Here is a 57,671-nt window from a genome sequence, read left to right as displayed (position 1 = left end):
CAATACACCGGCAACAGTGCTGGCTGTTACCAGAACGCCCATGAGGCCAAGGAAAAGCTGGGTTGTTTCGCTCATGGGTGATTACCATTCTGAGGCTGAATATCGAGAAGGCTTTGGCGGGCGCGGGTCAAGAAATCCCTGCGATCTTCGCCCATATTGAGTTTAACCGGCGCACCGAAAATGACGCGGCAAAGCAGCGGCACAGGCAGCATTGCGCCCTTTGGCAGCACACGTGACATATTTTCAATCCAGCATGGCACCAGTTCGACATCGGGCCGCGCCAGCGCAAGATTGTAGATGCCGGAGCGAAAACGCAGCAGCGCTTCATCACTCATGTTGCGTGTGCCTTCCGGAAAGATGATGAGCGAATGACCATCGGCCAGCGCTTTCAGCATCACTTCCATCGGGTCTTGCGTGCGTTCCACCCAATTGCGTTCCACAAGCACGGTTCGCAGCAGCACTTCTGCCATGAACTGGCGCACGGCATTGCCGCGCCAGTAATCGGCACCAGCGACAGCACGGGTCCGGGCGCGTTCTTCCTGGTTAAGACAGGAGGAAAGCAGAATGAAATCACCATGGCTGGTGTGGTTGGCAAAATATATGCGCTGGTTGCGCGAGGGTCCGGTGCCGTTCCAGATGGGCCGCACGCCGGTGATCCCGCGTGAGAGGATCGCGAGTAACGAGCCGAAAATCGATTGCACCTGATGACGGATCAGCTCCCGCATGTCAAAGCCCCTGACCATGTGGCACGAAGGCCAGAAGAAAGAACAGCGCGATAGCCAGTATCAGAAAAAACCGCATCCGCATGATGATGCGCCTAGAACCGGCGATGCGCTCAGAAAGCAAACGGGTGGGGCCGATAGCTTCTCGCAAACCCATTTTCTCAAGAACCTTATCAAGTTCGATCAGCCCTGCCTCTTCAACAGGATTTGCAGCAACCAGTCGGAAAAGTGCGGCATCAAAAAGCAGATGCGCTGCAATTCCAAGAGCGCTCAGTGTGCTCAAAAGCAGAACCGGCCACACCAGCCAGAAGGTGAGATCATGGACAGCACGCAAGAACGGCGCGATAGCCAATATCAATACGGCCAGTGCAATGCCGAGATAGGCGTTGCGCTGCAAACTTGCCGCGATGCTTGATGCCTGCGCGCTCATTGATGCACCTCAGCCGAGTGGAGATGCACCGGCCAGCCTTTTGCGCGGATCAGCGCTTCGGCTTCGCGTTGATTGTTCACGCGGCCTGTGTTGATAAGCCAGTGGGCTGCAACGGTGGCGCTGCGTTGAAAGCCCAACGCGCAACAAATGAGTACCGGACCGTGATGGCGTGCAACTTCGACCGCATCCGATGCGAGCCGAAGCTTTTCTGCTGGAAGCTTGATGAGATCAATCGTGCCGTAGCTTTTCCAATCAATAGAGTGCGCGTGTGGCACCATTTCGGATGCGAGATCAATAACGGTCGAAAAAAAATGCAGGTCTTTAGCCTTGGGGAAGCGTCCGAGAAAAACATTGTTGCCAAGTTCGACATGGGCTGGAAATTTGCGCGTCCACAAGCGGATATTCAGCCGGGCAAAGAAGCGGTAAGGCCAGAGCAAAAGGCGGCTGGCAAAACTGACCGAGCCGTTAGTTTGTTTCTCAAAAATGCCAGAACCCGCACCGAAATAGCCGAGCGCCACGATTGCAAGTGCGGTTGCAGGCCAGAGCCAGAAAATGGCATAGCCAGTTATGCAGAGGCCATGGACGCCCAGCGCAAGAAAAACTGACGCCCCCGCAAGATAATACAAGCCGATACGCCGGGATTTCGGGTCTAATGTGAGCTGAAAATCTGCCAAAGGCGATGGCGTATTGCGTGGGAAAAGCCACAGAGCAAACAGCCCGAGCAAAGCGCCTGCCGGAATATCAACCGCATGATGCTGATAGGTGGTCAGCACCGATAATCCGATCAGCAGACACCAGATATGCCATATCACGCGCAGGCCAAAGTTCATCACGCCGCGCATCTGATCCCAGATGATAATCAGCAGGGCAATATGCAGTGAAGGTGCCTGATTGAACGGCTTATCAAATCCGCCCAGCACATTGAACATAAAGCCCGGAAGCCCGGACGTTTCAGGCTTAACAAAAGTGGCGGTCAGCGGAAAGGCAACAAAACACAGAACAGCGATGATCTGTGCTGTGAGATAACGTTTTGCCAGTCTGTCTACCTGTTCCGGGCTGTCATTGATGAACAGCGCAATTGCGTAAAACAGATTGACCGACCAGTAGGGAATGATGCTCCACGCGATAAAGGGAATATGGCCTTCCCAGTTGAAAGCGAGGTTTGGCACATCATGATAGAGTGATGCAAGCCAGTTGGCGGTGCCATAGGTCAGATAGAAAAAGGGGCCGAGAAACAACAGCCAGAGGATTGAACGGCGGATGACAGCCCGCCGAGAGAAACCATCATGGTCTGCCAGTCGTGTGATCACGCTGCATTGTCTCCGGTGCGTTCGGCGATCGAGACAGTGAAAATGCCCCATTGATCAATGCGCTGTTCGATCTTGCGATAGCCTGCCTCTTCAACAAGCTGATCCATTTCTCCCTGCGTGCGGCGACGCATGACCCAAGCCTGTCCGCCGCGATGTGACGTCAGCGCACGCGCGATCATTTCAAGCTGCGGATGCCATGGCTGGTTGGTGTAAATGAGCAGTGAGCCCGGCTTCTGCACACGGGCGAGGCCCGAAAGCGAACGGTTGATCAGCGCATTATCCGCAAACAGCTCATAAAGCCCCGAAACAATTGCAAGATCTGGTTGCGGCGTGATGCTTGCAAGGCTTTCGTCGTCAAAAGCGTCGCCTTCTTCCATATGAGCGATGGCCTCAAGTCCGCGCTCTTTGATGAGCTTGCGTCCGGCAAGCACATTGATCGGTGAATAATCGCGCAGATGAATGCTGTTCGGCAATTCGCCAGCACGCACCACGGCATCAATCACATAGCGGCCATGACCGCAGGCAATGTCGAGGATGTTGGTCGAGCGACCTTCGTTTTCGAGCCGCCGGATCGCATGTCGGATCAGTTCTTCAAGATGCACTTTGCGTTGGCGAATGCCGCGCCAGCCGATTGCTTCCAGAAACTGTTTATCGATGAGTTTGCCGCCGGGGCCTATGCCACGCGCTTCGTTTTCATAGACATAATCGAGCGTGGAACCGGAATCAAAGCCGGTGCGACGACCAACACTCAGGCCATTCGATAAAAGCGAGCCAAAGCTGATGGAGGCACGCGTTGATGCCCAGTAAAGCCCGCGTGGTGAAAGCAGCGGCAGCGGGCTGGATAGTTTGTCTGCCTCGTCGCGGGTGTGGCCTGCAATATGCGCATCCGTCAGATCAGCGCGCTGTGGCGCCACTGCAAAACGCGCTTCGATAAAATCATGGATCAGCGTGAGCGCTGGTTTGCGGTCGCGCTCGCCGAGCGTGTCATGGTAAAAACCTTTGAGCACATGGCGCTCTTTCACGCGGCTGCCGAGGTTTTCAAAAAAGCGATGCTGCGGCGTTGGCCGCACGACAAAATCGCTGCCAGAAATGAGAAGCTGTGTCGGAACTGTAATCGCCCGCGCATCGTCCACCACGCGCTTCGCCGCCTCATTAAGCTGAAGCAGAATATGCGAGGCGATGGGCCGGGTAATCAGCGGATCGTTGCGATAGGATTCAATGCGCTCCCGATCATGGGTCAAAAACTGCGGTTTGACGTAGGAATTGACGAAGAACATGCCTTTGAGTTTCTGCCAGAGCGCGATGCCCTCTTTGGCGAAAGGCACATAAAGCTTGATGTCGAAGGCTGGCGACGCCATGACAAGCGCACGGATATTAGGCGCATAGTCATGCACCCATATGGCTGCAAGAACCGCGCCGACGCTCTGCGCAATCAACGCCACATCTTCGTTTCTTACGCCGGTTTCATTACGAATATAGGAAACGAAACTATCGAGATCGCGGACCGACGCACCGAAGGACGGTGAAAAGCCGCGGACGCCCGGCGAGTTTCCGTGGCCGCGTGCATCCCAGGCATAGAAGGCGTAATCATCAAGGCCAAGCTCATCAACGAGATGTTTCACTCGTCCGCTATGCTCGTGCCCGCGATGCAGCAGCACAATCACGCCTTTGGGCTTTTCAGACAGCGCAGGCCAGAAACGATAAAACAGCGAAGTGCCGTCATGGGTGACGAAATGGGATTCCTGCGCCTCACGATGTGATGCGGCCTCATGCCCCGTCAGTCCTGCACGCTGGTTCATTCCCACTCCTCTCAGTAAGTCCTCTAACTTATTCTCCTCAATAATTATTGAGTAGAATAGAATATTTGAATAAACGAGCTAAAGCTGGTCTCAAATAGCTGATTTCTAATTAATCGTCATTTCCGAAGGTTTCTTATGTCTGTCTACCAATTGAAATCCCGCTTTCAGAACGTGTTGCGACCGCTTGTAGTGCGGCTTGCAGAGCAGAGTGTGACGGCCAATCAGGTCACGATTGCAGCTGCACTGGTTTCAATTGTTCTTGGTGCTTTTCTTGGCCTGAACTGGAATGCGTTCTGGTTTGCACTGGTGCCAGTCTGGCTATTTCTGCGCATGGCGCTCAATGCGGTTGATGGAATGCTGGCACGCGAGCATGGTCAAAAATCCACGCTCGGTGCCTATCTCAACGAGATTGGCGACGTGATTTCTGATGCCGCGCTCTATGCACCTTTTGCGATCATCGCGCCGTTTTCTGCATTCTGGATTTTCGCGATTATCTTTATCGCCACGCTGACTGAATTTGTCGGCGTGACGGCAGCCTCACTCGGATCTAGCCGCCGTTATGATGGGCCGATGGGCAAGAGCGACCGCGCTGTAGTTTTCGGCGTGCTTGGCGCGTGGGTCGCTATTGATGGGGCTTTACCAGATTGGGCATTCTGGGTGCAGCCGGTTCTTTGTCTGCTTTTGATTATGACGGTCGTCAAGCGCATCCGCAACGGGATCACGCAACAGCTCTAATACCGCTTTGTATTATAATCTAACACCGCTTCCGTCACGAGGCGACACAACGGTTCGTATTCGGAAATTTATCGTGAAACGCTGCTGATGAGCTACAGCGCCATTCCTTGCCGTAACGCAACGCAACGTTTCCGCTTCGCTCTATCAAATCAGCACCAGAGCAAGCCTACTTACTTAAGACGAGATCTTTAGATGGAACAAAGGCTGCTCACACCAGTGTATCTATCACGTTCTGGGTGAATTATTATGCAGCCGCGGTCGAAACGGAACTATGTGCATCAACTGACCATTGATGCACATAGAAAATATTGAATATAATTAAGCCGCCAACGATTCAGCTTCAGGTGTTGGAACTTCAGAAATAGTTTTGAGAACCTGCGAAGCTATCTGATACGGGCAACCCTGTGAATTTGGGCGACGGTCCTCCAGATAGCCTCGATAATCGTTCTTAACAAAGGAGTGAGGAACACGGATAGATGCGCCTCGATCTGCAACGCCGTAGGAAAACTTATTCCACGGAGCTGTTTCGTGTTTGCCGGTAAGTCGCATATGATTATCCGGACCATAAACCTCAATATGCTCATTAAGGTTTTTTTCGAACTGCTTCATTAAGGCTTCAAAATAATCTTTGCCGCCAACTTCACGCATGTGTTGCGTTGAGAAGTTGCAATGCATACCCGAACCATTCCAATCCGTATCACCGAGCGGCTTGCAGTGGTATTCAATATCGATGCCATACTTCTCGGTCAGACGCTGTAACAAATAACGAGCCATCCACATCTGATCAGCCGCATTTTTCGAGCCCTTGCCAAAAATCTGAAACTCCCACTGGCCCTTAGCGACTTCGGCATTGATGCCTTCATGATTAATCCCAGCGGCCAGGCAAAGATCTAAATGCTCTTCGACGATCTGGCGCGCGATTGGTCCAACGCTGTTGGATCCTACACCACAATAGTATGGCCCTTGTGGAGCAGGATAACCTTGTTCAGGAAATCCAAGAGGGCGACCGTTCTGGTAGAAAAAATATTCCTGCTCGAAGCCGAACCATGCGTCTTCATCTTCGAGGATCGTCGCGCGGCTGTTGGAAACGTGCGGTGTAACGCCATCTGGCATCATGACTTCGCACATGACAAGGACACCATTCGACCGTGCTGGATCGGGATAAACAGCGACAGGCTTTAGCACACAATCAGAGCTGCGCCCCTCTGCCTGCATGGTCGACGAGCCATCAAAACCCCAAAACGGCAATTGTTCAAGCGTTGGAAACGCATCATATTCCTTGACCTGTGTTTTGCCACGCAAGCCAGGTGTCGGAGTAAAGCCGTCGAGCCATATGTATTCGAGCTTATATTTGGTCATCGTCCAGTCTCTTTATATCAAATCATTAACTGTCTAACGACGGCTTTGGAGGCTGCCGTTATATCTGAAACAGACAAAGCAAATGTCGTGCCAGTTTCACACTTCTCTGATGAGCACGAGCTGGTTTAGTAAATTAGCCGCTGAAGATGGCTTCAAATTGGGTAAGGGCAAGCAAGAATAGCTAAACGCCAATTACGCAATGATCCCATGTCAGCCTTCCGCTGCCTAGAAAATAGGCAGCAAGCTAAATTTAAGGCACTCGCAGTATTTAAGAGCATGCACTCTGATTTGAAACTGACGGCATTTCTAATTTGTTTATAGCGCTTACTTTTCATAATGGATCGCAACCACACAAATTGAAGTATTTTTGCACTCTGGGATTCCAACGAGATTAACCAGCTTTCCATTCCGATGTTAAAGCCCGGTGGCAATTTTCTCTTAAACCTTACGTAACAATGCCTTTTCGACAGGGGTGAAATCTGCGCTGTACCTGACTTCTGACGAACCTTCAGCGCTGGCGGGTCTTTTCAGCTTGCTGACAGGTGCAGGCTGATCTCAGACGAAAGGCCTGAAAGATATTGGCGCCGAAATACGTAATCAGCGCCGTTTTCTTCTATTTATCGGGATGATGCATAGCTTCTGGCAAGTTCGATAAATGCACGAAGCTTGGCCGGTACATACCTGCGTCCGTGATAGTAGAAACACAATCCATCGTGAGGTGGAGTCCATTCATTTAGGATCTGAATGAGTTTACCCGTTTTCAGGTGTGGTTCTACCGCGAATTCAGAGAGATATGCAGGTCCCGCACCTGCAAGAGCAGCTTCGAGCATCAGGCCGCTTTCATCAAGAACCAATTGACCGGGAAGATCGACGCGCAGTTCCTCGCCCTGATTTTCGAACTCCCACGGGTAATAGCGACCACTGACCATTCTGGCGCGAATGCAATGGTGCTTCATCAGATCAAGCGGGTGCAGCGGTATGCCGTGACCTTCTAAATAATCGGGAGAAGCAACAACAACCGAGCGTATTTTTGGCCTATTCGGCTTACATCCAAAGGCCGAAAATGCTTAATAGCGGAAATGACACAACCGACATCCGACCAGATCGAACAACTTGCTGTTTCGTTTGAGCGCTTTACCCGTCGCTTCAAGGTCACTGAGGCTGCGGCAGCGATGCAATATTCGCTCAACGCCCTCGACATTCAGGCGCTCATTTTTATCGATGAGCATCCCGCCTGTAATTTGGGCGATGTTGCCCGGCATCTTCAGGTGGCACTCACAACAATGTCGTCTTCTATCGACCGGTTGGTGCGTCGGGAGATAATTGAACGGCAGCGGCCCGAGACGAACCGCAGGTCGGTTGCCTTATCGCTGACCGATAAGGGGCATCAAGCCGTCGCAGGCTATATTGATGGATATCGCGCCTCTTGCAAAGCAATGCTTGAGGCACTCGATCCGGCTGACCAGGCTATTTTTTTGCGGCTGACGCAGCAAATCGCAAAATACGATATTTGAATAATACGAAATTCGTAGTACGTCTCTGCAATCTAAAACAATCAGGGACATTCTGATGATTCATACCTCGCCTATCGCTCTCATCACCGGAGCAAACAAGGGGATCGGCCACGCAATTGCAAGGCAACTAGGTCAAGCGGGATATATCGTTTGGCTGGGTTGCCGGGACATTTCACGCGGTGAGATTGCAGCTCGCACACTGCGTGGCGATGGGATTGATGCTCGTCTCCTTCAACTTGACGTTACAGACGGTGCCAGTGTTTCCAACGCCGTCAAAACGGTCGAGAGCGAGAGCGGTTGTCTGGATGTATTGGTCAACAATGCCGGTCTCATGTTCGTCTCACCTTCTTCACTTGCTGAGGAGTCAATTGATGAGATGCAGCAAATGTTCGATACGAACGTGTTAGGGGTGATGCGCGTTACTCAAGCCTTTTTGCCGTTGTTACGCAAATCCAGGGCGGCTCGGATCGTCATGATGAGCAGTGGCCTTAGTTCCTTGACAGATGCACTCGACATGCGGAGCGAAACCTGGTCGGTCGGTTTTGGCGGGTACTGCGCCTCCAAGACGGCACTGAATATGTTGACTGTCAAGCTCGCGAAGGTGTTGGATCGGGAAGGAATTAAAGTGAATGCAGTGGACCCTGGCCTAACGTCGACTGACATGACCGGAAACGGACCCGGGCATTCGCCCGAAGAGGGTGCCCGCGCTGCGGTAGCTCTTGCAACAACACATGCATATGGGCCCACCGCAGGATTCTATGCTTACACTTCATCGGACGAGATCGTGCTGAAACGTTGGTGATACGTGTCCTTCACTTTCAGAGGTGGAAGGGGCTAATCCCGCACCTCTGTTTCCCTTGTAACATCAAACGCAATCTTTGATTGCATTTGTAAAGAAATGCACTTTTGAAGTAATGTTGAGGTTTTCAATCACGGTCAAATTTCAATTTTTCTTTGCTCGTTCTGCTTCCTGTACAGAACTGTTTTGAAGGGGAAGATGTCATTTTCAGTTTCAAGGATATGGTAGAGTTTAATCGCCTGTACACCAATGGCGGTGGCGATATGTCTCTCACCCATTCCGGGTCCACCAACCAAAAGCGATATTATGTGCATCATTGAGAATGTCAGCGCGATGAAGCTGTTGAATCAAGGCCTCGTTTATCTCGCTACTGACGAAATTAAAGCTGTTCAGATCGCGATAAGATGGAAAGCGCGCCGTTTTGAGTTGATAGACAACTGGCCTGACTGACGCAGACCGGCGCTTTAAATATTTATTCTAACGCACATCTTAGTCCGAAACCGATTCACACTTTTCAATCTCTGCTCTAATCGTGGGTGGAATGAGAGGTTTGCAGTCGAATAAACCATGATGCAAATGAAGATATGTAAACTTCATCTAAACATGGAGACCATAGTCAATCTTCACCCTACGATACCAATCAGGCGGAGAATATCAGCCGCACCTAATAGGTTATCCGAACAATAACCGTGTCGGTGTAAACACCTGCAGGTGGCGTTGCCTGTGGCAAAACCAGCCCGTAAACGGGAATTGACGTTGTGGTTCCCGTGCCCGCAGAACTATAGGTTTGTCCCGCCGCATCTCCCCATGGCTGAAGATGCTGGCTATCTTTGTACAGTCCATAGATTACACTATTGGCTCCGTTTTTCATAAGTCGCGCGGTTGGTGAAACACCACCTGTTTCTAAAGCGACTGCATAATTCGTAGTTTGTGTGCAGGAGAGACGAACCGTTCCTTGCGCAGCGGCATTATTTTTCAGTAGTCCACGTGTACCAAAATTGATGTTATCGGGTGCAAGAACATTGCACTTCGGGCTAACTGTCGCTTGAACAGTAAAGTTCGCAGTCGTAGACAATGTAGCACCAAGAGAACTGCAACCGAGCAAACTTCCCAAAGAACCATAGCGTATCTGAGTGCCCGCAGTTCCACTAAAGGTGCTGACATACTGACCTGGCGTGATGTTTTGTTGCCCCGGCACAGATGCATAAATTGGCCAGCTTTGTGATACAGTGCCCACTTGTGCCGTCATGCGAAATAAGGGCGCATCACCAAACAAAAGCCCCCCTGTATACCCTCCCCACGGAACCTGCCTGTTTGCGTCTGAATATATTTGATATCGGAGGCTGCCACCTGGTCCAGTCAATAAGCGCGTACCAGTTGATGCACCACCTGACCCATTACCAACACCGGGGCAAATAGCTATACCAAGAAGCAAATTACCCAGGTCAAGCGCGGTTACCGAACAGGTCACAGTCAACAACCCCTGCGTATTGGTTGCAGTACTCCCCAATGTATCAACTATACCAAAATTGATAGGACTTGATATAGTAGCTGTGCAACTCAATGCGTCAGAGTTATTGGTAGAAAACATCAACGATGGCATCCCGAGCAGAGCGACTATACAGATTTTCATGATAATTTTCATCGGCATACCACGTTCTCCAAAGTGACCTGGCTTCCTTTGACCGCATGAAACGGAAAGTCTGCGCGACAAGTCACGCTACCGTCAACGCTATCCGGGAGTTCAATTTCAACACTGTTGCTGTTAGTTAAGCCGCGGACATAAGTCTGCCCATCATAGCCAACGACAAATGGCTCATCTGCTCCCGCAAGTCGACCTTCTGCCCCAACAGGTATAGCCGAACCATCTGAACGGACAAATGTTACCAGTGCTGTCGCTTTATCGGGCTTAATACCAAAGCGAACGACAACACCTCCTTTTTCCGCTGGTGTCACTTCCGCTCGTGTCGCGGGGATATCAATATCAACTGGAAGGTTGCTTGGATCGATCTCAATAAGATTTGTTTGCAATGACAGCAGATCGGGAACAAGGAGCTTCCCATTTCTCCCTGTCTTACCAGCAGATCGGTTGTGAACCGTTACAGGAACATCTGGTGCGCCAGCATCGACGACAGCGAAAGCATCATAAATTCGATCTGACAGAAATACTCCGCCGGCGGCGGAAGCGATAGCACCTGAGACTTCCAATGTACCGCCACTCCCGGAATCATATTGACGGCCTGTCGCCTCCACACGTGCAACAGGGGTACGCACTGTGACACCAGCCTGCCTCTCATTGAAATATCCTTCTGAGTCCTGAAGCCGCCATCCAACGCTCCACGGGTCAGGTCCAAGTGGATAACTGTAATCTGTGAGAAGCCGCGTGCCTTGATCCGTCGTTTCTACACCAGAGGAGACGGAGCCCCCGCCTAGTGGCATCGAGAGGCCGACAAACATTCCAAAGGAACCAGATTGGGCAACATCCATATAACCATTCGCATAAAGCGTGCTTTTCCCGACAAACGGACGGCTATACGACAGACCTAAGATACTTGAACTTTGCCCATCAAAATCCTTGAGATGGGCAAAGTTCAGATTAAGCGAAGAACCGTCACGAAATATCGGCGGCGAAAGCGTTACCTGATCGACAGAGCGAGGGTTTTGAATGGTTGTCAACTCGGAAAGGTTCTTGATCCTTGATGTAATAGAAGCAATATCATTGTAGTCACCTATGGTTCTTTGGGTACTGGCAAAAAATCGCCAGTCATAAAACGACACTTCCAACGAACCGCCCACACGATATCCGATAACACTATCTGCATGACTTGCAGCAGCATTCACCGATACGATACCAAATGAGCCGACATTAAAGAGCGCAGCCGCGCCTCCCGAAATTAGGCCAGCACCGCCCTCCGCATGGGCTTCAAGCGTCAGGCGCTGCGTAAGCCCATAACGTATACTGCCAGAACCGACAAAGCGATCATCATAATTATCCGTTCTCAACCCAAAATCACGGCGCGCAAATCCGCCCTCGAAACTAAAGTCGATCAGGCCTTTCGCCAGCATGCGCGATGAAACGAAAAAAGGCATTTCTTTTACTGTTTCACGGCCAAACTGATCTTTAACAATGACCTGAACAGTGCCAGGGCCACTGACAAATGGGACGCCTGTCACCTGAAATGGGCCTGTACCCACTTCTCCTGTGAACCGTCGCAGATTGTTTGCATAGACTTCAACCGTTGATGGGACCGCCGCACTGCCAGTCAACTCCGGCATCGGCATAGTTACTAAGTCTGGACGGAGATTAAAACTTCTGCGGATCTGCATGCCACCAAGCCGGACAGGACGTGTCCATGACAGACCTCCGGTAATGATATCACCCGCTGCATAAGTCATTAAGCGTTCCGGATCAGAATAACTCCAACTCGTCGCCAACCGTCTAGAAGCGTAGGTCTCATTGGGGGCCGACGTGACAATAAAGCCACTTTCCAGAAGACCAAATGCAGAGAACATCCGCGCGTCAAACGAGGCAGAAAGTCCCTGATATTGGGGCGAACCAAACCGATTATCACCAGAGAAATTTCCAAAAACTGAATAGTTGAGAAGGCCACCAAAATCGCGCTTAAGCTTTAATGCTTCGGTATTCTCCGAAATATCACCAATTTTCCGTGCAACACGCGCATCATCTGCTGCATCGAAATAGATTGACTGAGTGGCATCGTCCACGCGATAGGTTACGTCTTTTAGATCATCCAGCGCGACATAGTTATCGGATTGTTTGGCACCCTCACCAGCCTGAAGTCCAACACCGTTCAACTGATCGGCAGGCATAGAAAGCTGACCATCCAGCGCTCTACGAACAGCTGCGACCATCTCAGTGGAAGCACCATTCACATAAACCTCAAGATAGAGATCTTGAGCTGAAGTCTCGGCGCTAGCATCGCCTTGAGTTATCTCTGGGGGCGCCGATGCAACAGGCAACGCCCAGAATGAAGTAAACAAGCAAATGAAACTAGCCACCCGAACTAATCGAGACACTGGCACGGATTGGTCCCTTGTCATCTTCTGCTGTCAAAGTGAATTTACGCCCCGGAACGGCAAGACCCGCAGGAATGGCGAAAACCCATTTTTTTGTGCGACCACCCAAAACATAGCCAGCAAGGCCATCAATGCGTGCAACTCCTTTACCGTTATGATCTTTCAGAAGAAGCTGACTAACTTTGAGACGGTCCGCCCCACTATTCTGTGCTGACAATATCAATTGTCGCCCATTAGATGATGCGGTCCATTTGACTTTCGAACCGGATACCGACGTGTCGTTAAAGAAAACCGGAATTGACTGCCTGACAAGAAAACGAACGCCACTTTGCGTTGCATTTGAAGCCGTTGGAAGCTCATCTACTAATAATCTGTAGGTCTCCTGCCCCTTTATACCCTTTGTCGTCCGCACAACCCTGACTGCTTGCTGCGCACCCGGAGCCAATTTCACCATTGGTGGGCTTGCAACAACATCTTTGGTCGGAAGATATACGTCTTCACCGGTTTTTTGGTCCCACTTAAAGACGCGCAATTGAACAGTAATTGGTGCTTTACCATCATTACGGATAGTCACGAGACCCGCACCAACGGGTGCCGTTAAATTCAGTCCGACGGGGGTGACATGCAGGTTAGCTGCAAAACTAACTTTGACACACACAACAGAACATAGCAGCGCTACAAAGAATGCCTGGATAAACCATTTCATAATATACATCCGTCAATACATGTTGGTCCGAAGTAAACAGCGTCGAAGATTGAAACATGCGGTAGGAATTACAATCTCTCGACGCGCTAACTTGAACACAACGCGACGCGTCTTAATACGTCAATGTGACTTGAACTGTATCCTGATAAACACCAGCCGAAGGCGTATCCTGAGGCGGAACACGACCATAAACATTCAGCTGTTGTGATGTCCCAGTGCCCGACCCGGAGTAACCGTTCGTCGTCGTTCCCCAGAGTAGAGTATGCTGCGCATCGCGATAGAGCGAATATTGTACTGTATCCGTACCACCCGACTTCGTCATAAGCCGCAGCGCTTCTGTGGAACCCGTTCCCAAACCTTTATCCAAAGTAAGCGTAAAATCAGCACCCTTCGTACAAGTTACAGTAATTTGGCCCGTCTGCGCTTTTTCTGTAGCAAGCAAACCCGTAGTTCCAAAATTTACACCCGCAATAGCACCGAGCGAGCATTCATTTTGAATGGTTATTTGAACACTAAGATTACCATTGATATTGGTTTGGGCATCGACAGTAGCGGGATATAAAGACGAATATATCAAAACAGCACCAAGACCAACTTTGTATAAAATTGCGCTTTTTTGCACGAAATTGTCCACCCCTCTAATAAAATAATATATTAGACCAGCACTTATAATAATATTTTCCAACACTGACAAAATGTCAATATTATTTGACGAAAATATTAATTAATCTCATCAATATTAAATTAACCTATCTTACTAAATTTACTGCAATTAGTAAAAAAACGCGAAATAATGCTAGATCTCTTTATGCAAACCGCGAGTTCATTGGATAAATGAATTTTGATTAGCTATTTGTGACGCTATCGCGTGCACTCTCGAAAACAGAACGACTTCGTCAATTCCACCCAAGAGCGCATCAGGCGCCAGCGTATCGGGTAGTGTTGAAGACGTTGCATCCGACACAATGCCAGCCGCATCGGTTTGCGTCACAGTCACATTTTGACCGTTACCAGGAGTAACAATATAAGTCGCAGTGCCGGTTTGACCAAGATCAACCGTAGCACGCACGCTGCTATCGGAATTATGGTAACAAATTTACACACTACCCATAGCAAGAATTTTTGCCTGCAATAAAGCGAGCAATCTTCATTTCATAATTAATGCTGAATCACCCCCTCAAATACGATAACTATTTATTTTAGAATTTATCTACAGACGATGTTTTGTCTATGCTGATATCGACGGCTTTTGTATGATAATTGCAATTTTTTTTAATTAATGTAGCTACGTCTCAATTTGATCGACGCTTCTTTTTTCTAAAAGATGCGGGGCTAGTTCCAATAATACGGCCGAAAAAGCGCGTTAAATGAACTTGATCCGCAAATCCGCACTCATGCGCAATTTCAGCTATTGGCATCTGCGTTTCAGAAAGAAGCTCGCTTGCACGCTCCACCCTACGTTTTATAATATATTGATGCAACGTCACATTGGTGGCACGCTTAAACAATCGCGCAAACTGTGCAGCACCGACACCAGATGTTTCAGCCAATCGCTCGATAACAATCCGACGGTGCAGATTTTGATCAATGAAGTCGAAAGTTTTCTGCAGAACAGAAACAGACAACCCCCCTTCCGTGTTCAATTCTTCGGTTGTATTTGTTGAATATTTTGAAACAACCCGCGCCACTATAACACGTGCTATATATTGCACTTCTATCGCAGAGAACCGCCCGCCAAAATAAAGTATTTCTTTTAAAGAACTTATTGTCTGCTCAAGAAAATCGTCAAAAACCGACAAGCTGTGATCTAATCGCAAGAGGCCACTGCCCGCGGAAGAAAACTCTATGATGATGTCACTGAGAAGCCTTTTAGATACATAAATATTTATAAACTCAACAGGATCTTTAATATCAATCTCGACACATTTATCAGGAGGAAGAATTATTAACGACCCCGGCTGAAGGAGTATTTCCGATACCACCCCATCTACTTTCCATTTGCCTCGCGCATGCCCCTTAAGAACCATGGAAACAAGCAGCGAATCAACAGCAGTAAATGAAGAACTGAAGGGCTGCACTTTAACAGTGAAAGCGTGCAGGTTTGCCCATCCATTTCCAGCGCTTGTCTTTATAATTTCAATAGCTTCAACGGAACTTATATTATGAGATGAAACCAAATTTCCTGCAGAATTTAGCATACATCCCCCCATGTTATGTATACGTCCTAATTGTATCATTTAGTAATATTTACAAAAAATCAAATGCATTCCGAAAACATGCCCACCGTATCATTTGTAATTACATAATTCAAAAATGGATACAGACCCGACAACTTTTAGTCTTCGCATGCAATCTGTGCCAGCTTTTCAGTTCCTGCATTTTTTGAAGCAGTTTTAAACTGAAACCTTCGGTGTGCTTCGAAGTGGAAAAATGCTTCCTATGGTCATAGAAATAGAAGTAGCCTTTTTTCGTTCGATGATAGCCAACAGGAGCTGCACTTTTGCCAGAAAACTATGAACTCAACTTCAAATTTACTTGAATCGGTTATGCGTAAGCCCAAACTGCAAAAGTCGCACTTCAGCATAACCTCAGACGCGACATCTAAATGATGTTTGAAAGATACGAAGCGTCATGAGTTACGTCCGAATTTACGATGAATTAGCAGGCTATAATTGTTGATTCATCGAACCCATATGTCGATTGGTCCTAAAGCGATTGCTGATTTTCAAAAACCAAAGATGAACTGTGCATCTGTTTTTAAACTCGGCGCTGGGCGAACCGGATGACATTTCTTGACTTGGGGTTCCAAACTTTCATTCTGACTGTCGGATTTAACAAAAGACAACCCTCAAAAGTAAGGCAGAGCAGGCAAAAGCGAACGAAGTCTCTGTCTGCTTCGACAGCGATGGCACGCATACTTCCCACAATGACGGGTGCGGCACTCATATCCGGCTTCCTGTTTACACCATGTCTAGCCCTTGCCCAACAAACATCGGGCCATGGTGGCGCCGGCGGAAAACATGCCAGCAGCTCACCTCTTAATGGCGGCTCCGGCGCTGCGTCTCATCTCAATGGTGGCGGTGGCGGTGGCGGCGGCGGCAGAAACTCAACATCTGCAAACGCCGAAACCGGCGGGCGGGGAGGCAGCGGGCCACATGCCTGGGGCGGTGGTTTGGGCGGCCAAGCAAACTATCCTGGCGCGGACGGCACAAAAGGAGCGAATGGGGCCGGAAAAGGATGGGTTCCAGTTCCGTTCAACAATGGACATGATGGCGGTAGTGGCGGCGGCGGTGCCGGTGGCTGGGCAATAAATCGCCTATCTTCTGGTTCACTCTATAACATTTCAACTTCGATTATCGGCGTTAGCGGTGGCAGGGGTGGCAATGGCGCCATAGGCGGCATTGGATATTCAGCAGCAATTTACCCGTTCACTTTTCATTGGGATGGAGCAGGCGGCGGCGGTGGAGGCGGTGGCGGCGGCGGCGGCGGCGGTGCAGGCTTAGCCTTCACCTCATCGAACACGGGCTTACTCCCTACCGATCAGGTTGCCGCGAACATTTCGGCCAATATCAGCGCTGGCAACGGTGGTGATGGCGGTTATGGTGGCGACGGAGGCGCAGGAGTAACCGATGCCAGCCTGAATAATGCCTTTGGTGGCAATGGTGGCACAGGCGGTAACGGCGGCAATGGCGGCGCAGGCATTCTGGCTGAAGGCTTTCTTGCATCCATTTACCTTACACCGAACACTGCCGTTTTCGGCGGCAACGGCGGAAAAGGTGGTCAGGGTGGCTGGGGTGGTAACAGCGATTACGCTAACAATTCTAATTTCGGCAATGGTGGCGATGGCGGTAACGGCGGAGACGGTGGAACTGGTATCGTATTGGGTGGACAGAATGCGGATCATAGCCACCTTATCCTTGGCGAAGGCGCAAGCGTAAGAGGCGGACAAGGCGGAGATCGGGGAGCAGGCGGAGGCCGGGGAGCAGTCTACAAAGGCAATATGTCCCCCCGCAACGGTCAGTCAGGCGTCGCGGGCAAAGGCGGTCAGGGCATATGGATCGACTCTGGCACAGACCTGCGAATAGAGGTCGGTGTGGGCGCGGTTATTCAGGGCGGCGATGGTTCCACTGGTGGCATTGGGATTGAAGGCTCTGCATCTCAATCGATCGTCAATGTTGCAGGAATGATTTCCGGCGGTCTTGGTTCTGATGGAACGCGCGCAAACGCTGTTTCCATCAACGGCACCAATAATGTTCTCCAGCTTCGCAATGGTTATCAATTTATCGGTGGCGTCAATCTGGGTACTGACGCTTTACTATCTTTGTCTGGCAATGAGAATGCAACCTTTGATCTCACGAATATCGGAACCCAGTATCTTGGTTTGAACCATCTTATGAAGCAGGATGAAGGCATTTGGACGCTGAGCGGAAAAACGAGCTCGCGCTTTGCAGATGTAAGCGTTAATGCTGGCCGACTGGTTCTTGGAAATCAATCTGATTTACTATCCGATATCGGTTTCATTGATGGAGGTGGAGTTGTCGTCAAGGGAAACGGCACTGCAGATTCCGCGAAATGGACTGTGGATCAGTCTCTTCTTGTTGGCAATATCAACACGGGCAACCTTGAGATTTCCGATGGCGGCACTGTCAAAGTTGGAAAAGATCTGCTGATTGGCGAGAATAGCTCGGTCTCGGGTATGGCCAGCATTACAGGCCCGCAGTCGAAACTCACTGTAGATGGCATGGTGATTGTCGGCGGTTCCGGTCAGGGAACCATGACTGCTTCCGGCGGTGCACAGGTTCAGTCCGGTAAAGTTGCCATCGGTCGAAACTCCGGTTCAACCGGGTCTGCTGTTGTCACGGGTACAGGAACAAAATGGACAGCGCAGGAAATATACGTCAGCGGAGGCAACGCTGATAATGACGGCGGACATGGCTCACTGACTATTTCAGATGGTGCGACTGTCGGTGCTCCGCGTGGCTATATAGATGTTGGTGACAACGGAGCCTATGGGGTTGTGAATATTGGTGCTGTTGAAGGAGAGGATGCGGAGGCACCCGGCTTTTTTGTCGGAAATGACCTCATGCTCGCGCCCTTTACAGACGCAGTCTTTAATCATAATGCGACTGACTTTAGTTTTGATGCTTCGATATCGGGTTTTGCGAACCTCAAATTTCTTTCAGGAACAACCAAGCTGACTGGCGACAGCTCGCTTTTCAATGGTAATGCGACTGTCACCAACAGTACCTTAGACATGGCCGAAAGAGCCAAACTCGGAGGCACGCTGACTCTCAGCAATGCCGGACGGCTGGAGGGTTCAGGTGAGGTTGGAACGACAATTATTGATGCAGGTGGCATTCTCGCACCAACCGGCACGCGGTCGATGACTATCAATGGCGATCTCACACTGAATTCTGGCGGGACATTCTTGCCGAGCGATGCCGCATCGCTCATCGTCAACGGCAAGGCGACGTTCAATAGCGGCGGGGTTTATAATTATAATCTCGTCGTTGGCGGAACAGCAATCAGCGCAACAACTGTCGTTAACGGTAACGTTGCTTTGAATGGTACGACCTTGAATATCTCAGGTGAACCAGCGATCGGCTATCATCGTTTGATTTCCTATACCGGCAGCCTTACGCAGCAAAATGGCGGGCTGAATATCGCTTCAACGCCTCAAACCACGCCTTTTGGCTACAATTACACCGTCGACACTTCCGTTTCACGGGCAGTTGACCTGCTTGTCAGTCCTCAGGGGCTGAACATTCTTCAGCTGTGGGATGGTGGTATTCCTGGCGGAAGTAATCAGGATGGTACATGGAACACTGCAAATCAAAATTGGTCAGATCCAATTGGCGGTACGGCTGACACCACATGGGGCCATGGCTATGCCATCTTCCGTGGGTTGGGCGGTGTGGTCACGATTGAAGGCGCTCAATCGGCGGTCGGATTGCAGTTTTCGGGTGGCAATTACCGAATTGATGGCAGTGCGGGTGCAACGCTTAATCTGGTGGGCTATAGCGGTCCCGGTCTTGAAATCGATGTGCCAGAAATACGTGTCCTCAACAATGAAGGGGCTGTGATCAGTGCCGACATTACCGGCACATCAGGCCTTGAAAAAACCGGAGATGGCCTGCTCGTTCTATGGGGAAACAATACATATAGCGGTAATACTTACGTCAGCGGTGGCATACTTCAAATAGCCTCGATGCAGAACCTTGGTGCATCCAGCAATACTCTCATTATCGACAATGCTATGCTGCGAACGGCGAACAGCTTTGACATGACCCAGGCCATAACGCTTGGCGGCGTGTCGACGATTAATGTTCTCCTTGGCGAAGAAATGAAGCTTTCGGGTGGCGTTACCGGCAGTGGCATGTTGTTCAAGGATGGCGGCGGTACGCTTCTGCTTAGTGGAGCTAACAGCTGGTCCGGTGGTACCTGGATTAACGACGGTACGTTGCGCATCGAAGAAAATAACTATTCAGCAATCGCATACAACTCCGACTATGTGGTCACGGGCGGCTTGCTCGACCTGAACGGTATGGATCTGCGGATGCGTTCGCTGACCGGAAGTGACGGTCAAATTTCGATTAATGCGTCCACCCTCACAATCGCGCAGGATACCGATACTATTTTCGCTGGAAGAATAACCGGTAACAACTTTGACAGCAATCTGATCAAGACCGGCAGCGGTATGCTCGTGCTTACTGGCAATAATTCTTATTACGGCAGCACCACAATTTACGGTGGTTCGCTTGCGATCTCCGATGCACAGAACATCGGCCTGAACTCTGGCTTTTCCAGACTTGAGATCAACAATCACGCTGCGCTGATAACTCTTGCCGATATCGAACTTAATCGTCAGGTGACTTTGGTTGGAAATGCCACAATCAATACAATCTTCGGCACAACGCTCGAATTAAGCGGCCCAGTAACCGGATCTTTGGGCACGCTCCACAAGGATGGCGCCGGACGGCTCATCATCTCTGGCAATGGCAGCTATGGTCAGGGAACTGTAGTTGCTGGCGGCATATTGCAAATTGGTAATGGCGGCACGACCGGCTCCCTTACAGGCAATATCGTCAATAACAGTCTGCTGACCTTTGATCGTTCAAACACCTATACTTACAACGGCATCATTTCCGGAGAAGGCGCGGTTCTTCAGCTGGGCTCAGGGACAACCATCCTGACCGGCGATCACAGCTATACCGGCAACACATTCATCACTTCAGGTACGTTAGAGGTCGGCAACGGCGGCGAAACCGGATCGATCGGCGGCTACGTGCTCAATGATGGTACGCTCGCATTCAATCGCAGCGATGATTATACTTTTTCAGGCCTGATCGTCGGCACCGGCGCAGTGGTGCAGGCTGGGTCCGGCACACTCATCCTTGATGCCGATAATTACTACACCAGCGGCACGAACATCGAGAGCGGTACGCTTCAGATCGGCAGCGGTGGCAAATCAGGCTGGATCACAGGCGATGTTGCCAATAATGGGACGCTGGCCTTCAATCGCTCTGACGCATTTGTATTTACAGGGAAAATCAGCGGGACCGGCGGCTTTCAACAGAAAGGCGAAGGCACTGTCATTCTCACAGGAGATAGCAGTTACACAGGGGCAACCGATGTATTGGCCGGGCGACTCGCCGTTAATGGCTCCATCGGTTCTTCGATACTGACAAGAGTGTACGAAGGCGCAGAGCTTGGCGGCAACGGTATTGTAGGGCAAACCTTTGTCAATGGCGGCACACTTGCTCCCGGCAATTCAATCGGCACCTTAAACGTGGCAGGTGATCTGCAGCTTACAGCATCATCCACTTATCAGGTTGAGGTTTCACCGACCAATTCGGATAAGGTCAATGTTTCAGGCCAGGCGGATTTGGGCGGTGCCACCGTCCGCGCGATGTTTGACCCGGGCGCTTACATAATGAAGCGTTACAATATTCTCTCCGCGGATGGAGGCCTTTCAGGCACAACCTTTGGCGAAGAAGTGACAACAGATCTGCCAGAGAATTTCGCCTCGCTTCTGCGCTATGATGCCAATAATGTTTATCTTGATCTCGAAATGAGCATTGGTGGTTTGAATGTAAACCAGCAAAATGTTTCGACAGCGCTCGTCAACTACTTTGACGAGAACGGCCAGATCCCCGTCGCCTTCGGAGCATTGGACGCGGACAGGCTAAGCGCGGTTTCCGGAGAACTAGCAACAGCAGCACAGCAAACCACCGTTGATGCTATGAGTCAGTTTATGAATACGCTTGCCGATCCACTGGTAACGGGTCGAGCCGGACGTATCACCACATCGCAAACACCAGATGCGAGCACTTTTGCAAATCGCTGGAGTGTTTGGGGTGCTGGCTACGGCGGCGCTCGTTCAACCGATAGCAATGCGACTATAGGCTCACATGATGCCCGTGCTCGCGTTTATGGCGTTGCTGTTGGCGCGGACTATCTGGTTTCGCCCGATACTATCATCGGCTTTGCAGTTGCTGGCGGCGGCACCAAATTCAGCCTCACAGATGGCATGGGTAGCGGTGACTCCGATCTGTTTCAGGCAGGTCTCTACGGCAGACATAATATTGGCAATGCCTACATCACTGGTGCGCTTGCTTATGGTGGGCAGAGCATTGATACCGAACGTACAGTTTCATTCTACGAAGCGGATCAGCTCAATGGCAGCTATCGTGCCAATTCATGGTCGGGGCGACTTGAGGCTGGCTATCGCTTTGAGACGCCATGGCTCGGCATAACGGCTTATGCTGCAGGCGAGTTTGTGAGTTTCGATCTGCCATCCTATTCGGAAAAAGCATACGCAGGCAGCGACACCTATGCGCTTAACTATTCTTCTCAAAAGGAGACGGTTGGACGCAGCGAACTGGGCTTGAGCATCGACAAGTTCACCGCACTCTCGGATGGTGTGTTTACAACGCGTGGCCGCCTTGCCTGGGGCCGTAATTTCAACAATGAACGTAATGTTTTCGCTGCAATAAACGCCCTGCCGAGAGCGGGATTTGTGGTCAATGGCGCATCGCAGCCCAAAGATGTTGGACTTGCCAGCATTTCGGCCGAGATGAGCTGGACCAATGGCCTTTCACTCGGAGCAGCTTTTGATGCCGAGTTTTCAGGTTCCAGCGCCAATTATGCTGGCAAAGGCGTGCTTCGTTACAAATGGTAGGAACACGAGCCTGGGCTATTGTGGCCCAAGCTCTGCAGCTAGTTCGTGAACGCTTGAGCGAATATCATTGAACATCCCGAAATTAACGCGGTTTGCGACGACGAATATACCGAGTTTACGGTTGGGTGAAAGTACCACATAAGTCATGAAACCGCCGAGGCCGCCGCTCTTACCCAGAAGCATAGGTTTACCATTGCGCGGCATCGTTACAACCCAGCCGAGGCCCATTCCTTCCCCGCCGGTGACTTCCGTGCCAACGACACGTTCGAGACCGTCATAAGGCAGCCACATTGTATGATCGAGCGTATGTGCTTCCATTGTTGCAGCGGTTGGATTGAGATGCCATTGCATCCACTTCACCATATCATCGGCTGTCGAATAAACACCGGCACTGGCATACATGATGTCTGGTACGATGTTGTTCGGATCATTCTTGTTGAATGGATCAACGCCAACCATCATGCGCTTTTTCTGCTCGTCGTTCAGCGCTGTTGTTGTGTCAGCCATGCTCGCAGCTTCAAATACTCTACTCTTCAGCAGATCGGCAAAGCTGCTATTGCCTGCTTTGGCGAGTGCATCCCCCATAAGTCCATAACCGAAATTGGAATAGAGCGTGGTCGTGCCGGGCACGTAAGCAGGTGCATTTGATCCGATCCATTTCCAGTAATAGTCGCGATTAAAGGCATCAAACGGATTGTCGGAGGGTTTTGCTCCTGGATCTGCAAGCTCGCGCGGCAAGCCTGCAGAATGCGTGGCAAGATCAAGTAATGTAATTGGCCGACCCGTCTGCTTCACGGTTGAACCATCTGGAGCGTACTTCGCGAGCGGGTCTGTCAGCTTCAATGTACCATCGGCTGCCAGCGAGGTAAGCACATCGGTTGCGAACACCTTCGATATGGACCCCAGGCGAAATATCGATTTTCCGTTTGGCTCCGTATCGTTGCCAGGCACAGTCTCGCCAAAACCTTGTACGATACTTTCATCACCGCGAACCACTGCGATGGTGAGTGCTGGCGCGCCGGAATTGAGAAACAGGGCCATACCGGTCATGGAAACGGCGTCCGTTAAAGCAAGGTCCTCAGCACTGGATTGCTGGGTCGCCATGACGACCAAACTGCTCGATATCAGCAAAGCGCGAATAATGCTTGAAGTGCGATAGTCAAACGATTGGCTCGAACGCATTTTGATCCCCTGTACACAGACTGGCGTTACTATTTTGATGTTCCAAGCATTGAAAACAAGCATCGCCCTGAGCAATGACAGAAGGATGAATCAACCTACCCGTTGGATGAGTGACCATCAAGTTTTGGGCATCAAGGATTTAGGTTGTATTAAACGCCCAGTCGTTCGCGCAGGGGTTTACGATAAACACGCGAAACTGGCCAGGATTGCTTGATTGCACGCATCTTGATCAGCCATTTGTCTGGTTTGCTGCGGTCCACGTCTGAAACATGCAGCGCATTGACAAAAGCCGTGCGGTGAACACGAAAGAAATAGCTATCCGGTAATATGGTTAGCCAGATGCCAAGCGGGCGTGAATCGAGTACCATCGAACCATCGTTGAGCCAAATTTCACTATAATTTCCCGCCGAACGGACGCCAACGATAGTTTCAGGTTCGACACCGCGCACAACGCCGCGTTTTCGCAGATAAACTACCGGCGTTGTTTCATCCTCCGGAATATTCGCAATCTGATAGGTGCTCGTGCCGTACTTAGCTTGAGCGATCAGCCTGGCGCATTGAAACATCGCCTTGATTTGAGCACCTGACCACCAGCGATACTCGCGTGTCATATCGAAGCCAATAATACCCCTTAGCCGTCCCTGATGGCTAATCGGAATGCTCAGTATGCTCTTGTTTCCCTGCCGTACAAATTCGACCTGAATTGTGCGTGCTACACGCGGCAAGCCATGTATATCATTAACAGCGACGGCTTTGCCATCCATCAGGTGCCGATGCAGCCATCCGATAAGCGTTGTGGGAGCTTCCTGTAATTCTTCAAGAAATGATGTCGTACCTCCACGACACCACTCATGTGTGTTACGAAACCGCAGCATATCCTTCCCGTATTCTATCATCCATGCCCGGTCCGAGTGCGATGCATTGCCAACAAAATTCAAATACTCAGAAATAGCGGTATCTACGGGGTGTTTAAGCAACTCCATAGCGCAGTAATACGGCCAATCAGTCGTTGGTTCATCGACACAATCCTGCTCAGACCAGAACTGATAGGCTACAAATATCTGGTCCAACCCTAACTCCGAAACTGTGTTTATTCCGTTTTGGATAGATGTCAGGAAGATCTCCAAAACCGCACCTGACAAAGGAATGATATCTTAGTGTGCAACAATACTCTTTATGATCACAGTTTTTTGCACATAACAACTAATCATTTTAATTGCATTTATGTTAGCGAGAGAAACGCCAGATTTGATGAATGAGCAACACGAACATTGCTCGCTTACGCAATAATTGAGCGCAATAAATGAAAATCGCGCCTTTCTTTATTTTATCATACGCTTGGAATAACGATTATTATCTAACTCAAAGCCAACAAATCTAACGAATAGCACTCCATTTACAATGTCAGCGATCAATTCGAGCAGTTGATGCTCTAGGTTCACATACCCGGCTGAGCGCTATCAAAGCACAGCCGGTTATGTATTATTAAGGACGATTAGAAATGATAATTCAACCCGATCTTCACCGAATGGAAATCCATCCAATTTGAAGCTTGTTTACCATTGACGTTTTTGTAAGTTCCATCGATATGAACCGGCAGAAACCAGTCACCGGCTGCTGGACAACCCTCCGGGCGGTTGCCATCTGTACAGAAAATACTGTCATCGAATTCTGGAGTTGTGCCTTCTCGCGCATCTTTGAACTCGAATGTTGATCGCCCGAAACGCGTGTATCCGTAATCAGCACGTACTGACCATTTGTCACTTAATGCGTATTCAACGCCGCCACCCAACAGGAGACCCGTACGCAGCTTTTCGTCCTGTTCCGAAAAGGAGAATTGAGTAACATTGCCAGCTGGACGAGTAAGGTTAGCATCTGTTCCCCTATATTGGCTGCGAACCTGTTGCTCGTTCAGGAGCGCTAGTCCCGCACTGCCATAAATCAGCACGTTGTTGAAGGAGTAGCCCAACCGACCCTTGAGGCCTGCTGACCAGTCATAATTATATTGCGTAATTGACTGAAGCTGCTTGGTTGAGCGCTCTGAACCATCGGTAAATGAACGCGTCGAAGACGTCAGATTTGGTCGTGATACATCGGCTTCAAAACCAGCAACCAATCCGTTGCTCAGCTGGTAATTGTAGCCGCCCTGCAAACCAAATGATGCATTTTCAGCTTTAAAGTTGGCCGATTCATCCAACGTATAGCTATTTGTCGAGCCATCAGAATCTGTTGTAGTGCCGCCGCTTCGGCCCATATCATAACCGATGTTGCCGCCGAAATAGAAACCGCTCCAGTTGTGCTTACTCTTTCTATAATGCAACAAGTCCGACCACATATCCGTTGAGAACAAAGGAGCGTTACTGCCGAATTTCGTCGTCGCATCAAAACGGAAGGTTCTGGCGGGAGCAGGCATCAACGATGCGTTCAGTGCATCCATGTAGTAGCGGTCCGTCAGATTGTCAATCCCGACGTTGAATTCCCAGCTTTCGTTGGGTTTGTAATTAAGATAAAGATCTACCAGCGTATATGGGTTCCATATCGACGGATTAATCTGTCCGCCCATATAGGCGTCATCGCTACCATCGCCGATATCTTTAACGTTACGCTTGCCGACATACATAACGCGCCCGCCAACGGTCAGCTTTTCATCCAGGAAACGCGCCCCAAGATTAACCGTGATGGTGTCTTTGGGTGGTACTTGCTGCAAGGTGTAACTGTTGTAAAGTCCACCTTCCGCGCATTGCGAACGGGTAGATTTCAATGTTCCCGGCTTTGCGCAATAGAGCGTTTCCAGATAATGGTTCCAAGAAATGCCTGCAAAATATTTTCCGGTATCGTAATCGGCATTCAATTCAAGACCGCGTGTTTTCACATAGTCAAGATTGACCATGGTGATTGTCTCGGCATAGAAGCCCGGGAAAATTTGGGTCGATTTGCCGACACGCGAGATGAAATTATCGATATGATTATCGAAATACGCGCCATGGAGGCGGAGTGTGTCACCTGCCAGGAAAACATCTTTGCCAAGATAGCTCGTACCTAGCTCAAAACTCTTGTTACGTTCGGGCTCAATTGCAACTTCCTGCAATGTCGTTGCAACTGAAAAGCCTTTGAGTGTTTCGAAACCACTTGGAGAGCGTAAAACACTGCCTGCCTTGCCGTAGACCAACCATCCGTCAACTGGTTCAACGGTTAGCGTTGCAGTTGGCGACCAGCCTCCGGCGGCATTCTCGATAGGCTCACCGTAGACAACGTCGTAACTATTATCTTCATAATTATAGCTCATCCCCGCATTGCGATCGAATGAATCATAATGCGAGTAACGGATACCTGGCGAAAAGGTCAGCCAATCTGTGGGCTTCCATTCAGAAGATGCGAAGACATTCCATTCTTTGCGGTTGCCTTCGCGAGATGGACCAAAACTATCATTGTCGCTTGGCTGATATTCGTATCCATCGGGAAAGCCCATATCTTCCCGTACATATCCCGCACCATAGTTGAACGAGATTCCGCCAAGAGCTGTATCAAACTTCGAGGTATTTTCTGCCGTTATGCCTTTGCGCATATTCGCACTGTACCATTTAATCGGATTGACCGATGAGCCGTTCATTGTGGCTGCATTCATCTTCAGCTGAAGATCGGTATAATAGGCATTGACCTTGAGGTCGATAAGGTCGTTGTCGTCTGGATTCCAGCGATATTGGGCAGTATAGGTATCAAGCGATATATTGTGCAGGAAGCCCTGATAGGGACCACTGCCGAACGTTGTCCAAATCTGTGTTGGCATGATTTCGCCATAGGTGCTTCTATAGCTGTTATATCCCAACTCGAGCATATGACCGTCGTCACTCTTTGCTTTGCCTTTCAGCAACAGGCTGTCGTTGCTGTTCGACGTGTTGAGGACTTCTTCGCCAGCGCGATACTGATTGAGCCCGCCATTGGTTACTTGTGTTGTTCCATCCCCAAGCGATGTGTAGACTGGATGAGCAGCATCATTACCTTGCGTTCCCGCATAATAATTGCCGTTCTTTCGCCGCGCTTGTGCTGCGACGATCTCGAAATTGTCCGTCTTTGCAGCAATTGCGACGCTACCCGATCCACCCGTTGGTGTCAGAAAGCCCGGCCTGTCCATGCCAGCACTGCCGCCGAACGTTGTAGGAATTTCGGAATCGCCGAATGTACCAATTCCACGCTGACCAGCCAAAGTACCCAGTGCCGGTACAGGCGCACTATTCGTATTGAAGCCGCCTTTAATACGAACGCCTGTGGTTTGTCCGGGTATCAGAATATCATCAGCGTTGATCGTGCTCATACGCACGACGCCACCAATCGCACCATTGGCATCAGCACCCGTGCTTGAACCTTTTTCGATTGACATCGAGCTGATAAAATCAGGATCGATGTAAGAGCGCGACTGGGCGCCATTATACCCGCGATAAACTGTCGTTTCTTGCGTCGCGCCATCAACAACCACAGGAGCGCGACCCTGTCCTTGGATGCCGCGAATGTTAATATCGACGCCGCCCGAATTGCGCGTTTCGGCATTCATAACGCCCGCGATGCCTGTAAACATATCACCGGGTGAGGTGCCTCGGTTGCGCTCGATTTGTTCAGCCGACAGGTAAACACTTGAACCGGGTGTTTCGTAAGGCACATTTGCCGGGTTCACGCCAGCGCCTGACGTAACGGTGATCGTATCAAGGACTGTTGTGCCAGCCCCCACGACATCGCCAGATGTCGCCGCGATTCTCTGCTCCAGGATGATGGAACGAGCGCCTGTTACGCGATAGGTGATATTCGTGCCCTGCAACAGGCGTGAAATTGCTTGTTCCGGTGCCATATTACCAACAACGGCTGAACTTAAAGCAGACTTGGGGAGACTAAACGCATAAGCGATGCGCCACCCACTGACCGCTCCAACATCTGCAATTGCCGATGCAAGCGGCTTAGCCGAAATATTAAAGCTAAATATACCCGCTTCAGTAACTGTCTGCGCATGTGATGCCACTACAAAGGGCACATGAACCAAAGCTGCTGTCGTGCACAGCAAAGTCATTGCCAGTTTATTTTGATGCTTTTTATGAAGTGGCCGCGCCATCTGTTAACTCTCCGTCCTGAGCGAGACTGGCTGTCTCTTATTTCAGTAAACGAGCGAGTGCCGACGAACCTCATCGCATTTACAAAATTATTACAAAAAAAGTCATGTTAAAAAATCAGTGTGACAAAAGGAACGCTACGCACAACATTTGCATTGAGCGCAGCAGCCAAGGTATCAACCGAACCATCAATGTCAGTCAATGAAAAACTGCCCGAAATGGTCTTGCCGGCGAAGCTTCTGCGTAAGAAGAATTTTTTAGTACTGTGGCGTGAAAGGGTGGATACAACTTCAGAGACATCGGCTTGATTGACCACCAGACGTCCTGACATCCAGGTCATTGTCTCGTCTGTATTGGCCGGTTGCACATTTCCTGCTGAGCCAGCAGATACCCTTATTTGCTCGCCCGCGACCAAGCGATCAGGCTTCTCATCGTTGGCTCCTTTAACAGAAACGATGCCTTCTGATACGCTGACGGTTGTGGAATTGGATGCATGGTCGACGTTAAAGCGTGTTCCGATGACACGAATTAAGTCTCCATTGATATCAATCTGGAAGTCAGGTGCTGAACCCGGAGCGACTTCAAAAAATGCCTCACCGCGCAACAACCGTACGTGCCTTTGGCTATGGTCAATCTCAAATGAAATAGCAGTATCTGCCCCCATTTCGACCACCGTACCATCTGGAAGTGTTTGTGAAGTCACATAGTGCCGACCTGATACAATATCGGCCTGAAAATTCTGGATGAAATTGGGGTCAATTATCAAGACAGCAAGCGTCGCTGCAATACCCGCTCCAGCGAAACCTATCCAGTTTCGAGACCTCGTAAGATGTCTTGCAACAGAAGTGCTGGGCGGTGCCAGGCGTATTACACGCTTTGATGGTTCTTCAAGATGCGCCCAAAGCACCCGCATCTCATCCCATGCGAGACGGTTGAGGCGATCTGCATTCAACCATTCTTCAAGCTCATTGAGATCGCTGGTCGAAAAATGACCGCCAGTACGCTTAGCGAGCCAGATTGCCGCCATATCGCGTTGCTTTTCAGATGGTTCCTGGCTTTGCGACATTATCCGCTGGCTGACCTTTTTTGAATGGCTATCTTTTTCGACACCGTAAAAGCCGTTTATATAGGTGTTTCTTAATTTAGAAACGTTTCACGAGGTGAATTCCTCATCGGCTAAATAAGAAAACATTACTTATCAAAATCTGACATTTGATTTTGGCAATGCCTCATCGCTTTCGCGATATACTTTTCTACGGAGCTGATGGAAATTCCATATCGTTTGGCAATCTCGGAATTCGACATGTTATTGACACGGCGAAGCAGAAATATATCGCGCGGAGTTTTGCCCAATTCCATTAATATAGCATCGAGTTTTTCAAGGGATTGACGGCCCTCAAGGATTTTCTCAGGTGAAAGTACAGACCCACTGATCTGCTCGGGAACGATTAATTCCATAATTTCACGGCGCCGACGGGATGTTCTTATGTGATCAATACTGGCGTTTCGCGTTGCTACATAGAGTATTTTAACGTTTTCATCCTGACTTTTATCGAATCCGCCATCGACTACCTTTGAAAAAACATCCTGAACGATATCAGCGGCTGCTTCCTTGTCGCGCGTCATTCTCGTGACAATGGCTTCCAATCTTTTGCGATGATCTTGAAAGAGAAGCGTTAGTCGATGGCTCCAATTATTCATTTCTACACTCTGAGCCAAACGACCTAAAACCCGAGATGGATAATGACTGCATCTCGTCTGGCAATTCCATTTTTTAAAGTTAACCTCTTTAATCATGTTTGTTCTATTCAAGCAAGTCATGATAAAAAAAGTATTGCCGCAGTTCCTGACGACAGCACTTTGAGGGATCAGCATCGGTAGTTTGAGAGCCCGTCGCCTCTGAAAAGAATGATATTTGAGTCAAATGAGATATCGAAACAAACCTCTAACCACATTTGGCCATAGATAATAGTCTGCTTGAAAAACGAAACGTACTTCATCCACCTAGCCACGAACTTCCGCGCGATTACGCGTGGAAGTTCGGTCTTAGAAAGGCTAGAAACTAGCTGTCAAAGACGCGTAAAATGTGCGACCAGGGCCCGGCTGCTGCGCGAGACTAAGTGGATCGACATAAAAACGATCTGTCAGATTTTCCACACGTACGCTGGCTGTGTAATTTTCATTGAGCTTATATTCTGCGAAAACATCAACCAGTGTATATGGCTTCCAGTCGATCATCGTGATGAATTGTGACATGCCCTGCCCCGTCACGTCTCCGTGCCCAATGGCACGCGATCCCGTGTATGAGATACGTCCACCGACGGTAAGTGCGTCCTCCATCAGTTTCTGCGTCAGTGTCAGATCAACCCCATACTTAGGCGGCACCTGATTGGTGGCATAGTCTGCATAAAGGGACTTGTTTTCACAGGTCTCGGCTGTGCGACAGAACTCTACGTTCAGATAGTAATTTGCTGCCAATGTTGCTTCAAAGCCACCAATGGCATAGTTCGCGGATAGTTCCAGGCCCGAGAAACGTGCACGATCAATGTTGAATATGCGCACATTTGAAGAGCTTGAATAAACGTGGAATTCGCGAGCAATGTAATCTTTTACGTCCCAGTTGAAATATCCAAGTTTGATCATCGTTTGGTCCGTAGTGGCAATCAGGTCATTTTCAATGAAATTGGCACCAATCTCCCAGTTATTTGAACGTTCTGCCTTAGTGTCTTCATTGACGGTCATATTAAAGGCTGAGACCGATTCCATGATACTCGGCGCGCGCAGAGTGCTGGAATAATTGACATAGAACTGCGTTCCCTTAACTGGTTCTACAGTAACTCCCACCGATGGGCTAAAGCCGTCTTGTTTAAGGCGGGCCTTTCCATACACCATGTCGGGGTGAACCATTTTTACAGGACTACGATCGCGTGACCACATTTGCGTATAGCGCATGCCGCCATTAATCGTTAGCCAATCAACGGGCTTGTATGCCGTCTTAACATAGGCTGCAGCTTCTTCCCGTTCGCCATCGCGCAAATCAAGGAAAGTATCCCATTTCCGGGTGGCGTCTGTTGGTTTGGTATCTTCCTTTTTGTAAGACGCGCCATAGGTCATATCGATATCACCATAAGCTGTGCTAAACTGAGAGCGGTTACTAATATCGCCGCCCCATGTCCATAAATCTGGCCCAGATTTAAAATCTTTTGGCGCACCTTCTGCAACCCAATCTGCAGCATTGCGTTGCTTCAGTTTGGTGGCCCAGAGATTAGCTTTCAGATTTATCAGTTCATTATCTGATGGATCCCAACGGTACTTAAATGTGCCGGTATGTGCTTCGACATCAGTTGTTAGCGGCTGCTGCACGGCTTGCAAATTGAGTGTGCTCAAAGCATTCGCTTTGAAATTGCCTGCCTCACTATCAAAGCCGGTGTATCCGAGTTGAATACTATGTCCGTCGCCGAACATCACTTTGCCTTTTAACAAAACTGATTTGGTTTCCAACTGAGTGTTCAAAACCTGTTCGCCCGGGCGATAATTGGCAATACCAGTGTTCTTTATAAAATTCGGATACCAGTAGTAATTAAATGGTGGGTTAGTACAGTAGTTAAGACATGCTGTCATACCCCCCAGATCTTCAGTGTCAGCAGCAGGGCCGTTTTTACCAGCATGATAGTTGCCTCGCTTGCGATAGGCATAGCCGGCCAGTAGTTCAATATTTTCGTCCTGCATCGCAGCTACAACACTGCCCGATCCATTCGTCGGCTTAAGGAAGGCGGGACGGTTCATCGTGTCCTCTGAGGCAGTAACAGTCGACTGATCCGTCTTGTTCCAGATATAGTATCCTGCTTTATCACCGGCCTCGGGCTTGCTGGAATTCGTACCAAAGCCGCCTTTCACACGCAGACCAAAACGGTTTCCTTCTTTAACAATATCACTCGCTTCAAGCGTACGCATCGCAACCGTGCCAGCAATGCCGCTCGACGAAGCGTCAGAACCTTTTAGTATGTCAACACCACCCAAAAAATCTGGGTCAACGAAGGTGCGGTTCGAAATGCCCTGATAACCTTGGTAGACATTAACTGCGTTTTCCGCGCCGTCTATTGTCGTTGCGACACGCCCCATGCCTTGCATGCCGCGGATGTTCACATCAATGGAACCTGCACCATTGCGCGCTTCCGCAGACATGACACCTGCTGTCCCCCTAAAAATATCCGCAGGGCTTGAACCACGAAACCGCTCAATAGACTGCTCAGAAATAAATGCCGTCGGTGCAGGCGTATAATAAGGTGCATCTACAGCAGAAACGCCGTTGCCGCCGCTCACCGTTATTGTATCGAGCAGAGTGGTGTTCAAAAGATCCGGCGCAAGCTGAGTTTCACCAGCCGGGTCAGCAATCGTCACTGTTGTTCCGTTAATACGATAGTTGAGACCCGAACCTGTAAGCAGCCGCGAAAGTGCCTGCTCTGCTGTAAAGTTACCCTGGACACTCGGACTTGTTTTTCCTGCAACCACACTCGATTGCAGCAGCAATTTCAGACCGGCGCGATCCGCAAAGGCAGTCAAAGCACCGCCCATGCTTTGCGAACGAATGTTAAACGCAATTGTTTGTGCAGAAGCTTGTTGAGCATATGCGGCACCAAGCTGGGCCATTGGAGTTGTGCCAATGATTGCAACTGACGCGAATAGGCCAGCTTTAATTACACCTCTTGAAAGAGACCGCTTATTATTTGTGGTTGATACACTGCGCATAAAATTTCGCCCGTCCTGATCATTATTCTCAGCTGATATCCGGTGCTTGCGCATCTTCAACAGCCCTCTCAGTTTCAAGGACGAAATCAATTTCTGAATCTTACACCGCAAATCTCAAAAAGTTGATTATTATAATCATCTAATTTCATAGCTTTAAATTTTTATCGAAGGATCGTGACAAAAGGCATGCGTGTCACTGTAACAGGCAATGTTTTCTCAACCGTATCGAGCACTGTGTCAGGCTGTGTTAAATCAAAAACGCCGGTGACATTGAGCGATCGAAGCCGACCATTGGCGATGAAAATCTTGCCGGACTGATAACGCGACAATGCAGCAACAACTTCACCCAAGGGCTTTGAATTAAATATCAGCTTGCCACGAAGCCAAGCCGTTTCCATTTCCGCATCAATATCCTCCGGTACCGTAGGCGTTTTATCCGCCTGATACGTAACACGCTGATTTGCAACTGCTTGGACACTGTCACTATCTTGTTCAATAGGCTTCGAACTATTGGAAACGCCTACAATTCCTTCTGTGACAGTCACTGCGACGTTTTCGGGGCGGATATCGATATCAAACTCTGTCCCGATGGCACGCGTTTCGCCGCCACCAGCTTCAACGATAAACGGACGCGACGCATCTTTCGCCACCTTAAATAAGGCTTGCCCTTCAAATAAGAAAAGACGGCGTTCGGCCCCCGTAAGGCGTGCTGAAAACGCCGTATTTCCGTTCATAAGCACGGTCGAGCCATCGGGTAGAAGGACGGTTTTCTGTTCGGCTGAGCCGGTTACATAATCGGCATATAGGCGTGGGCCAACAATGCCGACACGCTCAAACGCTATGCCAGTAGCACCAAGCACTGCTGCGCCCAGGATGGTTCGGCGCGTAATTCTGGTATTGCGTTCCGTCTTGCGTATCTGGCTACCCGTCGAACCTATGCCATACCAAAGGCTTTCGGCCTCCAGTGCTGCCAGTTCGTGTTCATCGCTCTGCTGTCGCCATAGATCAAATTGTACTCTGTCCTCTGTCGTCGCACGCCCGGAACTCAGCTTCACTAGCCAATCAATCGCGGTGTCACTGAGACCAATATCAGTATCAAATTTTTTTCTTGCAGAATTCATCAATTGATCAGCGCTCTAAAAACCGACGCTGCCAAAGAGTTTGGAAAGCGGTCGCATGAACTTACCCTTATAAGACGAAACACAAAGAGCAATCTTACACAGAGGAGGGATAAATTATTGCAGATTTCTGAAATGATCGCGGCAATGACGAAGTGCCTGTGCGAGATAGCGAGCTACCATACTTTCAGAAACACCAAGCTGTTCTGCGATTTCCCGATGTGATAGCCCATCGCATCGGGCGAGAAGCAAAGCGGAACGTGCCTTTTGCGATATCTGCATAAGCGCAATTACAAGCTGCCGAAGATTGTCACGATCCAATGCAAAAGTTTCAGGTGATGGATAGCTATCAGCTATTGCATCTAAAACTTCCTCGTCGCTAATGCACACCGAATTATGGCGCCTGTCTTTTCGGAGCAAATCAATCGCGATATTACCAGCAATTCTGAGGATAAATGCGCTCTGGTCACGAATTTCTGGCGGCTTTCTTTTTAATGATGCGAGCCTTAGCCAGGTTTCCTGCAAGGCATCTTCCGTCAACTCATGCGAACTTATTCGCCTTTTGAGTGTGTCACGCAGCCATTTCAACTGACGGAAATAAACCGAAATAAGCTCTTCGGCGCTGTCTGTTGAATCTAGCTTCATTTGTACGAGATGCCCTGGATGAGGATTATCACAACCAGCATCGCTCATAATCCAAACGAATGAACTTCGCAATACAATACCAATTAACTCAACTTATAATTCGGACTTCTTGATCGTAACGGTTTTGAAAATTTTAAGAAGGGGTAAAAACCAGCCGCACAAGGCGTTGGTGTATAACTGCGCCTTTGTTCTTGCCGATCGCATAGGTATAAATCGCAAGGCTTTGCCTTTTCTATATACGAATTATGTCTATGTCTTAAACTTAGAATTTTTCGTCATCCCGACCGCGCTGTCATACGATGTGGTGAATGGCTGAGCCGCTTAACAACAATTCACCCATTCTGAGACAGCCAATTCAACCTTCAATTAACTTCATGCCCATATGTCCGAATCCTCCCGCATGCATTGCTGAAGGGAAAAGCGGCGGGCTACCACGTCACTACTTTATCAATAGCAGTTTAAGCAAAAGCCTCTTATCTCCTATTGAAGCGAACGGGGGCAGTGATAGTCTTGTTCACGCTTGGCGGTGGCGCAGGAACGGGTGAAGCGCGCTGTACCAACGAAAGAACTTCGTTATCCAATTCCGGCCAGCCCGAGGATCTAGCCAGCGAAGTCGATAAGACCTTGCCAGTGTCGTCTATACGAAAGCGAACATATACCACCCCCTCTTCACGACGTGATTTCGCACCGGAAGGATATTTCTTTCTGCGTTCAAGATGCGCCATAAGGCGGGATTGCCAACGCGCCGGTGTCACGGAAGATGCAAACAATCCAGAGGCCGTTTGCCGTGCCGCATTGCGGTTTGATTGAGTGACCTGTGCTTGCGCCTGCACGGCCTGCTTTGAAGCGACTTGCTGTTCCTGGCGTTTTTTTACCGGCTTTTCTTTTCTAACGATTTCTTTTTTTGGTTCAGGTGGCTTTGGTTTAGCAACTGGAAGCGGAACCTGGACGTTTTCAAGCTGCGTCAATTCCTGCTCAGGCTCTTCTTGTTCAACAAGCTCCGGTTCGTCCTGAACGACTTCCGGTTCAACCGGCTCAAGCTCCGGCTCATCAATAGGTTCCTCAACTTTTTCAGCCGGAGCGCTAGCATCCGAAGTTTCCTGATCAGGCGAGATTTCATTCTCTTCGGTCATGGCCGCTTCCGGAGTGTCGGCGAGTTCAATCATAATGGCAGCTGGCGGCGTATTATCAGCGGCCAGCATTTCAGGCTCGCGCAACAACCACATCGCTATTCCAATATGCACAGGCAACACGATCAGCCCTGCTCCCAGCCAAAGAGCGATATCTGCAGCCCGGCTGACGGTTTGTACGCTATCGTCACCACCGGTCATTATGCGCCCTCCCCTGAATCTACCGGACGCTCCAGAAGAATACTACGTCCGCATGCGTCGACGAGAAATCCATGGCTGATTAGCTTCATCACGATCCGCGCTGCATGATTTTTCGTGGCGCTGGTCGCCAGCGCCACCTTATGCGTTTTTACGGCATTATAAGCGGCTGCCCATACGCAAAGAACGAGGATCTCAATTAAAAACTCAACATTTCTGGCAAATTTCATCGTAAACATATTACTCTGTATCGTCTCTTATATTACCATCCCGCGGCCCCATAAATAGCAGGAGACCAGCGCATAGAAGCCCATTTATCGAAAGTTCAAGCCCAGCCATACGCGGGTCAAAAGCCAACCCTGTAAGACAAATCAGGACGACGATTGCAAGCAGGGAGCACCTGAATGCCGAAGGCAAAGCGTTCAAAGCTTTCCATGCATTCATGATACGACGCGTAATACTTGTCGCTCGAACCCAAGCTAATATTTTGGGTGAAAGCTGCAAAAAGCAAAGCAAAGCATAAAAGGCAAAAATGGCAGACGGCATCAAAGGCAGTCTCTGGCCAATTAATGCTGCTACTACCGATAGAAGCCCCAATGAGAGATAGCCTGCGCGTTGGCGATCATTGGGATATGTCGACTGAGGCACACTGGTATCATTCGCGGTTAGATCTGATACGGTCATGAGAGTTTTTCGCTCGCCAAAGCATGAATGCTGCAAAATGCAAACTCCGCATCGTCATAAAGAGCATCACTGTCTCGATGAAACTGGTACTGCTTTTTTACAAGCATCGCATAACGCTCGTGACTAAGCATCGCGTGCACTTTAAGGCTTGCAGCGCGAAGCAGGTTAACCAGGTGCCCCTGTATGACAGCATCAGTCATGTCGTTTGTCCCTCGTAGCGAGCAGATATTTCTGCCAATTTGGCTGAGAAATCAGCTCTCTATTACTAAGACGTTTGACGGCACTGTTTTTTGCACTGCCACGGCAAAAAAATGCGATGGCAAGAAATATCGGCCTTACGACAGACCTCATCAATAGGCGTGCCATCCTCTGCTTGCTTCAATACGAACGCAATCTGTGCTTCTGACAACTTCGATGCTTTTCATGGAACTCTTCTTCTCCCAGATAAGAGATCATAAGTGGAAAATTCCAGTTCTGAATGGTCTAATTTATCGGGTGTACTTCGCGCCTGCACGACGGCGAGGCTCATGGCAAGCCGCTCGCAGATCGGTTCCGCCAGCGGTCTGCCCCTGCAAAGTGATCCTTCATGAAGTATGGCTTATAAGCCTAAGAAGGATATTGAATGGCAGCGAAAAGACAAAAAGCGTAAGAGATGGTTACGTAAATCCGTCAAGTTGACGTGCTGAATACGCAAGGAAAATCAATGGCTAAGGCGAGCCTGTTAATAGGTGTGACGAAAGCTACATACTACCGGTGGCGGTCCGAGTACAATGGGCTGAGGGCGACAAGCTGATTTGAGCCGCGGTCGCGAAGGAAAACTTCTAATCCCCGCCCCTCGCCGCGCTTGCGTGGATGATGTGATTGCTGAACTGAAGGTTTGCGAACGTCGGGCATGCCGGGTTCCTGACCAGCATCGTTTCCCTCAGCGCAAGATCGCCAAGCCCCTGGATGACGAAGCGGCCTTGACCGCAAACATCACGGCACTCGCTCTCCAGCATGGCCGCTTTGGCTATCGTCGTATAATGGCAATGCTGCATCAGGCTGGCTGGATATTGAACGTCAAGCGGTTGGGACGCATTTGACGACGGGAGGGGCTGAGAATGTCTCAGAGTCAACCGAAGCGCGGTCGGCTGTGGTTGAACGACAGTTCGTGCATCTGGCTTTGGCGGGAATATCCCAACCATGTCTGGTCCTACGGCTTGGTCGAGGATCGCACGCACAGCGGCCCGGGGTTCATCGCCAAGGCACTCCGGGAGTGGATTGCAGCAGTCGGGGGGTAAATTCTATTTTAAACTGCAACATACCAATGAATTCAAGTGGTTAGCCATAGAGGAAATTGGGAAGGTGATTTGATTATCTTTGAACGTGACCTTTGACGAGCCAGTGTAATGACGCATGTTGAACGCAAGAGCAGTTATTGAGTTAACATTAAAAACAACAGCCGGCACTCAAAGCTGATCATCAACAAAATCATTCAGACCTTTGCAGCGCTACCTCATCACGCACGCCGAAGTTTTACCTTTGATCGTGGTTCCGAGTTTATGGGTTATAGGGCTTTGGAGGATGGAAAGGGGGCAAGAAGCTGGTTTTGCGACCCAAACTCACCCTGGCAGAAAGGTGCTATTGAGAACATCAACAAGCGCATTCGACGGTATTTACCCAGCAACACTGACCTGGCGCAGGTCAGTCAGGCGCAGTTGACCGCCCTCGCCCATAATCTCAATACAACACCGCGCAAGTGTCCTGGATTTAAGACACCCACTGAGAGCTTTTCTAAATTTTTGCAGGATGCAGCATAATCAGATACCCTCACCACAGGCATGATGCACCTGGGATAGCTTTTCCAAAGCTGGCCAGCACATGAACCTTGACTTTTTTACCACGACAAGCGAGGTCAATCACGCAACAATTGGGTTCCGACAATGGACATTGTATTTGATCACGCCAAGGTGACTTTTGATCGGCGCGTGGTGCTACAGCCGCTGTCGTTGAGGTTGACCGAGAGGCGCATTGGCATCATTGGCTTAAACGGCTCTGGGAAAAGTACATTCTCACGGCTTATTAACGGGCTTCTGCTCCCGTCATCTGGCCGCGTCATCACGAACGGCCATGATACGTCAACGAATGCCGCCCAAGCCCGTGCAGCAGTTGGCTACATATTTCAGAACCCGGCAAATCAGATCGTGCTGCCGCTAATAAAGGAGGACATTGCACTTAGCCTCCAGTCGCGCTGTCTTGTCAGGGCTGAGATCGATCAAGCCGTATTGGATGCGCTTGAGCGTGTCGGTATAGTTCACCTTTTGGAGCGACGAGCGCATGAGTTGTCGGGCGGGGAAGTGCAACTTGCGGCCCTCGCAGCAGTACTCGCGACTGCTCCTGACATTATCATCATGGATGAACCCACCAATCAACTTGATCTTCGCAACCGAAACCTTGTCGAGCGGACGATCCAAACCCTCGACGAGGATGTCATCGTCGTAACCCATGATCTGGCGCTTGTTGCGGATTTCCCGCGCGTGCTCCTCTTTCACGAAGGTACTCTCGTTCATGATGGCTCCGCCGCAGAAACTGTCGGCCGTTATCTGAAGCTCGCTGCGTGATGAGCTTGGACACCTTGGATAAAAGTCTGATCCACCGAGTTCCACCGGAAGCCAAGCTCTTTGCGCTTTTCGCGTATAGCGTACTGCTGTTCGCGCTGGCTTCCCCTCTCGTCTTGGCCTGGCTGGCTGGTACGCTAGTCGCAGTAACGTTGCTGTGCTGCCGCCCCGCGTTTGTACAGTGGATCAAGGCTTGGCCACTCCTCTTCACTATTGTCGCGTTGGGCATCTGGACATTGTTTGCTCGAGGTCCGGAAGCGACCTCGATCATATTGCTTCGGCTGGGGTCACTCAGCCTGTTTGCTACTGTCGTCACAGTAACCACGACAGCCGGACAGTTTATCGACACCATTACAAGCCTCGCCCGTCCACTGGAAAAGCTCGGCATTGCCAATGCAAGAGACATCGGATTGGCCATAGGCCTCGTCGTCCGCTTCGTGCCCGAAATCCATGCGCGCTACCGGAATGTCGTCGATGCGCATCGCGCCAGAGGGCTTAAGCTGCGCCCATCCACTATCATCGGGCCAATCATCATCGCTACTATCATGAGCGCCGACGAAATCGCCAATGCCATTGACGCCCGTAATATTCGCACTACCGCACCAAAGCGCAAATAGAGGTTCAAAGAATGTCCACCCGGTCCCTGGTTCTCATCGCTCTGTTTACAGCAATCATCGTCGTTTTGGGGCTGATCCCGCCCATCATGATCGGTTTTTTTCCCGTCCCCATTCATGCGCAAAGCATGGGTGTACTCTTGGCCGGAACCGTGCTGGGCGCCCGCGCCGGTGCTTTGACCGTGCTTCTGCTTTGGGTGCTTGTCGCAGTCGGCCTGCCAGTCTTATCTGGAGGACGAGGCGGTCTTGCAGTATTCCTCAGCCCGACAGCCGGCTATCTTGTCGGCTTCCTGCCGGCCGCGTTTGTAACGGGCTGGTTATCTGACAAGGTGGCTCATCGCATCACTGGCCGCGGGAAACTGGCCTTTGGCTTTTTCGTTGCAGCAGCCCTGGGTGTTGTTATCGATCACGCTTTCGGGATCGCCTGGCTTGCTTTTGCGGCAGGTCTGACACTCGCAGAGGCAACTATAGGCAACCTGATCTTTGTACCAGGCGATTTGATCAAAGCAGCGATCGCCGCTTATGTCAGCCTCCTTTTAACCGTCAATTTCGGAAGCCGATTTCGGGTTGGATGAACTGAGGCCATCGTCACCCTTTAGTATAACATTTATAGCTTTGGGTCGGCTGGAGAACGTGAGCTTTTGAATAATGCCCTAAAATTTAAAGCTGCGCTCGCGGCAGCTTTGCTATATTTTGGGCTTCAGCGAGTGCTTAGCAACTAAGTAATATTTTGCAGGAAAGCACTATTTTGATGGCGTTCAGCGCGTATAAGCAAATTACTCGAGAAGCGGAAGAATTTCGGGCGCACAAAATTTCGTCATGTTTGCAATTTCTTTCTCGCTGTAACCAGATCGGCCCTTTTCAAGCGAGGCAGCCAGTATCTTCAACTCGTCAACAGAATCATCTTTTGTAATACCCAGCTTGCCGTCATAATTCACAATCTCATACATATAACGTTCAGTTACGGATTCAAAAGCTACCGCCAGTTTTTGGTCGTCAATTTTTTGGGCTAGAATTGTGAAGTTTCCCATATAGGCACCACACTGCAGGGATTGATTGTACTTGCCGCGAAACTCTGAGTTAACGTTATCTTGAGCAAGAGAAAGATTTGGTGTCCCTGATCGGGGGACCATTTGGCACAGGTTGTAGTAGCCTAATCAACCTATCCACTATCGATCATCAGCAGATTACAAAAAGTGATAGATTGTTTCATGACTGACAATGCCCAAACGCTTAAATAGATCAAGCACAATAATTGCTGAAACAATGACCAATTATTTATCGGATCGCTTCAAACGAGCGCGGCGCGTGTCTTGACATTTCATATCGGAACATATAGTGAACAAATTGATGAAAAAGTCTTTTAAAGAACGTTTGGCCATTCTGTCTGACGCTGCAAAGTACGATGCTTCTTGCGCGTCGAGTGGAACTGTTAAACGAAATTCCGCATCATCTGGCGGACTTGGTTCGACAGAAGGCTCCGGCATCTGCCATGCTTACGCGCCAGATGGCCGATGTATTTCGCTTCTGAAAATTTTGATGACAAATTTTTGCATTTACGACTGCGCTTATTGCATCAACAGATCATCGAGCAATGTCGAGCGTGCGAGGTTTACGGCTGAAGAAGTCGTGTGGTTGACGCTTGAATTTTATCGACGCAACTACATCGAAGGCTTGTTTCTTTCGTCGGGTATTATTCGTTCTTCTGATTACACCATGGAAGAAATGGTGCGCATCGCCCGAGAGCTCCGCACCACGCATAATTTTCGGGGATATATTCATCTTAAATCCATTCCGGAAGCCTCGCCGCAACTGATCGATGAGGCGGGTCTATATGCGGATCGTTTGTCGATTAATATCGAATTGCCGACGGATGCTGGTATCAGCAAGTTCGCGCCTGAAAAGCGGCCAGAAAACATTCGCAGATCAATGGGAAATCTGCGTATGAAAATTGAGGATATGGCTGAACCGAGCCTACAAACCAAGCGGCGGCGTAGATTTGCGCCAGCAGGTCAAAGCACGCAAATGATTATCGGTGCTGATGCTGCAAACGATGCGACCATACTTGGTACAAGTGCTCGGCTCTATGGTAGTTACGGATTGAAGCGCGTTTATTATTCAGCATTCAGCCCAATCCCGGATTCTTCAAAATACTTGCCGCTGATCAAGCCTCCTCTCATGCGTGAGCATCGGCTATATCAAGCCGACTGGCTTTATCGGTGTTATGGGTTCGATATCAGCGAAATTACCTCATCATCGGCCGATGGAATGCTTGATTTGGATATAGATCCTAAATTGGCCTGGGCACTTGGCCACCGTGAAAATTTTCCAGTAGATGTAAATCGTGCCGACAAAGAGGCTCTGCTTCGTGTGCCAGGCTTCGGCACGAAAACGGTAAACTCTATTGTATCATCACGGCGTTTGAAGCGCCTGCGGCTCGAAGATATAGGCCGGCTCGGCGTATCTTTGAAAAAGGTACAGACCTTTATTTTAGCGGAAGGCTGGTCGCCGCATCGGCTGATTGATCGAACAGATCTAAGGTCAATGTTCATGCCTAAGCCACAGCAATTGTCGCTGCTATGATAGAAACCTGCTTCCTTGAGGGGCGTGGGAATTTTTCCGAGTGGCGGGATGCTGCGAGACAGTTTCTTCTCGCGAATGTTCAACCAAGACATATTGACTGGCGACTTCAAGATGAGCGTCAGGGATTGTTTGAGCAGGATGACAACCGAAGACCTGGTGAAACTGCTCAGCAGAGTGGCGCTGCCGCAATCAATGTTCCTCCGGCATTTCTTCGGCTAGCGGAAGCCGTGATTTGTCACTCAGACCCTAGCCGCTTCGGATTGTTGTATAAGCTTCTCTACCGCTTAAGGTCAGAACGACATTTATTGGATTTCAAGTCGGACGCAGACGTTGCAGTTGCACATCGCATGCTAAAATCTGTTAGTCGTGATTATCATAAAATGACAGCCTTTGTTCGGTTTAAGGAAATAGCACTTCCAATAGACGTCGTAGGTCGTAGACGATTTATGGCATGGTTCGAACCAGATCATTTCATTGTTGAGAGAGTTGCTCCGTTTTTCCAGCGTCGTTTCAATGATATGGATTGGATAATCACTACGCCCCACGGATCCGCTTCCTGGGATGGTGAAAACCTGCGTTGTTCATCTGAGTCAGCTATCAAGCCAGACATTAATGATGAAACGGAGCAGCTTTGGCGTACTTACTATGCATCTACCTTCAACCCAGCGCGATTGAAGGTAAAGATGATGATGACGGAAATGCCGAAGAAATATTGGAAGAACCTTCCAGAGGCAGACCTCATTCCTGACCTGATTGCAGGTGCCGAAGCGAGGGTGGTTGAGATGGGGCAGAAGCAAGCCACTAACCCATTGCCATTCCATGATCGCCTGCAAAAAGCTGCTGTCCGTATTCCGACCGCGCCGGTCGATGAGGTCGATACGATTGACGCTCTTAAGAAAAGTGCGCGATATTGTAATCGGTGCGATCTTCATTGCCGTGCTACACAAACGGTGTTTGGCGAAGGTCCAACCAGTGCGCGTGTCATGATTGTCGGCGAACAACCGGGTGATCAGGAAGACCTTGCAGGGCAGCCTTTTGTCGGACCTGCCGGGCGCGTCTTGAATGAAGCCCTTTCGGCAGCGGGTTTAGAGCGAAATACGCTATACCTTACCAATGCAGTTAAACATTTTAAGTATGAACCGCGCGGAAAGCGACGCATCCACCAGCGGCCAAATACCACTGAGATTGAGCACTGTCGCTGGTGGTTGACACAGGAAATAAAAAATGTGCAGCCAAAGCTAATCGTAGCGATGGGTTCCACCGCGTTATTTTCTCTCACCGGCCAGAAAGATAGGTTGGAGGATATACGTGGTCAGACGATAGCCATGCAAGATAAACGGACACTTTTTGTGACCGTCCATCCTTCTTACATTTTACGAATACCAGACAGCGGAAAACGCAACGATGCGCTAGCACAGTTTTTCGAGGATTTCGACCAGATAAGGCGAATGTCAATCTCACTAAGCTGATTTATCACCCTTGTTACAATAAGGATATCAATTAATCTTAGCGGTAAGATTCGAGCTTTTTAAGGTCAGTTGTGATACTCAAAGCAAATTATCTCTTGATGTGCTAATCCTTGTGCCATCGGTTAATAAGGAAACGAATAGGATGAGTGGCTTTTTGGCCCTTCTAGACGATGTCGCGGCGATTACTAAAATTGCAGCAGCCTCTGTTGATGATATAGCGGCAAATGCTGCAAAAGCTGGCACTAAGACGATTGGCGTTTTGATTGATGACGCAGCTGTTACACCGAATTATGTCGTTGGCATAACGGCTGCACGCGAATTACCAATGGTCGGAAAAATCGCGCTCGGGAGCTTGCGTAACAAGGCTTTGCTGATCCCTGCGCTCTTATTGCTAGACTATTTCATGCCGATAGCAATCACCGCACTTTTGATGATCGGTGGTGCTTATCTTTGTTTTGAGGGTGCTGAAAAAGTCTGGCACAAGATATTTCCTGGCCACGACCACGCAAATGCTGAAGGAAGTCTCGATAAAGACCCTACTGCACTTGAAGAGAAGCGCGTTGCAGGTGCCATTAAAACCGACCTTATTCTTTCTGCGGAAATCATGACGCTGGCGCTCTCCATGATCGAAACAAATTCTATCTGGGTCGAGATTGGAACCCTGCTTACGGTCGGTATCATGATTACCGTTTTGGTTTATGGCGTTGTCGCAGTCATCGTTAAACTTGATGATTTCGGTGTCTTATTGGCTACAAAGGGGCGTTTTTCGGTAACGCGAACCATCGGCCGATTGACAGTGCATGGAGTACCAAAATTGCTACACCTTCTGACCATCATTGGAACGGCAGCAATGCTTTGGGTTGGTGGTAACATCTTCATACATAGTCTCCACGAATTTGGCATTCACCAACCCTTTGAAGGTATCTCTACTTTAGCAGCTATGTTGTCCGGCCAGGTAACCACAAATCTTGCAGGCATGATAAATTGGATTGCTACAGCTTTTGCTGATGGAGTTTTTGGGTTCATATTAGGTACTGCAGTTGTAATATTCATATCGAAAATTATAAATCCAGCTTTGAAGTTTGTTTCACGATCGGCATGAAATTTAATCGAAATTCTGGAGGGGCAATATACGCTATATGAAACTAAACAATAGATGGGGCCTATGCTCCAGTTGCGCCTGATCCGACCATCCCATCAACTGACACCCCGCGAACTGGATGTGCTCCCACAAGTGGCCTTTATACCGATGCAATCGGTGAGGGATTCCGCAAACGTTATCAGCATCGTTTTTCCACCCTTCCCGGCCAGTCTCAGGCTGGACTTGCCTATGACCGGGTTACGCTACTCAGCGGTGCGTGGCTTCGCACAGGCCAACCGCGCAAATTCCGCGATGTTGCTTCAGATCTGCGCACCTCGATCAATCGCGGCGTGAACGGCTCCTATTTTCTCGGAACTGACGGACAAATGGGCCTTGCTTATCCTGACGATACGGCAGATCTTTCAATCAGTCAGGCGCATCTGGTCTTTCAGTTCCAAAACGGTCGCCATATGTTCATTGGGCCTGCTCCTTACACGCAGAGCAGTCTGCAAACTCCGCAATGGTGTTGAACATGAGTTGCCGACGTTTTCCCAGGCTCCTTCTATGAACAAATAATTGCTAAAAATAGCAATCAATTCATCAAAAATAAAGACCCTAAGAAGCCTTATGAGCAGAGATCACTTGCCGTTCGTTGATCAATGACCAAATGATCGGCGAATCCTCCTCTAAGAGCAGCTAAAGTTGCATCAAGCTTAAAGCTGCCGCTTACAACCATGAGGCCTTCCATCTTTTTCAACAAGGCGTGGTCCGCTCCGATAATACGCTCGTCGAGTTCACCAAGCACAGGTTGTCCGTCTGCATCTATAAACCGGCCTGCAATTATACCCACCGCCCCTTTTTTGCGATAGAATTCGATGTCGTCTACACTCGCAATCTTGAACTGAACCACGTGCGTATCTGGAGTGCATGGACTGAGTGAGAAAATAGACTTATTGCAAGTTTGCAGAGCATCCAGCTGTTCTTTTATAATGGGTTCGGCCTTTAACGCCGAGGCCAAAGATGCGCTGGAACAAACCGCCGGAGCGTTTAAGTTCACGCAATAAGCTTCAAGCCGGCTCGCTATTTCGGTAGTACAGCTTTCTGACGTGCTCAATAGCGGATTGGCAATCGATCCAATCAACTGGCGCACAATCAGGTTTTCAACTGGCCAATGCGGGACATACTCGGAGACGAACGAAATCGTCTGCCCCCACGACACACCAAGAGTATCACCTTTTTTCAGGAAGAAAGGCAAATATTGTGCAGCCACTTCACAGACGAGACGTGATAGCATCTCCCCTTCAAGGCCTTCATCCGGTACGACATGTACAGACTTAAGGTTATATTTTTGCGCGAGTGTGTCTGCAATATTATTTAACCGATAATGCTCCGGAGCAACCTGAATACAAACGATATTGCGTTCTTTTGCGATCTTCAAATAGCTGATTACCGTCGGTCTCGACAGGGAGAGAACATCCGCGATCTCACCCTGATTAAGATTTTTCACATAGTACATCCATGCAACTTCGGCGATAATCTTGCTGGATGGATGTTGTGCTTTATACATCGTTTCTTCTGACTTTATTTTTCTGACGCGTGAATAAGAACGTCTTCAGTGATCCGAATGTCATCGTCAATAGAGCGATCCGTCACAAGACCCAGTTTAACGATATCTGCATGATAGCCACGTATCGCTTCTTCAGGCTTTGCATTGCCATCAGCCACCAATCGCATCCATCGAATGAAGGTCGGTTGATGTTCGGCCAAATTAATCTTGCGCCCGAACAAAGCTAGTCGAGCACCATATTTTTCAGCCTGCCAGACAAGTTCAAATGTATCACGATGCGTTCCTGCTCCGCCACCCAGAACCCCAATAATCACAGATGGATCATGATTTGCCAACTCTTCCAAAGCTGCTGCACCATTATAAGCCACTTTTAAGAACTCCGGACGTTCCTCAATCGTGAGGCTGGCAAGCGCGCGAACGATACAATCATTCACAAACATCCCCGTTTCAGCAGCAGTGAATCCTGTCGCCATATTAGGGTTAAACACTTCCAGAAAATGACGCTTACCTGCTGCGCGCGCGCGCGGTCTGAAATCCCGATAGGCTTCAAGTGTTGCCATGTCGGCGTCTGCATCATTGTTGAATGTCATCGAATAAAGGCAAAGATCAGCCTGCGCTTTCGAAAGGTCCGTTCCACTATAGGGTTTGGATAAGAATGATCGATAAGCCCCACCGCGAATGACACCCCATACATCTGTGGTGTCATTCGCTCTGAACGCTGGCGTCACACCAGTGCCTTTGAAGGCATCCTTATTCTGAAGATATTCGATGTTCGATGTTGATGCGAGCATAATGTCCACAACATCTTGTTCGATCAATGCTTCTATCTCGGCCAGAAACTCTGTGCGGGACCGATTACCTATTGCTCTGCCCTTGTCATCACGTTTCACTCCAGCGGTCAAAATCCCACCAGACAAGTCAGCATCCTTCGCATCAGCGATCAGAAAATCGCCTTTTGTATAGCGGCCCGCACGAATACGTTCAATCTTCTGGTCATACCGCGTAGTTGTCATTGTCTATCATCCATCTGTCTTCAGAATTATCAGTTAGCTTTACGTAAAAGAGAACGCCCATCTTCTTTAGAGAAGAGGTGTATACTTTCCACGTCGATCGAGAAATTGACTGTCTGCCCAATTTCCAAAGATCGGAAGGCTTTGGTCACAAACGACATTTCCCTCCCGTCTACCTCCACAATCACCTGTGCCTCACTGCCCATATTTTCAACCAGAACGATGCTTCCTGCTATGACATTCACATCTCCAGGGGCGGCAATGTCCATCTTCGATGGACGCAGTCCAACTTCAACCTGAAGTCCAGTAGCGAGACCATTATATGAACTGACTGGGACTTGCAGGCGAATTGATCCAGAAACCAGTACCGCCGTGTCGCCGGTACTCTGAACTGTGCAATCTCGGAAATTCATTGCTGGCGAACCAATAAAATCCGCGACAAAGCGTGTGGCAGGACTATCGAAAATTTCGGATGGTGTTCCTTGCTGCTCAATTGCGCCAGCTCGCATCAGCACAATACGATCCGCGATCGTCATCGCTTCAAGCTGGTCATGCGTAACAAAAATTGTCGTTGTCTTGAGCTCAAGATGCATACGACGAATTTCTGTCCGCAATTTTTCCCGCAGCTTAGCATCAAGATTTGAAAGCGGCTCATCGAAAAGGAACAACTTTGGCGTTTTGATCATGGCGCGCGCCATTGCAACCCGCTGTTGTTGACCGCCCGACAGGTTCTTGGGCTTCCGGTCTAAAAACTGTGCCAGCCCTAAAACGTCAGATACTTGCTTTACACGGCGATTGATTTCTTCGGCAGCCACCTTCTGTCTTCTCAGACCAAAAGCGATGTTATCGAAAACGGTCATATGCGGATAAAGCGCATAAGACTGGAAAACCATGGCAACACCGCGCTCTCCTGGAGGGAGATGGGTCACATCTTTGCCGCCAATGGTGACAGTTCCATCCGAGATTTCCTCAAGTCCCGCGATCATTCGCAGCATTGTCGACTTACCACAACCGGATGGTCCCAAGAATACAACGAACTCATGGTCGTCAATATCGAGATTGAGATCTGAAATAACGGTCGTGTTGCCGTAAGACTTACGAATTTGCGTACATTTGATATTTGCCATAATGGGTATCCTATTTGCGACCCGTAGAAACCATACGATTGATGAACCCCATCAACAGCCCGATGAAAATCAACGGTGGCAATACGAGAATAACGGTGGAGGCATTAATCACACCCCATGGAACTTCTTTGCCCAGCGACGTAATTGAAGCGGCAACGACTGGTAACGTTGAGTTTTCCGCGGCGAGCGTTAACGCGAGTAAAAGCTCATTCCAGATAAGGACAAATGTGAAAACCAATCCGCCAAAGAGCGAGGGGGCGGCCACGGGCAAGGCAAACTTCAGAAAGATTTCAGTTTGCGAACAACCTTCCATAGCTGCGGCTTCTTCAATCTCTTTTGGAACGCGCTCAAATGCTGGTACCGATAACCAGATAACTGTCGAGATCGTCGAAATAAGGTATACTAAGATCAAACCTGATAGCGTGTCATAGAGACCAGAGTCTAAGTATAGGACGATGAACGGTATCGCGATTGCAACAGGCGGCATGAAGCGCAACGACAAGACAAAAAATTGCAAGTCGTCCTTTTTACGCCTCACATGACGCGCCAGCGTATAAGCCGCTGGTATACCAAAGAGCGCACCCAGGAGTACTGAGGTACCTACCACCACAACAGAGTTGAGAAGCCCGTCACGAATAGATGGGTTTTGCAGGATAACGCCGAAGTTCTCTAACGTCGGAGTGAAAAGCAGCTTAGGAACAGGCGTAACAATATCTTTCAGCTGTTTAAAGGAGCCAAGAACCGTCCACAAAATAGGTATGAGAGCAATCAGGATCATGAACGAGAGAATTGCACGTGCAAAGATACGTTGGATCAAACCGACCATTTGCGGATACCTCGCCATATCAATGTAAAGACAACCGTTGTGATCAAAAGTAAAAGAATAGACATTGCTGAAGCGTAGGAGACACGCCCACCAAGATTAATACCTGCCTGATACGCATAAAGATCGAGCGTCTCGGTCGCAGTTCCCGGGCCACCACCCGTCATCACGTAAATCAGGTCAAACGAGCGCAGAGACTCCACAGCCTTCACCAGCGCAAGACTTATGATCGGGGCTTTCAACATAGGCAGCGTCACATAAGCATGAATTTCCCATGTCGTGGCATTATCAAGCTGGGCCGCCTCAATTGGATCCTTGGGTAGTGTTTCCAGCAGTTTGAGCATTATAACTGTAAAGAACAGTCCCCATTGCCAAATATCGACAACAGCTACTGAAACAAGGGCCAGTGACGGATTAGCGAGGAATTCTATCGGGCCAAGTCCCAGGATATCTGCAAGATAGTTGATAAGACCAAGTGAAGGCGAATAGAGGAACCGCCAGATGAATGCTGCGGCCACACGAGGCAACAAAACCGGAGCGAGAAACGCGATGCAGATCAGATTGCGGGTACGCGACGATTTTACATTCTCGAAAATCAGCACGGACAATAGTGTCGCTACGATAAGCGTCCCAATTACTGTTACAAGTTCCCATATGGCCGAAATCTTAAGCGCATTCAGAAACCTTCGATCGCCAAGAAGGCGTTGGTAATTATAAAGCCCAACGAAGTCATAATCGGCATATCGCAGTGATCGGTCCATCACCGAAAAGTAAATAGCACCAACGATCGAAACGAAGGCGAGAATTCCCAGAATGCTGAACGCGGGTGCAAGCGTCCAGAATACGAATTTTTGTTTATGCATTCCGTTGCTCTTGAATTGAAAAGTGTGTCCGGGCGTCGTACAAGACACCCGGTCAAACCTTTGTTTATTTAACGCGGCGAAGTGCATCTTCAGCGGTGAAAGCCGCCTCATCCAATGTCGCTTGAACATCAGCTTTAGTGCCCGTAAACAACTCTTCGAGCGCGAGACCAAGATTATCGCCAATCTCCGGCCATGCTGGGCTGGCCATAATGAGCAACTGCGTGCGCGAACCCGTCGCAAGAAGTGCTTCAATATACTCTTTAGGAACGGCTTTGCTGAAAGCTTCGCTTTTAAGGCTGGACTGACGACCTATATCTGAAGCGATCCCATTGGAGAGACGACGAGCTTCCATGTCTTTTGACGTGGCCCAACCGACAAAATCCGCGGCTACTTTTTTGGTGCAGTCATCTTTTGCACCCACGGCGGAAACAGCGAAACCATGCGCCCAACCAGCAGATCCCAAAGGCTCAGGCGGTGGAGCATATCCCACTTTACCCGCAACGACCGACTTATCTGCAACTTCCATCCAGGGTCCAAAAACATCTGATTCAATCAGATAGGCAACCTGGCCACCACGGAATGCTTCAACCGCATCTGACCAGCTGAATGTACCAGCACCCGGAGGAGCAGACTTCAAAAGATCGATATAGAGTTCGGTCGCCTTCACTCCGATCTCAGAATTGAACGCCGGTTGATCGCCATCAAGCCATTGGCCACCAAGGCCACGGAAGAATGGCGTCCAGCGCCATACGTTCATGCCTGAGCCACGCTGGCCACGAGCAGCCCATCCGTACAACTTATTTGCAGGATCGTTCACTGTCTTCACGCCTGTGACGAGTTCATCAAGCGTCTTTGGCACAGGCAATCCTGCCTTTTCCAACACATCCTTGCGATAGATCAGAATGTCGCCGCCACCGACAAGCGGGGCGAAATATTGTTTGCCCTCATAGCTTGCAACATTCGCAAGATCTATGCGGAAATCGGCAATATCATATTCTTCGGGCAAAACATCTGCGAGAGGGTATAACCAGCCAGCGCTTGCATATTCAGGTGTATTGGCTTCGTCCACATACAGCACCTGATAGGCACCTGCACCTGTTGAGGCATCAAGACGCGCCTTGGCGCGCCGCTCGTTTTCGCCAAGCAGATTGATTTTAACTGTTGTTTTCCATTTATCATTAAACTCGCCAACATATTTGTCGAGCTCTGTAACGGATGGCATGCCCTGACCGATTACGTTGAGCGCCGGCACTTTCCCAACGCACATATCATCATTGGCATTTGCCAGGCCCATACCAGCTAGCAAGCAGACGGAGCTCAGTAAAATCATTTGTAGTTTCATTCTCATTCCTCCTCCAAAGAAAACTTCATGACGTTAAAGTTCAGGTGAAAAGACCTGCGATTTTATGATCCAGTGTTAAGAACTGGCGGTAGCGGCCCTCATAAAACTCACGCAACTCGGGGTTTGGTAACGCTGTTCGGGTGATGCGACACATGGACTTTGTCGCTTCAGAGATGTCTGAATAAAAACCTGTCGCAACGGCTGCACAAATCGCCGCTCCCAATGCACCAATTTCCTCGCCTTCCGAGACCTCGACAGGTAACCCGCAGATATCTGCGAAAATCTGGGACCAGATATCGCTTTTGGAAGCACCTCCAGCCAGACGAATTGTTTCCGGCCTCTGAGGAGCAACATATTCCAATATACTTTCCCCATGGCGGCGGTGCTGGAATACGACCCCTTCAAAAAGTGCGCGCAGCATTGACCCCTGATCGTCTGAACTACCAAGGCCAACAAAAGCACCCTGACGTGGCTCAGGTCCATTCAGAAAGGGCATGAAATGACAGCGACGGCCTACAACCGCGCTGCCCGCAACAAGCGCATTTGCAGTATCAATATTGACTAGACCATCGACTGCTCGAGAGAGATACCAATTCAGATTACCAGCAGAGGTCGGGCTTCCTTCTGCAATCAGACGACAAGCACGGTCGCGATGAAGCATATTAAGGATAGGCGGCGCATTGTTTATTGCCTGTTGGGTTTCAACTGCATTGATAGACCAGGTGCCAGCTATCATCGTCAGAGCATCACTGCCGATAACACCCGACCCGATAACGCAGGAACTGACGTCCATCATTCCTGCAACGACAGGCGTTCCAATTTGCAATCCAGTTTGCGCTGCTGCTTCAGACGTTACTCTCCCTGCAATACCAGAATTATTCAGCAGGGGCGGCATGCACCGAAAGAGTGATGAAATTCCGAGCATCTCAAAATATGCTTCGTCATAGGCATTGCATGTAAGATTGAGCAGTCCCCCACCGCTGGCGTCCGTGGGGTCCGTCGCCGCAATACCCGTCAATTGCATGCGAACATAATCTTTGCATGCCAGTGCCCAACGCGTCTTTTTAACAACATCGGGCTCATTTCGCGCAAGCCAGATCAGCTGCATGATCGTTTGCCCGCCCCAGACACGATGTCCTGTGGTTGCTTCCATATGGACTGCTGTATGGTCTTCAAAAAAAGCGTCAGCAATCGGCTGTGCCCGCTGATCGACCGAGACAATGCCGTCTCGTATCGCTCGCCCATTTTCATCAACAAGGAAGATACCGTTGCCAAAACCTGTACAGGTTATCGCCGCTATACGCTCCGGCTTGACCACGGTTGTCGTGAGCTCGCGAATGGCTTGCGCTGTATTCTCCCAAAATCGTTTTGGTTCACGCTCAACCCAGCCATTGTCACGATACACCGTTGTGACATCAACAGCGCGAAGAGCGACAAGTTTGCCTCTTGCATCGAAAACAGCCGCTTTTACCGCTGTTCCTCCAGCATCGATAGCGAGAAACAAGTCTCCCATCGACACACCTCCCTTTATTGTTTCGCACAATTAGCGCGGAATAATCGTCGGCATTTCGAGACAACGGGCAACTTCCTCCTCTGCCCAGTGCTCGTCCAAACCTCTTATATTTGCGAGTAAATGCCCAATTTCCTCGACTACAGCACGACTACAGCGCCCTTCTAAAACGAGTTGTGTGCGCCGAAGCAGAACATCATCGAGAAATAGTGCTGCTCTGTACTCGATCAGCCATCGAAGCTCCCGTCCGCTGTAGTCAGGAACAGTTTTGAGGAATTCATCGGTTTCTAAACTGCAAAAGTCTGCAACCACATTGGCAAGCGCACCATATCTTGCGACAAGATCACCGGCGCGTTTCCGGGACAGACCAAACGTTTCCGCGATAGCTGCTTCGAGCTTATCTACTGCATTATCACCGGCAACTAACCCAACAGATCCTGGATATATCCGTTCCCGCGTCGTAACAGTCCGGCGGACATGCAGTTGATCCAGAATAAGGCTTGCGGCCTGTTCTCCAAACGCACGGAACGTTGTCCACTTTCCACCGACCAACGACAACAACAGCGTGTTATCATTTAGCTCATCAAACGCGATACGATGGTCACGATTTGCCTGATTGGCGCTGCCACTACCTCCGGCCTGCAAAGGCCGGATTCCAGTCGTTAAAGCAACAACATGTTCATTTGTAATGCTGATGTCGTCGAAAAGATCTGACAGAGCACTGAGAAGATAGCTGACTTCAGATGGTGCTATGGAATGATCATCGGCGCTGGAAACCTGAATCTCAGTTGTGCCCAGGAGGATCGTTTTCTCAAGTGGATAGCAAATAACCATCCGGCCTGTTCCATCATCAAAATAGAAAGCACGGCCAGCCATCCGTTGATGCAGTTCATTGTGGCGGAGCAGAACATGAGCGCCCTTAACCGGCCTGATATATTGGGTTTTTTTCCCCAGCAAACCGTTCACAACATCGATCCAGGCACCTGACGCATTTGCTATTAAACGGGGCTTAACTGTTGCCGTTTGCCCGGTAATCGGGTCACTTACAACGACTCCTCCATCGGCATCGTAACGCCAATCAACATGATTAAGGCAAACTGCTCCCTCATGCGCTTGCATAGCATCAGCGATCATCTCCAGAACGAGCGCTTCCGGATTGCGGATGCGCGCATCGAAATAGCTGATAACTGCTTTGTAACGAGCAGCGATTGCTTTTGGAAACCTACGACGCAACAGTTGTGTGCGATGATCCGGCAGCACTTTTTCAATACGTCCAAGGAACTCGTAAAGAAAAAGTGCTCCTTTCAGGCTTGCTGCACTGAGTGGGCCATTGACCGTTTTAAACCCTAGAAATCTTAAAACCGACCCAGAGATACCACGAATGTATCCGGAAAGAGGAACGACGATTTCCAATGGTCTGGTGAAGTGTGGTGCATACTTCAACAGCAAATTACGTTCGCGTGACGACTCCGCAACAAGCTTGAATTCTCTGTTTTCAAGATAACGCAAGCCGCCATGCGCCATTCGAGACGACGCTCCCGTTGCGCCTTTACAAAAATCACCGTTATCGATGAGGAAAGAGGACACACCATTGAGTGAAAGTTCGCGCTGAACGGCAACGCCATTTACGCCGCCACCAATAATAAGAACGTCAAACTCTGGCTTAGTTGCCAACCTGCGAAGGCTCTCCTCCCGTAGTCTTAACATCCCAAGCTCCTGTGACTTCCTCAAGCTCCACTTCTACACTTTTTTGCGCGATTCTTTATATAAGTCAATGATGACTAACATTTATAAAATCCCCAATAGTTATGCTCGAACACTAAAAGCATAATCAGCACCACTCGCTGCCCGGCGAGCAAGATCGACAAGACATTCGCAGCGCAATGCGGATCTTTACTAAGGCAAAAAAAAGAGGGCCATCGGAAACCGAGGCCCTTTAAATTTAGAAGGTTAAACCTTCAGAGGGGAACAGCTGGACGCAAAATGGGAGGAGTGCGTCACAGCTGACGCGCTTATGCCTAAATAATTATCATGAAGCATCCATTTTTTGTGCATCGCAGCTATGAACTACACGCAAGGCTAACACCATAAACGTCAGCAGAAGTTGAATCGATTGTGAAGTAACGGTTTATGGTAAGCGGTGTCTCACTCACACCTTGGCGGTATAATTCCATGGCAATAGTTGGTCGATCTGGCTCTGCTTATGGCCATTAACGATTGCAGTGAGCGTGCTGCTCAGCCATTTTTGCGGGTCGACTGAATTGAGTTTGCACGTTTCGATCAGCGAGGCGATCGTAGCCCAGTTATGAGCGCCTGCTTCATGACCTGCGAAGAGTGCATTCTTACGGCCGAGCGCAATTGGCCGGATTGTTCTTTCGACGCTGTTGTTATCCAGCTCGACACGACCATCAGACAGGAACAGACACAAGCCGTCCCAGTATTTAGCGATGTATTTCAACGCCTCGCCCAATGGCGCTTTTGCCGACACGCGTGCGCGGTGATGCGCAAGCCATGTTTGCATATCGATGATCAGCGGCTTTGATTGTGCCTGACGAACTGCGAGCCGCGCTTCTGGATTGAGACCACGCAATCCAGCCTCGATCTTATAGAGTTCGCCGATCCGTTTTACACCGTCTTCAGCAATCGGGGACGAGCCTGTGCGCGTGATGTCAATAAGCTTGCGACGCGCATGAGCCCAGCAGTAAGCCAATTGTATATTCGGACCAACACGATCTGGCGCGACCAACCGATTGTAGCCTGCATAGCCATCCACTTGCAGGATACCGTTGAAGCCCTGCAATATCTGTTCGGCATATTGGCCAGATCGTCCGGGCGCATAAGTGAAGGCGACACCGGGCGGGGCATTGCCGTCCCATGGTCGGTCATCCCGCGCCAAAGCCCAAAAATATCCTGTTTTGGTCTTTCCTGATCCGGGATCAAGAACCGGTGCACGCGTCTCATCCATGAAGAGTTTGTTCGATCGCTTCAGATCAGCAATCAGCGCATCAAAGACAGGGCGCAGCTCAAAGGCTGCCCGTCCCACCCAGTCAGCCAGTGTCGAGCGATCTATGTCGATGCCCTGACGGCCCATGATCTGGGCCTGGCGATAAAGCGGAAGATGGTCGGCATATTTGGAAACCAAAACATGTGCGACTGTTGCTTCCGTCGGTAAGCCTGACGGGATCAATCGCGCTGGAGCTGGCGCTTGCACAACACCATCAGTGCATGCGCGGCATGCGTATTTAGGACGATGCGTGACAATGACACGAAACTGCGCAGGGATCACATCCAGTCGCTCAGAAACATCTTCGCCAATGCAATGCAGACAACCACCGCAGGCGCAAATCAGACTTTCCGGCCCGATCACTTCATCGATACGCGGCAGGTGCTTTGGCAAAGAACCGCGATTGATGGCACGTGGCTTTGAGGCAGGCTTGGTGGAAGTTGTATCCGCTTCATCTTCTGCATGGATCGCCGCTATAGCTGTTTCCAGATCTTCCAGAGCCAGATCAAACTGCTCAGGATTAATCTTCTCTGACTTGCGTCCAAAAGCGGCCTGTTTAAAGGCTGCAACCAGCTTCTCCAGCCGCGCAATCCGATCATCTTTACGAAGACCGAGCGCTGTTGCTGCGATCAGAAGCGCCTTCAACTCAGCAATATCGTCAGGCAGATCGGCAGCGTCCAGCATGC

47 protein-coding genes and 2 pseudogenes (1 of these 49 running past the window's edge) are annotated in these 57,671 nt (G+C 49.6%); 13 read left to right on the top strand and 36 right to left on the bottom strand.

What is annotated here, in order from left to right; all coding sequences use genetic code 11:
* The 5 genes in view from ACOZHT_RS22240 to ACOZHT_RS22220 are tightly spaced (at most 1 nt apart) and all read right to left on the bottom strand, a layout consistent with a single transcriptional unit that may run on beyond the window.
* Positions 1-75, bottom strand: partial view of a phosphatidate cytidylyltransferase gene (locus ACOZHT_RS22240; protein WP_421566628.1) — the start only. The gene continues 855 nt to the left of window position 1, outside the view; only the first 75 of its 930 coding nucleotides appear in the window; the start codon lies at positions 73-75; its stop codon lies beyond the left edge, outside the window.
* Entirely contained in the window at positions 72-725 is a 654-nt protein-coding gene (locus ACOZHT_RS22235; RefSeq protein WP_421566627.1) for a lysophospholipid acyltransferase family protein, read from the bottom strand. The genes ACOZHT_RS22240 and ACOZHT_RS22235 overlap by 4 nt, the downstream gene beginning before the upstream one ends.
* A gap of 1 nt (position 726) precedes the next feature.
* Positions 727-1,152: a hypothetical protein gene (locus ACOZHT_RS22230; protein WP_421566626.1), complete on the bottom strand. Its 426-nt coding sequence runs from the start codon at positions 1,150-1,152 to the stop codon at positions 727-729.
* Positions 1,149-2,462: a phosphatase PAP2/dual specificity phosphatase family protein gene (locus ACOZHT_RS22225; protein WP_421566625.1), complete on the bottom strand. Its 1,314-nt coding sequence runs from the start codon at positions 2,460-2,462 to the stop codon at positions 1,149-1,151. Before ACOZHT_RS22225 ends, ACOZHT_RS22230 begins: the two co-directional genes overlap by 4 nt.
* Positions 2,459-4,261 (bottom strand): bifunctional alpha/beta hydrolase/class I SAM-dependent methyltransferase, encoded by a 1,803-nt coding sequence (locus tag ACOZHT_RS22220; protein ID WP_421566624.1) that lies wholly within the window; start codon positions 4,259-4,261, stop codon positions 2,459-2,461. The genes ACOZHT_RS22225 and ACOZHT_RS22220 overlap by 4 nt, the downstream gene beginning before the upstream one ends.
* A gap of 135 nt (positions 4,262-4,396) precedes the next feature.
* Here ACOZHT_RS22220 and ACOZHT_RS22215 point away from each other — a divergent pair, with 135 nt between their 5' ends.
* Entirely contained in the window at positions 4,397-4,996 is a 600-nt protein-coding gene (locus tag ACOZHT_RS22215; protein WP_421566623.1) for a CDP-alcohol phosphatidyltransferase family protein, read from the top strand.
* Between the two features lie 318 nt (positions 4,997-5,314).
* Here the strand turns inward: ACOZHT_RS22215 and ACOZHT_RS22210 are convergent, their stop codons facing one another.
* Positions 5,315-6,355 (bottom strand): glutamine synthetase beta-grasp domain-containing protein, encoded by a 1,041-nt coding sequence (locus ACOZHT_RS22210; protein WP_310014149.1) that lies wholly within the window; start codon positions 6,353-6,355, stop codon positions 5,315-5,317.
* Between the two features lie 617 nt (positions 6,356-6,972).
* The gene (locus tag ACOZHT_RS22205; protein ID WP_421566661.1) at positions 6,973-7,383 is read right to left on the bottom strand and encodes a LysR substrate-binding domain-containing protein; all 411 of its coding nucleotides are present in this window, start codon (positions 7,381-7,383) and stop codon (positions 6,973-6,975) included.
* A gap of 51 nt (positions 7,384-7,434) precedes the next feature.
* Here ACOZHT_RS22205 and ACOZHT_RS22200 point away from each other — a divergent pair, with 51 nt between their 5' ends.
* Positions 7,435-7,869, top strand: a complete 435-nt coding sequence (locus ACOZHT_RS22200; RefSeq protein ID WP_421566622.1) for a MarR family winged helix-turn-helix transcriptional regulator — start codon at positions 7,435-7,437, stop codon at positions 7,867-7,869.
* 55 nt (positions 7,870-7,924) lie between these two features.
* Positions 7,925-8,671, top strand: coding sequence for an SDR family oxidoreductase (locus ACOZHT_RS22195; protein ID WP_421566621.1), 747 nt, complete (start codon positions 7,925-7,927; stop codon positions 8,669-8,671).
* A 134-nt stretch (positions 8,672-8,805) separates the two neighbouring features.
* On the opposite strand, the gene ACOZHT_RS22190 is transcribed toward ACOZHT_RS22195, so the two are convergent.
* The 7 genes from ACOZHT_RS22190 to ACOZHT_RS22160 form a co-directional block, all read right to left on the bottom strand.
* Positions 8,806-8,946 (bottom strand): hypothetical protein, encoded by a 141-nt coding sequence (locus tag ACOZHT_RS22190; protein ID WP_421566620.1) that lies wholly within the window; start codon positions 8,944-8,946, stop codon positions 8,806-8,808.
* 386 nt (positions 8,947-9,332) lie between these two features.
* Positions 9,333-10,319: a spore coat U domain-containing protein gene (locus tag ACOZHT_RS22185; protein WP_421566619.1), complete on the bottom strand. Its 987-nt coding sequence runs from the start codon at positions 10,317-10,319 to the stop codon at positions 9,333-9,335.
* Positions 10,310-12,562, bottom strand: coding sequence for a fimbria/pilus outer membrane usher protein (locus ACOZHT_RS22180; RefSeq protein WP_421566618.1), 2,253 nt, complete (start codon positions 12,560-12,562; stop codon positions 10,310-10,312). The genes ACOZHT_RS22185 and ACOZHT_RS22180 overlap by 10 nt, the downstream gene beginning before the upstream one ends.
* 118 nt (positions 12,563-12,680) lie before the next feature.
* On the bottom strand, positions 12,681-13,412 hold the full coding sequence (locus ACOZHT_RS22175; protein ID WP_421566617.1) for a molecular chaperone: 732 nt from the start codon (positions 13,410-13,412) through the stop codon (positions 12,681-12,683).
* A 112-nt stretch (positions 13,413-13,524) separates the two neighbouring features.
* Positions 13,525-14,034, bottom strand: a complete 510-nt coding sequence (locus tag ACOZHT_RS22170) for a spore coat U domain-containing protein (RefSeq protein WP_421566616.1) — start codon at positions 14,032-14,034, stop codon at positions 13,525-13,527.
* Positions 14,035-14,235: 201 nt separating this feature from the next.
* Positions 14,236-14,481, bottom strand: a complete 246-nt coding sequence (locus tag ACOZHT_RS22165; RefSeq protein ID WP_421566615.1) for a hypothetical protein — start codon at positions 14,479-14,481, stop codon at positions 14,236-14,238.
* A gap of 223 nt (positions 14,482-14,704) precedes the next feature.
* Entirely contained in the window at positions 14,705-15,610 is a 906-nt protein-coding gene (locus tag ACOZHT_RS22160) for a helix-turn-helix domain-containing protein (protein ID WP_421566614.1), read from the bottom strand.
* Positions 15,611-16,194: 584 nt separating this feature from the next.
* Here ACOZHT_RS22160 and ACOZHT_RS22155 point away from each other — a divergent pair.
* The gene (locus tag ACOZHT_RS22155) at positions 16,195-22,593 is read left to right on the top strand and encodes an autotransporter-associated beta strand repeat-containing protein (RefSeq protein WP_421566613.1); all 6,399 of its coding nucleotides are present in this window, start codon (positions 16,195-16,197) and stop codon (positions 22,591-22,593) included.
* Positions 22,594-22,608: 15 nt separating this feature from the next.
* Here ACOZHT_RS22155 and ampH read toward each other — a convergent pair whose 3' ends face one another.
* The 12 genes from ampH to ACOZHT_RS22095 all read right to left on the bottom strand — a co-directional run bounded on the left by ampH (position 22,609) and on the right by ACOZHT_RS22095 (position 37,595).
* Entirely contained in the window at positions 22,609-23,775 is a 1,167-nt protein-coding gene (ampH, locus tag ACOZHT_RS22150; protein ID WP_421566612.1) for a D-alanyl-D-alanine-carboxypeptidase/endopeptidase AmpH, read from the bottom strand.
* A gap of 149 nt (positions 23,776-23,924) precedes the next feature.
* Positions 23,925-24,845, bottom strand: coding sequence for a GAF domain-containing DNA-binding protein (locus ACOZHT_RS22145; RefSeq protein WP_421566611.1), 921 nt, complete (start codon positions 24,843-24,845; stop codon positions 23,925-23,927).
* A gap of 425 nt (positions 24,846-25,270) precedes the next feature.
* Positions 25,271-28,873 (bottom strand): TonB-dependent receptor domain-containing protein, encoded by a 3,603-nt coding sequence (locus ACOZHT_RS22140; RefSeq protein WP_421566610.1) that lies wholly within the window; start codon positions 28,871-28,873, stop codon positions 25,271-25,273.
* Between the two features lie 107 nt (positions 28,874-28,980).
* Positions 28,981-29,898, bottom strand: a complete 918-nt coding sequence (locus tag ACOZHT_RS22135; RefSeq protein ID WP_421566609.1) for a FecR family protein — start codon at positions 29,896-29,898, stop codon at positions 28,981-28,983.
* Between the two features lie 164 nt (positions 29,899-30,062).
* Positions 30,063-30,668, bottom strand: a complete 606-nt coding sequence (locus ACOZHT_RS22130) for an RNA polymerase sigma factor (RefSeq protein ID WP_421566608.1) — start codon at positions 30,666-30,668, stop codon at positions 30,063-30,065.
* Between the two features lie 258 nt (positions 30,669-30,926).
* The gene (locus ACOZHT_RS22125) at positions 30,927-33,620 is read right to left on the bottom strand and encodes a TonB-dependent receptor domain-containing protein (RefSeq protein ID WP_421566607.1); all 2,694 of its coding nucleotides are present in this window, start codon (positions 33,618-33,620) and stop codon (positions 30,927-30,929) included.
* A 161-nt stretch (positions 33,621-33,781) separates the two neighbouring features.
* Entirely contained in the window at positions 33,782-34,741 is a 960-nt protein-coding gene (locus ACOZHT_RS22120; RefSeq protein ID WP_421566606.1) for a FecR family protein, read from the bottom strand.
* Between the two features lie 114 nt (positions 34,742-34,855).
* Positions 34,856-35,383 carry an RNA polymerase sigma factor gene (locus ACOZHT_RS22115; RefSeq protein WP_421566605.1) on the bottom strand — a complete coding sequence of 176 codons (528 nt, stop codon included), beginning with the start codon at positions 35,381-35,383 and terminating at the stop codon, positions 34,856-34,858.
* 473 nt (positions 35,384-35,856) lie between these two features.
* Positions 35,857-36,714 carry an energy transducer TonB gene (locus ACOZHT_RS22110; RefSeq protein ID WP_421566604.1) on the bottom strand — a complete coding sequence of 286 codons (858 nt, stop codon included), beginning with the start codon at positions 36,712-36,714 and terminating at the stop codon, positions 35,857-35,859.
* Complete coding sequence (locus ACOZHT_RS22105) at positions 36,714-36,950, bottom strand: hypothetical protein (RefSeq protein ID WP_421566603.1); 237 nt, start codon at positions 36,948-36,950, stop codon at positions 36,714-36,716. The genes ACOZHT_RS22110 and ACOZHT_RS22105 overlap by 1 nt, the downstream gene beginning before the upstream one ends.
* A 1-nt stretch (position 36,951) precedes the next feature.
* Positions 36,952-37,395 (bottom strand): DUF454 family protein, encoded by a 444-nt coding sequence (locus ACOZHT_RS22100; protein WP_421566602.1) that lies wholly within the window; start codon positions 37,393-37,395, stop codon positions 36,952-36,954.
* Positions 37,392-37,595, bottom strand: a complete 204-nt coding sequence (locus ACOZHT_RS22095) for a hypothetical protein (RefSeq protein ID WP_421566601.1) — start codon at positions 37,593-37,595, stop codon at positions 37,392-37,394. The genes ACOZHT_RS22100 and ACOZHT_RS22095 overlap by 4 nt, the downstream gene beginning before the upstream one ends.
* Before the next feature lie 464 nt (positions 37,596-38,059).
* Between ACOZHT_RS22095 and ACOZHT_RS22090 the strand changes: the two are divergent.
* The 5 genes and pseudogenes from ACOZHT_RS22090 to ACOZHT_RS22070 form a co-directional block, all read left to right on the top strand.
* Positions 38,060-38,669: pseudogene (locus tag ACOZHT_RS22090) on the top strand (IS3 family transposase); the annotation flags it as partial.
* Between the two features lie 48 nt (positions 38,670-38,717).
* Positions 38,718-39,194, top strand: a pseudogene (locus tag ACOZHT_RS22085) (IS30 family transposase); the annotation flags it as partial.
* A gap of 123 nt (positions 39,195-39,317) precedes the next feature.
* A complete protein-coding gene (locus ACOZHT_RS22080; protein ID WP_339511941.1) occupies positions 39,318-39,995 on the top strand; it encodes an energy-coupling factor ABC transporter ATP-binding protein in 678 nt (225 codons plus the stop codon).
* Positions 39,995-40,609 (top strand): CbiQ family ECF transporter T component, encoded by a 615-nt coding sequence (locus ACOZHT_RS22075; protein ID WP_421566600.1) that lies wholly within the window; start codon positions 39,995-39,997, stop codon positions 40,607-40,609. Before ACOZHT_RS22080 ends, ACOZHT_RS22075 begins: the two co-directional genes overlap by 1 nt.
* A gap of 11 nt (positions 40,610-40,620) precedes the next feature.
* Positions 40,621-41,181 (top strand): biotin transporter BioY, encoded by a 561-nt coding sequence (locus tag ACOZHT_RS22070; protein ID WP_421566599.1) that lies wholly within the window; start codon positions 40,621-40,623, stop codon positions 41,179-41,181.
* 201 nt (positions 41,182-41,382) lie between these two features.
* Here ACOZHT_RS22070 and ACOZHT_RS22065 read toward each other — a convergent pair whose 3' ends face one another.
* Positions 41,383-41,637 (bottom strand): hypothetical protein, encoded by a 255-nt coding sequence (locus tag ACOZHT_RS22065; protein ID WP_421566598.1) that lies wholly within the window; start codon positions 41,635-41,637, stop codon positions 41,383-41,385.
* A gap of 319 nt (positions 41,638-41,956) precedes the next feature.
* On the opposite strand from ACOZHT_RS22065, the gene ACOZHT_RS22060 reads away from it, so the two are divergent.
* The 4 genes from ACOZHT_RS22060 to ACOZHT_RS22045 all read left to right on the top strand — a co-directional run bounded on the left by ACOZHT_RS22060 (position 41,957) and on the right by ACOZHT_RS22045 (position 46,269).
* On the top strand, positions 41,957-43,189 hold the full coding sequence (locus tag ACOZHT_RS22060) for a putative DNA modification/repair radical SAM protein (RefSeq protein WP_421566597.1): 1,233 nt from the start codon (positions 41,957-41,959) through the stop codon (positions 43,187-43,189).
* On the top strand, positions 43,186-44,658 hold the full coding sequence (locus ACOZHT_RS22055) for a UdgX family uracil-DNA binding protein (protein ID WP_421566596.1): 1,473 nt from the start codon (positions 43,186-43,188) through the stop codon (positions 44,656-44,658). The genes ACOZHT_RS22060 and ACOZHT_RS22055 overlap by 4 nt, the downstream gene beginning before the upstream one ends.
* 142 nt (positions 44,659-44,800) lie before the next feature.
* Positions 44,801-45,760: a DUF808 domain-containing protein gene (locus ACOZHT_RS22050; protein ID WP_421566595.1), complete on the top strand. Its 960-nt coding sequence runs from the start codon at positions 44,801-44,803 to the stop codon at positions 45,758-45,760.
* Positions 45,761-46,089: 329 nt separating this feature from the next.
* Positions 46,090-46,269, top strand: a complete 180-nt coding sequence (locus ACOZHT_RS22045; RefSeq protein WP_421566594.1) for a hypothetical protein — start codon at positions 46,090-46,092, stop codon at positions 46,267-46,269.
* 95 nt (positions 46,270-46,364) lie between these two features.
* Here ACOZHT_RS22045 and ACOZHT_RS22040 read toward each other — a convergent pair whose 3' ends face one another.
* The 9 genes from ACOZHT_RS22040 to tnpC form a co-directional block, all read right to left on the bottom strand.
* A complete protein-coding gene (locus ACOZHT_RS22040; protein WP_421566593.1) occupies positions 46,365-47,306 on the bottom strand; it encodes a sugar-binding transcriptional regulator in 942 nt (313 codons plus the stop codon).
* 14 nt (positions 47,307-47,320) lie between these two features.
* Positions 47,321-48,319 (bottom strand): hypothetical protein, encoded by a 999-nt coding sequence (locus ACOZHT_RS22035; RefSeq protein WP_421566592.1) that lies wholly within the window; start codon positions 48,317-48,319, stop codon positions 47,321-47,323.
* A gap of 29 nt (positions 48,320-48,348) precedes the next feature.
* Positions 48,349-49,443 (bottom strand): ABC transporter ATP-binding protein, encoded by a 1,095-nt coding sequence (locus ACOZHT_RS22030; protein ID WP_421566591.1) that lies wholly within the window; start codon positions 49,441-49,443, stop codon positions 48,349-48,351.
* Between the two features lie 10 nt (positions 49,444-49,453).
* Positions 49,454-50,269: a carbohydrate ABC transporter permease gene (locus ACOZHT_RS22025; protein ID WP_421566590.1), complete on the bottom strand. Its 816-nt coding sequence runs from the start codon at positions 50,267-50,269 to the stop codon at positions 49,454-49,456.
* Positions 50,257-51,129 carry a carbohydrate ABC transporter permease gene (locus ACOZHT_RS22020; protein ID WP_421566589.1) on the bottom strand — a complete coding sequence of 291 codons (873 nt, stop codon included), beginning with the start codon at positions 51,127-51,129 and terminating at the stop codon, positions 50,257-50,259. The genes ACOZHT_RS22025 and ACOZHT_RS22020 overlap by 13 nt, the downstream gene beginning before the upstream one ends.
* A 64-nt stretch (positions 51,130-51,193) precedes the next feature.
* Positions 51,194-52,471, bottom strand: coding sequence for an ABC transporter substrate-binding protein (locus ACOZHT_RS22015; RefSeq protein WP_421566588.1), 1,278 nt, complete (start codon positions 52,469-52,471; stop codon positions 51,194-51,196).
* 40 nt (positions 52,472-52,511) lie between these two features.
* Positions 52,512-53,984 carry an FGGY-family carbohydrate kinase gene (locus ACOZHT_RS22010; RefSeq protein ID WP_421566587.1) on the bottom strand — a complete coding sequence of 491 codons (1,473 nt, stop codon included), beginning with the start codon at positions 53,982-53,984 and terminating at the stop codon, positions 52,512-52,514.
* Between the two features lie 30 nt (positions 53,985-54,014).
* Positions 54,015-55,688: a glycerol-3-phosphate dehydrogenase/oxidase gene (locus ACOZHT_RS22005; RefSeq protein WP_421566586.1), complete on the bottom strand. Its 1,674-nt coding sequence runs from the start codon at positions 55,686-55,688 to the stop codon at positions 54,015-54,017.
* A gap of 442 nt (positions 55,689-56,130) precedes the next feature.
* Positions 56,131-57,669: an IS66 family transposase gene (gene tnpC, locus ACOZHT_RS22000; protein WP_421566585.1), complete on the bottom strand. Its 1,539-nt coding sequence runs from the start codon at positions 57,667-57,669 to the stop codon at positions 56,131-56,133.
* Between the last annotated feature and the right edge of the window lie 2 nt (positions 57,670-57,671).

This window comes from Ochrobactrum sp. EDr1-4, assembly GCF_049199085.1.
Lineage (GTDB): Bacteria > Pseudomonadota > Alphaproteobacteria > Rhizobiales > Rhizobiaceae > Brucella.
This window is presented reverse-complemented; position numbering and strand designations above follow the sequence as displayed.

Coding starts and splice junctions, on each gene's coding strand:
- ACOZHT_RS22235 (WP_421566627.1), bottom strand. CDS start 725: ATGCGGGAGCTGATCCGTCATCAGGTGCAATCGATTTTCGGCTCGTTA.
- ACOZHT_RS22230 (WP_421566626.1), bottom strand. CDS start 1,152: ATGAGCGCGCAGGCATCAAGCATCGCGGCAAGTTTGCAGCGCAACGCC.
- ACOZHT_RS22220 (WP_421566624.1), bottom strand. CDS start 4,261: ATGAACCAGCGTGCAGGACTGACGGGGCATGAGGCCGCATCACATCGT.
- ACOZHT_RS22215 (WP_421566623.1), top strand. CDS start 4,397: ATGTCTGTCTACCAATTGAAATCCCGCTTTCAGAACGTGTTGCGACCG.
- ACOZHT_RS22210 (WP_310014149.1), bottom strand. CDS start 6,355: ATGACCAAATATAAGCTCGAATACATATGGCTCGACGGCTTTACTCCG.
- ACOZHT_RS22200 (WP_421566622.1), top strand. CDS start 7,435: ATGACACAACCGACATCCGACCAGATCGAACAACTTGCTGTTTCGTTT.
- ACOZHT_RS22195 (WP_421566621.1), top strand. CDS start 7,925: ATGATTCATACCTCGCCTATCGCTCTCATCACCGGAGCAAACAAGGGG.
- ACOZHT_RS22190 (WP_421566620.1), bottom strand. CDS start 8,946: ATGGGTGAGAGACATATCGCCACCGCCATTGGTGTACAGGCGATTAAA.
- ACOZHT_RS22185 (WP_421566619.1), bottom strand. CDS start 10,319: ATGCCGATGAAAATTATCATGAAAATCTGTATAGTCGCTCTGCTCGGG.
- ACOZHT_RS22175 (WP_421566617.1), bottom strand. CDS start 13,412: ATGAAATGGTTTATCCAGGCATTCTTTGTAGCGCTGCTATGTTCTGTT.
- ACOZHT_RS22160 (WP_421566614.1), bottom strand. CDS start 15,610: ATGCTAAATTCTGCAGGAAATTTGGTTTCATCTCATAATATAAGTTCC.
- ACOZHT_RS22155 (WP_421566613.1), top strand. CDS start 16,195: ATGACATTTCTTGACTTGGGGTTCCAAACTTTCATTCTGACTGTCGGA.
- ampH (WP_421566612.1), bottom strand. CDS start 23,775: ATGCGTTCGAGCCAATCGTTTGACTATCGCACTTCAAGCATTATTCGC.
- ACOZHT_RS22140 (WP_421566610.1), bottom strand. CDS start 28,873: ATGGCGCGGCCACTTCATAAAAAGCATCAAAATAAACTGGCAATGACT.
- ACOZHT_RS22135 (WP_421566609.1), bottom strand. CDS start 29,898: ATGGCGGCAATCTGGCTCGCTAAGCGTACTGGCGGTCATTTTTCGACC.
- ACOZHT_RS22130 (WP_421566608.1), bottom strand. CDS start 30,668: ATGATTAAAGAGGTTAACTTTAAAAAATGGAATTGCCAGACGAGATGC.
- ACOZHT_RS22125 (WP_421566607.1), bottom strand. CDS start 33,620: ATGCGCAGTGTATCAACCACAAATAATAAGCGGTCTCTTTCAAGAGGT.
- ACOZHT_RS22120 (WP_421566606.1), bottom strand. CDS start 34,741: ATGAATTCTGCAAGAAAAAAATTTGATACTGATATTGGTCTCAGTGAC.
- ACOZHT_RS22115 (WP_421566605.1), bottom strand. CDS start 35,383: ATGAAGCTAGATTCAACAGACAGCGCCGAAGAGCTTATTTCGGTTTAT.
- ACOZHT_RS22110 (WP_421566604.1), bottom strand. CDS start 36,714: ATGACCGGTGGTGACGATAGCGTACAAACCGTCAGCCGGGCTGCAGAT.
- ACOZHT_RS22105 (WP_421566603.1), bottom strand. CDS start 36,950: ATGTTTACGATGAAATTTGCCAGAAATGTTGAGTTTTTAATTGAGATC.
- ACOZHT_RS22100 (WP_421566602.1), bottom strand. CDS start 37,395: ATGACCGTATCAGATCTAACCGCGAATGATACCAGTGTGCCTCAGTCG.
- ACOZHT_RS22095 (WP_421566601.1), bottom strand. CDS start 37,595: ATGACTGATGCTGTCATACAGGGGCACCTGGTTAACCTGCTTCGCGCT.
- ACOZHT_RS22080 (WP_339511941.1), top strand. CDS start 39,318: ATGGACATTGTATTTGATCACGCCAAGGTGACTTTTGATCGGCGCGTG.
- ACOZHT_RS22075 (WP_421566600.1), top strand. CDS start 39,995: ATGAGCTTGGACACCTTGGATAAAAGTCTGATCCACCGAGTTCCACCG.
- ACOZHT_RS22070 (WP_421566599.1), top strand. CDS start 40,621: ATGTCCACCCGGTCCCTGGTTCTCATCGCTCTGTTTACAGCAATCATC.
- ACOZHT_RS22065 (WP_421566598.1), bottom strand. CDS start 41,637: ATGGGAAACTTCACAATTCTAGCCCAAAAAATTGACGACCAAAAACTG.
- ACOZHT_RS22060 (WP_421566597.1), top strand. CDS start 41,957: ATGAAAAAGTCTTTTAAAGAACGTTTGGCCATTCTGTCTGACGCTGCA.
- ACOZHT_RS22055 (WP_421566596.1), top strand. CDS start 43,186: ATGATAGAAACCTGCTTCCTTGAGGGGCGTGGGAATTTTTCCGAGTGG.
- ACOZHT_RS22050 (WP_421566595.1), top strand. CDS start 44,801: ATGAGTGGCTTTTTGGCCCTTCTAGACGATGTCGCGGCGATTACTAAA.
- ACOZHT_RS22040 (WP_421566593.1), bottom strand. CDS start 47,306: ATGTATAAAGCACAACATCCATCCAGCAAGATTATCGCCGAAGTTGCA.
- ACOZHT_RS22035 (WP_421566592.1), bottom strand. CDS start 48,319: ATGACAACTACGCGGTATGACCAGAAGATTGAACGTATTCGTGCGGGC.
- ACOZHT_RS22030 (WP_421566591.1), bottom strand. CDS start 49,443: ATGGCAAATATCAAATGTACGCAAATTCGTAAGTCTTACGGCAACACG.
- ACOZHT_RS22025 (WP_421566590.1), bottom strand. CDS start 50,269: ATGGTCGGTTTGATCCAACGTATCTTTGCACGTGCAATTCTCTCGTTC.
- ACOZHT_RS22020 (WP_421566589.1), bottom strand. CDS start 51,129: ATGCATAAACAAAAATTCGTATTCTGGACGCTTGCACCCGCGTTCAGC.
- ACOZHT_RS22015 (WP_421566588.1), bottom strand. CDS start 52,471: ATGAAACTACAAATGATTTTACTGAGCTCCGTCTGCTTGCTAGCTGGT.
- ACOZHT_RS22010 (WP_421566587.1), bottom strand. CDS start 53,984: ATGGGAGACTTGTTTCTCGCTATCGATGCTGGAGGAACAGCGGTAAAA.
- ACOZHT_RS22005 (WP_421566586.1), bottom strand. CDS start 55,688: ATGTTAAGACTACGGGAGGAGAGCCTTCGCAGGTTGGCAACTAAGCCA.
- tnpC (WP_421566585.1), bottom strand. CDS start 57,669: ATGCTGGACGCTGCCGATCTGCCTGACGATATTGCTGAGTTGAAGGCG.